Below are 57,007 nucleotides of genomic sequence, written 5' to 3'. Positions count from 1 at the left end.
AGGGAGCGGTTGAGCTGCGACAGGGCAACTACCGGGCAGTTGAACTCTTTGGCCAGGGCCTTGAGCGAGCGGGAGATCTCGGAAATCTCGTTGGTACGGTTGTCGCCGCTGGAGCCCGGGATCTGCATCAGCTGCAGGTAGTCGATCATAATCAGGGCGATGTCACCGTGCTCGCGCACCAGGCGGCGGGTCCGGGCGCGCATTTCCGACGGGCTGATGCCGGCGGTGTCATCGATGAACAGCTTGCGGTCGTTGAGCAGGTTGACCGCCGAGGTCAGCCGCGGCCAGTCGTCGTCTTCAAGCTGGCCGGAGCGCACCTTGGTCTGGTCGATGCGCCCGAGCGACGACAGCATACGCATGATCAGCGATTCACCTGGCATCTCCAGCGAGTACACCAGCACCGCCTTGTCGCTGCGCAGTACCGCGTTCTCGACCAGGTTCATGGCGAAGGTGGTCTTACCCATCGACGGCCGGCCGGCGACGATGATCAGGTCGGCCGGCTGCAGGCCGCTGGTCTTCTCGTCGAGGTCGGTGTAGCCGGTGGACAGGCCGGTGATCGCGCTGTCGGTATTGAACAGCGTGTCGATGCGGTCGATGGCCTTGGTCAGCAGGTCGTTGACGCCCACCGGGCCACCGGTCTTCGGCCGCGCTTCGGCGATCTGGAAGATCTGCCGTTCGGCTTCGTCGAGGATCTCGGCAGCATTGCGCCCTTGCGGGTTGAAGGCGCTGTCGGCGATCTCGTTGCTGATGCTGATCAGCTGACGCAGGGTTGCCCGCTCGCGGATGATCGCGGCATAGGCCTTGATGTTGGCCACCGACGGGGTGTTCTTGGCCAGTTCGCCCAGGTAACCCAGGCCGCCAACCTGCGAACTCAGGCCTTCCTTGTCCAGCTGCTCGTGCAGGGTTACCACGTCGAACGGGGCGTTCTGGTCAGCGAGCTTGTGGATGGCGCGGAAGATCAGGCGGTGGTCATGCCGATAGAAGTCGCCGTCGGAGACTTGATCGAGCACGCGCTCCCAGGCGTTGTTGTCCAGCATCAAGCCACCGAGCACGGCCTGTTCGGCCTCGATGGAATGCGGCGGCACCTTCAGGGCAGCGGTTTGCAGATCATATTGCTCGGGGGCGGTTATCTCGTTCATGGCCACGCAGGAATCAGGGTGATGAAAAAGACAAAGGGCACGACCTGCAAAGCAGGATCGTGCCCGATGTTAACCGGCTGACACCCAAGGTGCCAGCCGATCGGTACAGCTTAGGCTGCGACAACAACCACGCGAACGGTGGCTTCAACGTCGCTGTGCAGGTGCACGGCAACGTCGTATTCGCCGACGTTACGGATGGTGCCGTTCGGCAGACGAACTTCGGCTTTAGCCACTTCAACGCCGGAGGCGGTCAGGGCATCAGCGATGTCGTGGGTGCCGATCGAACCGAACAGCTTGCCTTCGTCACCGGCGGTGGCAGTGATGGTCACTTCCAGCTCAGCCAGTTGGGCAGCGCGAGTTTCGGCCGAAGCTTTTTTCTCTGCAGCGATTTTTTCCAGCTCAGCACGACGCTCTTCGAACGCAGCCAGGTTGGCAGCGGTCGCAGCGGTGGCTTTGCCGAATGGCAGCAGGTAGTTACGACCGTAACCGGACTTAACTTTTACCTTGTCGCCCAGGTTGCCCAGGTTGGCGACTTTTCCAGCAGGATCAGTTCCATTTGGTAATAACCTCTTAACTTTTAACCTTCACCGTTCGCGGAATCGTTATCGGCACCTTTTGGGGGCGCCTTGCGACCGCGAAAATCAATCAGGCTGTCGACAATGGCCAGGACCACGAGCAACGGATAAGTCAGCTGCATAAACAGCACCAGCGTCACGTACAACCCGACCAGCCAGAACTTGGCCAGTCGTCCTTGCGCCACCAGCCCATGCAGCAGAGCGAGCCCTGCAAACATCAGCGGTATGCTGCACAGGGGTGTCAACATCGCCAGCTCAGGACCGAAATTCGGCCCCACCAGCATGAGCACCACCAGCACCAGCGCCGGCACCAGGGGGAGCCTGACCGCTTGAAACTCGCGACCAAAACCACCCGGGTTATACAACAACGCCTGCCAGTAACGGCCCAACATCAGGGCCAGCACACTGACGGCTTGCAACAACGCCGCAATCAGGCCGACGAGCACCGGTGCAATAAGGCTTCCAAGGCGGCCCCGCTCCTCTACCGATAACTGTTGGTAGAGACCGTCGAGCATCTGCGGCAGGGCTTTTTCAAGCGCTCCAGCCAGAGCTTCAATCGGTTCGCGGAACACCGAACCCAGTACAACCCCGTACACCAGGCCCATGCCGATGCTGAACAACAGCACCCGGTTCCAGGACTGCCCGGCGCGCAACAGCGCCGCCAGACCCAGCGTACCCAGCAACACCATCAAGGTGCGCGGCTCGCCGAAGAACCACCAGGCCATCGCCGGCAACAAAGCCCAGGCGAGGACACCGGAAGCGTCCTTGAAACCGCGCCGCAGGAACACCAGGCTCCCGGCGGCGGCACTCAACCAGAACAACAGCGGCAAAGCCGCACAACCCACCACCACGAGGGTGGCTTGCACGCGACCACGCATGATGAAATCAGCCAAGGCGCGCATGCATTTTATCCTTTGCTACTTGTCGACGACCCGGTCTCAGCGGCCGTGGCTGTCGGTGTAGGGCAGCAGGGCCAGGAAGCGGGCGCGCTTGATAGCGGTAGCCAGCTGACGCTGATAACGAGCTTTGGTACCGGTGATACGGCTTGGAACGATTTTGCCGGTTTCGGATACATAAGCTTTCAGGGTGTTGAGATCTTTGTAATCGATCTCTTTCACGTCTTCAGCAGTGAAGCGGCAGAATTTACGACGACGGAAGAAACGTGCCATGTAATAGGCTCCTCAAAAGGTCCGTGGATTACTCGTCAGCGTTATCGCTGTTGTCGCTGTCATCACTATCAGCGCTTTCGGCGCTTTCGTGCTCAGGACGGTCGCGACGCTCACGGCGCTCACTGCGGTTCTCTTCAGCCTTGAGCATCTCGGACTGGCCGGTAACGGCTTCGTCGCGACGGATGACCAGGTTACGGATCACGGCATCGTTGTAGCGGAAGTTGTCTTCCAGCTCGGCCAGGGCCTTGCCGGTGCACTCAACGTTCAGCATCACGTAGTGAGCCTTGTGAACATTGTTGATTGCATAGGCCAGTTGACGACGGCCCCAGTCTTCCAGACGGTGGATTTTACCGCCGTCTTCTTCGATCAGCTTGGTGTAACGCTCAACCATGCCGCCGACTTGCTCGCTCTGGTCAGGGTGGACCAGAAAGATGATTTCGTAATGACGCATGAATGCTCCTTACGGGTTGTAGTCTGCCACCAGAGTGGTCAGACAAGGAGTGAAGGACACTTGTATGTCTTGCCCTGGGAAGAGGCGCGTGAACGCCTGCCAACATGGCAAGGGGCGCAATTGTAGAGAAGCGCCGGGGGACAAGCAAGGTCATTGGTGATTATTTGAACAGCCTTAAAAGCATCGCGGGTCCAGCCCGCTCCCACAAGGACCTGTGGGAGCGGGCTGGACCCGCGATAGATGCAACGCCGAAATCAAGCCTGGCGCTTTGCCTGGCGCTGACGAACGGCCTCGAACAGGCACACGCCCGTCGCCACCGACACGTTCAGGCTGCTGACGCTGCCGGCCATCGGCAGCTTGACCAGAAAATCACAGTGCTCGCGGGTCAAGCGGCGCATGCCCTTGCCCTCGGCGCCCATGATCAGGATGGTCGGGCCGGTCAGGTCCTGCTGATACAGCTCTTGCTCGGCCTCGCCCGCAGTACCGACCACCCACAAGCCACGTTGCTGGAGCTTCTCCAGAGTCCGCGCCAGGTTGGTGACCGCCACCAGCGGAATGACTTCTGCCGCACCGCAGGCCACTTTCCGAACCGCTGGGGTCAAGGTCGCCGACTTGTCTTTGGGCACCACCACCGCCAGCGCGCCGGCGGCATCGGCGGTGCGCAGGCAGGCGCCGAGGTTGTGCGGGTCGGTAACGCCGTCGAGTACCAGGATCAACGGCGCGCCTTCAGTGCGGTCGAGCAGCTCTTCAAGCATCGCCTCGCCCCAGACCTGGCTCGGGCTGACTTCAGCCACCACGCCCTGGTGCACGCCTTCAACCCAGGCATCCATCTCGCGGCGTTCAGCCTGGCCGACCGCCACGCGGTTTTGCCCGGCCAGCTCCAGCAGCGCCTGCAGGCGCGGCTCGCTACGGCCTTCGGACAGCCAGATCTGCTTGACCCGCTTGGGGTGGTGACGCAACAGGGCTTCCACGGCATGCACGCCGTAGATTTTTTCCAACTGACTCATGACTTGGCCTTGGGTTTACGTGACGCGGAGCCGGCTTTCGGCGGCCCTTTACGATGCTTGCTCGGTTTTTCCGATTTGCCCGACTTCGACGCAGGCTTGCCGCCTGCGTGCTTGGCATCGGACATCAAGGCCTTTTTCATTTCCCGACTCTTGCGCACTTCAGCGTTGTTGGCCACGGCATTGGCTGGGAAATAGGCTTCGGCAGTTTCGTTCTTGCGGCTGCGACGGGCAGGCTCTGCAGCCTTGGCCGGCGCCTCGGCCTTCTTGTCGAGCACCGGCACCGGCTTGCCGTCTTGCGGGCGCACGCCTTCACCACGCTGCTTGCGGCCAATCGGCGCCTTGAGGGTGTTCTCGGCCATCTCGAAGTCGATCTTGCGCTGCTCGAGATCGACGCGCATCACCCGCACTTCGACGGTATCGCCCAGGCGGAAGCTGCGCCCGGTACGCTCACCGGCCAGGCGGTGGTGCACAGGGTCGAAGTGGTAGTAGTCGCCCGGCAGGGCACTGACATGGACCATGCCTTCGACGTAGATGTCGGTCAGCTCGACGAACAGGCCAAAGCCGGTCACCGCGGTGATCACACCCGGGAAGCTCTCGCCGACGCGGTCTTTCATGTACTCGCACTTGAGCCAGTTGACCACGTCGCGGGTGGCCTCGTCGGCACGCCGCTCGCTCATCGAGCACTGCTCGCCGAGCTGCTCCAGGGTCGCCTCGTCGTACGGGTAGATGCGCGCCTTGGGGATGCTCATGGCACCGGCACGCTTGACGTGCGGGGTTTCCTGACGCGAACGGATCACGCTGCGGATCGCCCGGTGGGTCAGCAGGTCCGGGTAGCGGCGGATCGGCGAGGTGAAGTGGGTGTACGCCTCGTAGTTCAGGCCGAAGTGGCCGTTGTTGTCGGCGCTGTACACCGCCTGGCTCAGCGAGCGCAGCATCACGGTCTGGATCAGGTGGAAATCCGGGCGGTCGGCGATGCTCGCCAACAATGCCTGGTAATCCTTGGGCGACGGACCGTCCTTGCCCTTGTGCAGGGACAAGCCCAGCTCGCCGAGGAAGGCCCGCAGTTTTTCCAGGCGCTCCGGTGGCGGGCCGTCGTGAACACGGTACAGGGCCGGAATTTCGTGCTTCTTGAGGAACTCGGCGGTGGCCACGTTGGCCGCCAGCATGCACTCTTCGATCAGCTTGTGAGCGTCGTTGCGCACGGTCGGGCGGATTTCGGCAATCTTGCGCTCGGAACCGAAGATGATCCGCGTTTCCTGGGTTTCGAAGTCGATCGCGCCACGGGTATGACGGGCCGCCAGCAGCACCTTGTACAGCGCATAGAGCTGCTTGAGGTCCGGCACCACTTCGCTGTACTGCTCGCGCAGGGCCTTGCCTTCGCGGGTACGAGCGTGTTCGAGCATGCTGCTGACCTTGTTGTAGGTCAGGCGTGCATGGGAGTGGATCACCGCTTCATAGAACTGGTAATCGACCATCTGCCCGGACTTGTTGATGGTCATTTCACAGACCATCGCCAGGCGGTCGACGTGCGGGTTCAGCGAGCACAGGCCGTTGGACAGCTCTTCAGGCAGCATCGGAACCACGCGCTCGGGGAAGTACACCGAGTTGCCGCGCACCTGGGCTTCGGCATCCAGGGCAGAGCCCAGGCGCACGTAGCTGGAAACGTCGGCAATCGCCACGTACAGGCGCCAGCCACCGGAGAACAGGCGCAATTTGCCCAGGCTCTCGCAGTACACCGCATCGTCGAAGTCGCGCGCGTCTTCGCCGTCAATGGTGACGAACGGCAGGTGACGCAGGTCGACGCGGTGCTCTTTGTCTTTCTCTTCGACTTCCGGCTTGAGCTTGCGCGCTTCCTTGATCACCGCTTCTGGCCAGACGTGCGGAATGTCGTAGCTGCGCAGGGCAACGTCGATTTCCATGCCCGGGGCCATGTAGTTGCCGATCACTTCGGTAACGTCGCCCTGGGGCTGGAAGCGCGGGGTCGGCCAGTGGGTGATCTTGACTTCGACGAACTGGCCGATCTTGGCACCGCCGTTACGCCCCGGGGTGATCAGCACTTCTTGCTGGACCTTGGGGTTGTCGGGGGTGACAAAGCCGATACCGCCTTCTTCGAAGTAGCGGCCAACGATGCTTTCGTGGGCGCGGGAGATCACTTCGACCACCACGCCTTCGCGGCGGCCACGGCGATCCAGGCCGGAAACCCGGGCCAGGGCGCGGTCGCCATCGAACACCAGGCGCATTTGCGCAGGGCTCAGGAACAGGTCGTCGCTGCCGTCATCCGGGATCAGGAAGCCAAAGCCGTCACGGTGGCCGGCGATGCGGCCGAGGATCAGGTCGAGCTTGTCTACCGGGGCATAAGTGCCGCGCCGGGTATAGATCAGCTGGCCGTCACGCTCCATCGCGCGCAGACGGCGGCGCAGGGCTTCGATCTGGTCTTCGGTGGTCAGGCCGAACTCCTCGACCAGCTGCTCACGGGCTGCCGGCGAGCCGCGCTCGTCCAGACGCTGGAGGATCAGCTCACGGCTAGGAATAGGGTTTTCGTATTTTTCCGCTTCACGAGCGGCCTCGGGATCGAGGGTCTGCCAATCGGCCATTAGGAGGGGTTCACCTTGTCTATATAAGGGTTAGTTTGGCATAGGCGTATTGAAACCGGAAATTTCAGGCTTGGACAGCCCTGTCAGAGCCCCCTGGATGCTGCCAAAACCATCATAAGGAACAACGACTTGAATTTTTTAAGATTTTTTCTGAACGGGGGTTTACAGCTCTCAGGAGCATCCGTATAGTGCGCACCACAACGACGGACACCGTCGTTATAGTTGAGAAGCAGCACGATGTGAAGCATCATGTTCCTCAGCGAAATGCCCAGATGGTGAAATTGGTAGACACGCCAGCTTCAGGTGCTGGTGACCTTACGGTCGTGGAAGTTCGAGTCTTCTTCTGGGCACCAATTTCAAATCTTAGAACTGCCGCTGGCTTCTGAGATTTACTGCAACACGCTACACTGTTTTCGTTACAAGCTACACCGCTTCATTTTGCCCAGATGGTGAAATTGGTAGACACGCCAGCTTCAGGTGCTGGTGACCTTACGGTCGTGGAAGTTCGAGTCTTCTTCTGGGCACCAATTCAGATCAAACCCGCGAAAGCGGGTTTTTTCGTTTCTGCCCTACCCTTTTCCTCGCCTGCAATCCCGAAACGACCGATAGCCTGCTCATGAATTTTCCCTCACAAGGGCATTTGAGAAGCGATATCGATTATCATTGTTTCCAGATATGTAGCCGCAAGCGAGGAAGTACCCGCATGACGTTCCGCAATAACCCCCTGTTGCGCGGCCTGGCCGTCTCTGTTTTCGCCATGCTGCTCGGCACCCCAGCCGCCATGGCCGCCGACCCGGTGTCGCTGACCCTGTACAACGGCCAGCACAAGGAAATCGGTGAAGCCATCGCCAAGGCCTACGAGGCCAAGACCGGCATCCACATCAATATCCGCAAGGGCAGCAGCAACCAGCTGGCCAGCCAGATCATCGAAGAAGGTGATCGCTCCCCCGCCGACGTCATCTACACCGAAGAATCGCCACCGCTGAACAACCTCGGCGAACTGGGCCTGCTGGCCAAGATCGATGATTCGACCCTGCAGGTCCTGCCCAAGGAATACGTCGCCGCCAACGGTACCTGGATGGGCGTTACCGCACGCACCCGCGTGGTCGCCTTCAACCCCAAGGTAATCGACGAGAAAGACCTGCCACCTTCAGTGATGGACTTTGCCGACCCCGAGTGGGACGGCAAGATCGGTTTCGTGCCGACCAGCGGCGCCTTCCAGGAACAGGCCGTGGCCATCCTCAAGCTGCACGGTCGCGAGGCCGCCGAAGAATGGCTGACCGGCCTCAAGGCCTTCGGCAAGACCTACACCAACAACATGGTTGCGCTCAAAGCCGTGGAGAATGGCGAAGTGGCGGCCGTGCTGGTCAACAATTACTACTGGTATGCCCTGAAGAAAGAGCGCGGCCAGCTGGATTCGAAACTCTATTACCTGGCCGACGGCGACGTCGGTGGCCTGGTGACCATCTCCAGCGCCGCGGCGGTAAAAGCCAGCAAGCACCCGAAAGAAGCCCAGGCCCTGCTGGCCTGGATGGCCAGCGAAGAAGGCCAGCGGGTAATCACCCAGACCACTGCCGAGTATCCGCTGCATAAAGGCATGGTCTCGGACCAGGGCCTGAAGCCCTTCGAAGACCTGCGTCCGCCAAAAATCACCCCGGCCGACCTGGGTAACGCTGAAGAAGCCCTGGAACTCGAACGCGAAGTTGGCCTGCTGTAATGAGCGCAGCCCTGCCCGCGGTCGCACTGGCCAGCCGTTATATTCCCAAGCGCAAGCGCCCGTCGATCTGGGTGGTGCTGCCGGTGCTGCTGCTGGTCGGGCTGAGCCTGCTGCCGCTGCTGTACGTGGCGCTGAAAACCTGGGAAGCCGGCTGGCGCGAAGCCTTGCACTTGCTCTGGCGCCCGTTCGTCTGGGGCCTGATGCGCAACACCCTGATGCTGATGGCCGGCGTCACCCTGGCCTGCATGGCCTTGGGTGTATCCCTGGCCTGGTTGCTGGAGCGCAGTGACCTGCCCGGACGGCGCCTGTGGGGCGTGATCCTGTGCCTGCCGTTTGCCGTGCCAGCCTTTGTCAGCGGCTTTACCTGGGTGTCGCTGAGCCCGCGCTTCGAAGGCCTGGGCGGTGCCATCCTGGTGATGAGCCTGTCCAAGTACCCACTGGTGTTCCTGCCGGTGGCGGCGACCCTGCGCAACCTCGATACCTCGCTGGAAGAATCGGCACGGACCCTGGGGCAGACGCGCTGGGGGGTGTTCTGGCGCATCACCCTGCCACTGCTGTGGCCGTCGATCATTGGTGGCAGCCTGCTGATTGCCCTGCACATGCTGGTGGAGTTCGGCGCCCTGTCGATCCTCGGCCTGCAGACCTTTACCACGGCGATCTACCAGCAATTTGAGCTGGAGTTCAGCAACGCCAACGCCGCGATGCTCTCGGCAGTGCTGTTGTTCATGTGCCTGCTGATGCTCTGGCTGGAGCTGCGTGTGCGCGGCAAGGCCCGCCATGTGCGCATCGGCCAGGGCGTGGCGCGGCGCGGTGCGCCGATTCGCCTGCGCGGGTGGATGCCGGTCGGGCAGCTGTATTGCCTGGTCCTGGCGCTGCTGGGCAGCGGTATTCCACTGGGCATGCTCGGTTACTGGCTGAGCGTTGGTTCGTCGGCGGCCTTTCCGGTGGCCGATATCAGTCGCGCGCTGTTCTCATCGTTGTCGCTATCGCTGGGTGGTGCCGGATTGAGCTTGCTGCTGGCACTGCCGGTGAGTTTCCTGGTGGTGCGCTACAAGGGCCGCCTGGCGATCTGGGCCGAACGCCTGCCGTACCTGCTGCACGCCCTGCCCGGCCTGGTGATCGCCCTGACCCTGGTGTACTTCGCCCTGCACTATGTGCCGGCGCTGTACCAAACCACTGGCTTGCTGCTGCTGGCCTACGCGCTGCTGTTCCTGCCCCTGGCCCAGGCGCCGGTGCGCACAGCCTTGAACAAGGCGGCGCCGCAGCTCGAAGAGGCCGCCCGCACCTTGGGCGCAACCCAGTTCACGGCGTTTTGCCGGGTGACCCTGCCGATCATCTTCCCGGCCCTGGCGGCGGCGTTCGCACTGGTGTTCCTGGACGCCATGAAGGAGCTGACCGCAACCCTGCTGCTCAGCCCGACCGGCATGACCACCCTGGCCACCGAAGTGTGGGCGCATACCGCCAACGTCGAGTTCGCGGCGGCAGCGCCCTATGCGGCGTTGCTGATCCTGGTGTCGGGGCTGCCGGTGTACCTGCTGACCACGCGGATGTATCTGAACCGCGCGTGATACCTGAAAAGCATCGCGGGGCAAGTCGAGTCGTCGCACCGCCGCTCCCACCGTGGGAGCGGCGGTGCGACGACTCGACTTGCCCCGCGATTACTCTCACGCGCGGAACTGCCCCAGGCTGGCCTTGAGCTGCGCCGCCAGGTCATCGAGCACCTTGCTGCTGGCGGTGGTTTGCAGCACCACCTCGGCAGCCCGCTCGGCCTGGGCGTGAATGGTCTGCACCCGGCCACGCACGGCCTGCGCGCCATGAGCCTGCTGCTCGGCCGCACGGGTAGCCAGGCCAATCGCCGCATGCACCTGCTCAACCGATGCCTGCACCGTTTGCTGCAAGCGCGCGTTGTCGCGCAGCACCAGCAGGCCTTCGCTAGCCTGGCGCCCGGCCTGGCTGATCGCCGCCACTGCCTCTTTGGCGCCCTGCTGCAATGCGCCGATGTGCGCCTGGATATCGCCGGTCGAGCTTTGGGTCTTGCTCGCCAGTGCTCGCACCTCATCGGCCACCACGGCAAAACCGCGCCCGGTTTCCCCGGCGCGCGCCGCTTCGATGGCCGCGTTGAGCGCCAGCAGGTTGGTCTGTTCGGCAATGCCGTGAATTACCGTCAGCACCACCTCGATCTGCTCGCTTTGCTGGGCCAGGCGCTCGATGACCTTGGAGCCGGTCTCGACCTGCCCGGCCAGGTCTTCGATAAGCTTGGCCACCTGGGTGGAAGTGCGGCTGTTCTCGTCAGTGGCCTGGCGAATATCCACCACCTGCTGCAGGGCCGATTGCATCGCCTGGCTTTCGGCCTGGGCCTCATCGGCCATGCTCGACAGGTCGCGCAGGCTGGCGGCGACTTCATCACGCTGCAGCTCGGCAGCAGCATCGGCGCCAGCATTGCGCTGGGTCATGGCGCCGATCTCGATGCCGGTACGCTGGGCCACTTCGCCAGCCTCACGCACAATAGGCTGCAGCTTGGCGACGAACTGGTTGACCGCCGCCGCCATGTCGCCGATCTCGTCGCGACTGTCGATGGAAACACGCTTGGTCAGATCACCCTCACCCGCCGCCAGGTCGTTCAGTGCCGCAATCAGCAGGCGCAGCTTGTTGACCACGCGCCGCCCCAGCACCACGGCGACCACCAGCAGCACGCCCAGGCCGACCAGGGCCAGCCCCACGCCGATGTTCCAGCGCAGGGTCGCGGCCGCGTCCTGAACGCTTTGCGAGGTGTTGGCCTGCATACCGGCAGCACTGCCCTGCGCTGCTTCCAGGCGCGCGCGCAAAGCCTTGTTGCTGTCGGCGGCGGCACCCACCAGGCTGTCGCCGACCAACTGATCACCGCTGGCGATCAACGCCGAGAAGCGCTTGTCCAGCGCCACCAGCTCGTGGTCGACCACGGCCGTGGAAACGCCCATCAATACCTTGCCGATCTCGACCCCGTTAGGGTTGATCGAGGCCTCGACGAAGTACACCGAAGGGTCGTTGCGCGCGGCGTCCAGTACCTTGTCCAGCGCCCGCTCGCCCTGGCCCTTTTCCAGCAGCGCCTGGTTGATCGGGTTCTGCCGGTTGAGGTAGCGGGTCAAGTGCTGACCCTGGGCGTCGTCGTACACCACGAACAGCACGCTAGGGTTGCGCTGGGCCCGGCGGGAGAACTCCGACAGGGTCGGCACGTCGTTGTCCCACATGGCCCGTGGCGCCACCGAGGCGAGCAGTTCGGCCATGTCGTTGGCCGAATCCTTGAGGTTCTTTTCCAGGGTCGCGCGCAACTGCGCCTGCTCATCCTGCAAACGCGTGGACAAACCTGCGGTCAGGCGCTGGCGGGTACTGGCGGAGAGGCTGTCGAGCCCGGAGCTGACTTCGCGCCCGGCCTGCTCAAGCTCGGCGGAAAGTTGCTGGCTATCGGCGGCCAGACGCTTGCCCAGATCGGCCTCAAGGGCTGTGACCGTGCTCCGGGTCAGCGCGACCGCGACCAGCACTTGCACCAAAAGAGCGATACCGAGGGCAACAAAGACAGGCCGCAACAGGCGGCTTCGTAACAGTGAGAGAACGGCGGACACGAAAGAACCCTCTACTTCTGGGGCCATTAAAGTGATGGCACCACTGGAGTGATTCTTACAGCAAAGGTTGTGCCGATCAGCCGACAGAAACGACAAAGGCCCCTATCAAGGGGCTTTTGTCTTTACATCAGTCGCGAATCAGGCGAACGGATGACGCAGCACGATGGTCTCGTTGCGGTCCGGGCCGGTGGAGATGATGTCGATCGGCGCGCCGACCAGCTCTTCCACACGCTTGATGTAGGCACGGGCGTTGGCCGGCAGTTCTTCCAGGGTCTTGGCACCCAGGGTCGACTCGCTCCAGCCCGGCATTTCTTCGTACACCGGCTCCAGGCCGATGTAGCTGTCGGCGTCGGTCGGGGCATCGATGACCGCACCGTTCTCGTTCTTGTAGCCAACGCAGATACGGATGGTTTCCAGGCCGTCGAGCACGTCCAGCTTGGTCAGGCACAGGCCGGAGATGCTGTTGACGTCGATGGCGCGACGCAGGATCACGGCATCGAACCAGCCGCAACGGCGGGCGCGACCGGTGGTGGCGCCGAACTCGTGACCACGCTTGGCCAGGAAGGCACCGACGTCATCGAACAGTTCGGTCGGGAACGGGCCCGAGCCAACGCGGGTGGTGTAGGCCTTGGTGATACCGAGGATGTAGTCCAGGTACATAGGGCCAACGCCCGAACCGGTAGCGATGCCACCAGCGGTGGTGTTGGAACTGGTCACGAACGGGTAGGTACCGTGGTCGATGTCCAGCAGCGAGCCCTGGGCGCCTTCGAACATGATGTCCTTGCCGGCGCGACGCAGGTTGTGCAGCTCGGCGGTGACGTCGAGCATCATCGGCTTGAGCAGCTCGGCGTATTCCATGCACTCGTCCAGGGTCTTCTGGAAATCGATTGCAGGTTCTTTGTAGTAATTGACCAGCACGAAGTTGTGGTAGTCCAGCAGCTCGCCGAGCTTGGCAGCGAAACGCTCGCGGTGGAACAGGTCACCGATGCGCAGGCCGCGACGGGCGACCTTGTCTTCGTAGGCCGGGCCGATGCCGCGACCGGTGGTGCCGATCTTCTGCTCGCCACGGGCTTTTTCACGAGCCTGGTCGAGGGCCACGTGGTAGGACAGGATCAGCGGGCAGGAAGGGCTGATGCGCAGGCGCTCGCGCACCGGTACGCCTTTCTCTTCGAGCTTGTTGATTTCACGCAGCAGGGCGTCCGGTGCTACCACCACGCCGTTGCCGATCAGGCACTGCACGCCTTCGCGCAGCACGCCCGACGGGATCAGGTGCAGCACGGTCTTCTCACCGTCGATCACCAGGGTGTGGCCTGCGTTGTGGCCACCCTGGTAGCGCACTACGGCGGCAGCATGTTCGGTCAGCAGATCAACGATCTTGCCTTTGCCCTCATCACCCCACTGGGTGCCCAGGACTACGACATTCTTACCCATAACACTTGTCCTCATTCGCGCAAACTTGGCGCCGGCTCGTGCCGGCGGGGAATCTCAAATGGCCAGCGGCAGAACCTGCCAAAGCCCGTTTTGCTGAATCAATTGCCGATCGCAATCCGCCTCTACGGCGGCAGTCAATGGCTGCCCAGGCAAGGCCTGAACCACCCGCTGACCTTCACTGCGCAATTGGCAGACCAACTGCCAGAGTGCCGCATCGCTGCTGTCGGGCATCCAGATCCCGCCAGACGGCAATACCACCTCGGCTCGCCCCAGTGTGACCAGGGTCTTCAAATCCGTGGAGAAACCGGTGGCCGGGCGTGCCCGGCCAAAGTCCGCTCCGATGTCGTCGTAACGACCGCCCTGGGCGATCGACTGACCGACACCCGGGACGAACGCGGCAAACACCACACCGGTGTGGTAGTGGTAGCCGCGCAACTCGCCCAGGTCAAAATACAGCGGCAGCCCGGGATAACGCGTGGCCAGCCGCTCGGCGATCGCCATCAGGTCATCCAGTGCCGCCAGTACCGCAGCCGGTGCACGACCCAGGCGCACGCGCGCCTCGGCCAGCACTTCACGGCCACCGCACAGCTCGGTGAGCGAGCGCAACATAGCGGCGAGGTCCGCTGGCAGCTTGGCAGTCAGCTCGATCACTTCGTCGACGGCCTTGCGCTGCAGGGCATCGAACAACTGCTGCTCGATTGCTCCGGACAGACCGGCGGCGCGGGCCAGGCCACGGTAGATACCGACATGACCGAGGTCCATGTGCACGTCCGGCACATCGGCCAGTTGCAGCATGGCCAGCATCAGGCTGATCACCTCGACATCGCTGACCGGGCTGGCGTCGCCGTACAGCTCGGCACCGAGCTGGATCGGGCTGCGCGACGTCGACAGCGCCCGCGGCAAGGCGTGCAGCACGCTGCCGGCATAGCACAGGCGGCTCGGGCCTTCACGACGCAGGGTATGCGCATCGATGCGCGCAACCTGTGGAGTGATGTCGGCACGGAAACCCATCTGCCGGCCCGATTGCGGGTCGATGACCTTGAAGGTCCGCAGGTCCAGGTCCTGGCCGGCACCGGTGAGCAGCGATTCCAGGTACTCGATATGCGGGGTCACGACAAAGTCATAACCCCAGCTCTGGAACAGATCCAACACCTGCCGACGCGCGATCTCGATGCGCGCCGCCTCAGGTGGCAGTACTTCTTCGATGCCATCTGGCAGCAGCCAGCGGTCTACCGTTGCCATTACGCCATTTCCCCTATGGTCCGGGCGGCTTGCCCGCGGGCGAGCCTTGAGTGAAGCAGGTATCGGCAAACAATGGCGCGCAGCACCGATTCCAGCGCTACCGCCGTGCCTATACCCTCGAATACCTTGGGCTGCTCTGTAGACCCGAGCCGGGTTTGAACCGTTCGATCTTGCAGACGCAAAAAAGCCGGGAATTTCCCGGCTGCCGCATCATACACCCGTTTTCTCGCGGGATCACCCCGCCAGGCGTTTTAGCCGCCCGGCGGGGTAGATGCTTATGGCTTGGACTTGCCCATGAAGCGGAAGAAGTCGCTGCTCGGATCGAGCACCAGCACATCGCTCTTGTCGGCAAAGCTCTCGCGGTAAGCCTTGAGGCTGCGATAGAACGCGTAGAAGTCCTGGTCCTGACCGTAGGCCTTGGCGTAGATCGACGCCGCCTGGGCATCACCGTCACCGCGGGTTTCTTCCGATTCCCGGTAGGCTTCGGCCAGCAGAACCCGGCGCTGACGATCGGCGTCGGCACGAATGCCTTCAGCCAGCTCGTTACCCTTGGCACGGTGCTCGCGGGCTTCACGCTCACGCTCGGTGCTCATGCGCTCGAACACGCTGCGGTTGACTTCCTTGGGCAGGTCGATGGCTTTGACGCGAACGTCGACCACTTCAATACCCAGCTCCTTGCTGGCCATGCGATTCAGCGAGGCAGTGATGTCAGCCATCAGCGCGTCACGTTCACCGGAGACCACTTCGTGCAGGGTGCGTTTACCGAACTGGTCACGCAGGCCGCTTTCCAGACGGCGCGACAGACGTTCGTCGGCAATCTGCTTGAGGCCCGAGGTCGCGGTGTAGAAGCGCTCGGCATCCTTGACCCGCCATTTGGCGTAGGCATCGACCATCACCGCTTTCTTTTCCAGGGTCAGGAAGCGCTGGGTCGGGGCGTCCAGGGTCATCAGGCGGGCGTCGAACTTGCGCACCTGGTTGACGTAAGGAACCTTCACATGCAGGCCGGGCTGGACATCAGCCTGGACCACACGACCAAATTGCAGGAGTACCGCACGCTCGGTCTGGGCCACGATGTAGAAGCTGTTCCAGGCCACGATCCCCAGCACCACGGCCACGATCAGGGCGATCAGCGATTTATTGCTCATCAGCGGCTCTCCCTAGTACGCAACTGTGTTTGCTGCTGTTGCAGTTCCGCCGCACGGGCCGCATCAGCGTTGGCCGAAGGCGCAGCGCTGGTGGTCGGCGCAATACGCGAACCACTGTTCTGGATCATCTTGTCGAGCGGCAGGTACAGCAGGTTGCTCTGACCGTCCTTGCCGGAGACCAGGACCTTGCTGGTGTTGCTGTAGACTTCCTGCATGGTGTCCAGGTACAAGCGCTGACGGGTCACTTCAGGGGCCTTGCGGTACTCGGCGACCAGCTTGGTGAAGCGGTCGGCCTCACCCTTGGCGCGCGAGACGACTTCGTCGCGGTAACCGTTGGCGTCCTCGATGATCCGCTGGGCCTGACCACGGGCTTCTGGCACCACGCCATTGGCGTAGGACTCGGCCTGGTTGCGGGCACGCTGCTCGTCTTCACGGGCACGGATCACGTCATCGAAAGCTTCCTGCACTTCACGCGGGGCTGCCGCGCTCTGTACGTTGACCTGGGTGACGGTGATACCGGTACGGTAGGTGTCGAGGAAACGCTGCAGGCGCTCCTTGATTTCCACGGCCATCTGCTCACGACCTTCGGTCAGTACCTTGTCCATTGCGGTGGAACCCACCACATGACGCAGGGCGCTGTCGGTCGCGTGCTGCAGGCTGACTTCAGGCTGATCGACGTTCAGCACGAAATCCTGCAGGTTGGTGATCTTGTACTGCACGGTCAGCGGCACCTCGACGATGTTCTCGTCTTCGGTCAGCATCTGCCCCTGCTTGGTATAGGCACGTTCGCGGGTAACGTTCTCCATGTACTTGCGATCGATCGGCGGGAAGTAGATGTTCAGGCCCGGCCCTACGGTTTCGTAGTATTTGCCGAAGCGCAGCACGACTGCCTGCTCCTGTTCGTCGACCACGTACACGGCGCTGTACAGCCAGATAGCTGCAAGCACGGCGAGACCGATACCGAGCAGGCCGAAGCCACCGCCCTTGCCGATGCCGCCATCACCACCGCGTTTCTTGCCACTGCCGAACATGCCGTTCAGGCTGTCCTGCAGCTTGCGGAAGGCCTCGTCGAGATCCGGTGGCCCTTTCTTGTCGCCACCACGGCGCCCGCCCCACGGATCCTGATTGTTCGAGTTGCCACCCGGCTCATTCCAAGCCATAGCGCTCTCCATCTGATAAAGCAAAGACGCGCCCACGGCGCGCCGTCCAATGCTACAGAATGCCTGTCACGGCTGCCCGACCGCGTCGCCGGGCATTTATTGCAAAGTATGTTGCTCGATGAACTCCAGCGGCTGCAAACCTTCGCGGCTGACCAGGCGATTCAACTCCACCCGCGGCAGTCGCACAGCCAGCAGGCTGCTGCCTTCATCGTCGTGCTCTTCGCTCTGCACCGCACCCAGTTCAAAGAACTGCGCGCGCAGCCGGGCAAAACGCTGCTCAAGGCGCAAGGTACCGACAAACAGGTCATCCCCCAGCAATTCGGCGACCGCCTGCCCCACCAGCTCCAGCCCCCGACCATCGCGGGCCGAGACCCAGACCCGTTGCGGCTTGCCATCGGCATCGCGCTGAATCTGCGGCTCGACGCCTTCAAGCAGGTCGAGTTTGTTATAGACCTCGAGGATCGGCAAGCCTTCTGCACCGATCTCTCCCAGTACCGCCATGACCTGCTCGATCTGCGCCATGCGCTCAGGCTCATGGGCGTCGATCACGTGCAGCAGCAGGTCGGAGTTGCTCGACTCTTCGAGCGTAGCCCGAAATGCCTCGACCAGCTTGTGCGGCAGGTGACGAATGAAGCCCACGGTGTCGGCCAGCACGATCGGCCCGAGGTCGTCGAGCTCGAGCCGGCGCAAGGTCGGGTCGAGGGTCGCAAACAACTGGTCGGCAGCGTAGACCTCGGACTGGGTCAGGGCGTTGAACAACGTGGATTTGCCGGCGTTGGTGTAGCCGACCAGGGAAACCGAAGGGATATCCGCCCGTTTACGGCCACGACGAGCCTGCTCACGCTGGCTGCGGACCTTCTCCAGGCGCGCCTTGATCTGGCGCAGGCGTACCCGCAGCAGGCGGCGGTCGGTTTCCAGTTGGGTTTCACCCGGGCCGCGCAGGCCGATACCGCCTTTTTGCCGCTCAAGGTGAGTCCAGCCACGTACCAGCCGCGTGCTCATGTGCTCGAGCTGGGCCAGTTCGACCTGCAGCTTGCCTTCATGGGTACGCGCCCGCTGGGCGAAGATATCGAGAATCAGACCGGTGCGGTCAAGCACGCGACACTCGAAGACTCGTTCGAGGTTACGTTCCTGACTGGGGGTGAGGGTGTGATTGAAAATCACCAAATCTACCTGTTCGGCGTTGACCAGGTCGCGCAATTCTTCGACCTTGCCGCTGCCAATCAGGTATTTGGCGGTGGGCTGATGTCGCGCCACATTGGCGAACGCGACAATATCGGCCCCAGCCGACAGTGCCAGCTCCTGAAACTCCTGCGGATCTTCGCGCGCCTCAGGGTTCTGACCTTCCAAGTGAACGAGGACTGCCCGCTCACCACCACCGTGGCGCTCAAAGAACAAAGCAGACTCCTATCAGGCGTTACCTGGCTCAGCGTCGCCTTGCTCGGATTCGGTTGCGCTAGGCAGACGGATCGGACGCACAGGGACAACTGTCGAGATGGCGTGTTTGTAAACCATCTGGCTGACGGTGTTCTTCAGCAGAATCACGAACTGGTCGAAGGATTCGATCGTGCCTTGCAGCTTGATGCCGTTAACCAGATAGATCGAAACCCCAACTTTTTCTTTTCTCAAAGTATTCAAGTAAGGGTCTTGTAGCGAATGCCCTTTTGACATATGCCGCACTCCTGTAAGGATCAATAGTAAAAAAATCAAAGAAAAACTGATGGCTCAAGCCGCCCCACCCCAAGGATAGACGGCAATTGCAAGGACTCAGCTCAATATGGAGACCGATCCAAGGTATTTCAAGGTGCGAGACAGATTGTCGCAGTCCAGGCTGTCCAGCCAGTGCAGGTCAGCCCAACTACGCAACCAGGTGAACTGCCGCTTCGCCAGTTGGCGAGTGGCAATAATGCCGCGCTCCTGCATTTCAACTGAAGTCAACTTGCCATCAAGGTGATCCCAGACCTGGCGATAACCAACCGCCCGTATAGACGGCAGCCCCGCGTGCAAGTCACTTCTGGCTCGCAGCAATCGGACCTCGTCAACGAAGCCCTGTTCCAGCATTTGCCCGAATCGTAGCGCAATCCGCTCGTGCAGTATGTGCCGATCGGTTGGCGCAATGGCCAGGCTGGCGACAGTATAGGGCAATTGTCCCGCTGCGGACGCGCCTGCGGCGCTACTTTGCGCGGATTGACGCTGACGATGTTCGGTCATCGTCAGGCCGCTGACCCGGTAGACCTCCAGCGCGCGGATCAGCCGCTGCGGGTCATTGGGATGAATACGCGCCGCCGACTCCGGGTCGACCGCCGCCAGTTGCTGGTGCAGGGCGTGCAAACCCAGGCGCTGAACCTGCTCTTCGAGCTCGGCACGCACGTGCGGGTCGGCCGCCGGCATGTCCGCCAGGCCTTCGAGCAATGCCTTGTAATAAAGCATGGTGCCGCCGACCAGCAGCGGAATCTTGCCGCGCGCGGTGATCTCGGCCATGGCCTCCAGGGCATCACGACGAAAATCGGCGGCCGAATAGCTTTCGGCCGGGTCGAGGATGTCGATCAGCCGGTGCGGATGGGCGGCGAGGATCTCTTTCGACGGCTTGGCGCTGCCGATGTCCATGCCACGGTAGACCAGCGCCGAATCGACACTGATCAGCTCGCACGGCAACACCTTGGTCAGTTCGATGGCAAGGTCGGTCTTGCCCGCCGCAGTCGGGCCCATCAGGAATATCGCGGGGGGTTTGCCGCTCATGTCATCGACCGCGCAAGAACAGTTTGTCCAGATCGTCCAGGCCCATCTGGGTCCAGGTCGGCCGGCCATGGTTGCATTGACCGCTACGCTCGGTGTTTTCCATATCGCGCAACAGGCCGTTCATTTCAGCGATGGCCAGGCGCCGGTTGGCGCGGATGGCGCCGTGGCAGGCCATGGTTCCGAGCAGTTCGTTCAGGTGTGCCTGAATGCGGTCGCTGGTGCCGTACTCCATCAGGTCGGCCAGTACGTCCTGGACCAGGCGATTGGCCTCGGCCTGCTTGAGCAGCGCCGGAATCTGCCGGATCGCCAGGCTTTCCGGGCCCAGGCGCTGCAACTCGAAGCCCAGGCGCTGGAACCACTCGGCGTGCTCTTCGGCGCAATCGGCTTCGCGCTGGCTCAAGGCCAGGGATTCGGGCACCAGCAGCGGCTGGCCGCTGAGGCCTTCGCTGGCCATGGCCACCTTGAGGCGCTCGTACATGATCCGCTCATGGGCGGCATGCATGTCCACCAGCACCAGGCCGACGGCGTTTTCAGCCAGGATATAGATGCCCTTGAGCTGGGCCAGGGCATAGCCCAGCGGCGGGATGTCGCCCTGGCCTTCGGGCAAGGCTGGCGGTGCTGCCTCGGCCAGCGGCGCGAAAAATTCCCGGTACACACCCTGGGCCTCGGCCGCAGGCAATGCCTGGGTCGGCCTTGGCGTGTACTGGTATTGATAACCGGCGCCACTGCCATTGCTGCCCACGGACGGGCGCAGGCCCGGTTCAGCGGGCGGCTGCTCCAGCAGATTGGCGGCCAGGCGCATCTCGCCCTGGGGGCCGAATTCACCGGCCTGGATACCGCTCGGGCGGACGATCTCGCTGCTGGCAGCGGGCGCGGCCAGTTGGTCTTCCGGGCGTACATCGGCCAGGGCGCGGTGCAGGGTGCCGTACAGAAAGTCATGGACCATGCGCCCGTCACGAAAGCGTACTTCGTGCTTGGTCGGGTGCACGTTGACGTCGACACCGGTAGGGTCGACCTCGAAAAACAGCACGAAAGTCGGGTGCCGGCCGTTGAACAGCACATCACGGTAGGCTTGGCGCACGGCGTGGGCGACCAGCTTGTCGCGCACCGCGCGGCCGTTGACGAAGAAGTACTGCAGATCAGCCTGGCTGCGCGAGAACGTCGGCAACCCGACCCAGCCCCACAGGTGCAGGCCGTTGCGCTCGACCTCGATCGGCAGTGCCTGCTCGAGGAAACCCGGGCCGCAGATCGCCGCGACACGGCGAGCGCGCGCGGTATCGTCATGGGCTTCATGCAGGCTGAGGATGCTCTTGCCGTTGTGGCGCAGGTGAAAACCCACATCGAAACGCGCCAGCGCCAGGCGGCGGATCACTTCCTGCAGGTGATCGAATTCGGTTTTCTCGGTCTTGAGGAACTTGCGCCGGGCCGGGGTATTGAAGAACAGGTCGCGCACTTCCACCGAAGTGCCGACCGGATGCGCCGCCGGCTGCACCCGCGGGGCCATGTCGCGGCCTTCGGTTTCCACCTGCCAGGCCTGTTCGGCGTCGCGGGTACGCGAGGTCAGGGTCAGGCGCGCCACCGAGCTGATCGACGCCAGCGCTTCACCGCGAAAACCCAGGCTCATGACCCGTTCGAGGTCTTCCAGGTCGCGGATCTTGCTGGTGGCGTGGCGGGCAAGGGCCAGCGGCAGGTCGTCAGCGGCGATACCACCACCGTCGTCGCGAACGCGCAGCAGCTTGACGCCGCCCTGCTCGACTTCGACGTCGATGCGCTTGGCACCGGAATCGAGGCTGTTTTCCAGCAGTTCCTTGATCACCGAGGCCGGGCGTTCGACCACCTCACCGGCGGCAATCTGGTTGGCCAGCCGCGGGCTGAGCAGCTCGATCCGGGCACTGCTGCTCATTGCTGGGCCGCCAGTGCCGTGGTCGGGATATTCAGGTGCTGGCCGACTTTCAGTTCATCGGTCTTCAGGCTGTTGGCGCTGCGCAGGCTGGCGACGCTGACCTGATAACGCACGGCGATCATCGCCAGGGTCTCGCCTGGGCGCACCGAATGCTCGCGCGGGCCCTGGGCGATCTTGCCGCTGTCACGCAACCAGGCCACATAGGTGCCCGGCGGCGGGTTCTGCTGAAAGAACTGGCGTACGCCACTGTGAATCGAACGCGCCAGCGACTGCTGGTGGCTTGGGGTGGCCAGCTTGGCCGCCTCGTTGGCGTTGGAGATAAAGCCGGTTTCCACCAGGATCGACGGGATGTCCGGCGATTTCAGCACCATGAACCCGGCCTGCTCGACGCGCTGCTTGTGCAGCGGGGTGATGCGGCCCATGTTGCCCAAAACCTTCTGGCCGACGTTGAGGCTGGAGCTCAACGAAGCGGTCATCGACAGGTCAAGCAGCACCCCGGCAAGCATGCGGTCCTTGTCATCCAGGCTGACGTTACCGGCGCCACCGATCAGGTCGGAACGGTTTTCGCTATCGGCCAGCCAGCGTGCGGTTTCCGAGGTAGCGCCGCGATCGGACAGGGCGAACACCGAAGCACCGAACGCGGCCTTGGACGGCGCGGCGTCGGCGTGGATCGAGATGAACAGGTCAGCGCCCTTCTTGCGGGCAATCTCGGTGCGTTTGCGCAGCGGGATGAAGTAATCGCCGGTACGGGTCAGCTCGGCGCGAAAGCCCTTCTCGGTGTTGATCTGGCGCTGCAACTCCTTGGCGATGGCCAGGACGATGTCTTTTTCATGCTGGCCGCGCGAACCGGAGGCACCCGGGTCTTCACCGCCGTGACCGGCGTCGATGGCGATGACGATGTCACGTTTGCCATTGGGCACCGGGGTCAGCTTGATCGCCGGTTGCGCCGGCGTGACCGGTACCGCAGGGGTGGTTGCCACCGGCGGTGTGGGCGGTGGCGGCGCGGCATCGGCTTCCTGGTCGAACAGGTCGACTACCAGGCGGTTACCGTACTGGGCATTGGGCGCCAGGGTGAAGCTCTTGGGCGTCACCGACTTTTTCAGGTCGACCACCACGCGCAGGTCGGTCGGCGTACGCTGGGCCGAGCGCACGCTGGTAATCGGGGTATTGGAGGTGGACACCGACAACGGCGCAGCCAGGGTCGCGCCATTGATGTCGATCACCAGGCGGTCCGGGGCGGTCAAGGTAAACACGCTGTGCTGCACAGGGCCCGAGAGGTCGAAGACCAGCCGTGTGTTATCGGGCGCTCGCCATAAACGCACACTTTTGACTTGCGTGACGGCCAGAGCGTTAACGGTCACTACCGTAAGCAGCAGTCCTACGACAGAAACCAGTGCGCGAATGCGCATACCTATCCCCATTTTCTATTTGAATTCCAAGGCCAGAGCGGCACACCAAGCTTCGCCACGTGCCCCCTGCGGCGACAGGTTGAGCGAACGACCGCCCGCCTGGGTGCTTATGGTAATGGTCAGGTCGGGCTTTGGCAAAATGCCTGCCCCTTTTTGCGGCCACTCGAACAGGCACAAGGCGTCACCTTCGAAATAATCGCGGATGCCCATGAATTCAAGCTCCTCCGGATCGACCAGGCGATAAAGGTCGAAGTGGAAGGCACGAACATCACCAATCTCGTAAGGTTCAACCACAGTAAAGGTAGGACTTTTTACCGCACCTTGGTGCCCAAGGCCGCGAATAATGCCCCGCGACAGGGTGGTCTTGCCGGCCCCCAAGTCCCCTTCAAGAAAAATCACGCCATGGCCTTTGGTCACTTCGGCAATACGCTTGCCCAAATTCACCATGGCCTCTTCATCGGCCAAAAACAGGGTTATGCCAGACACGCTGAATGCTCCTCCAATAACTGACGAATTGCCGGGACCATGTCGCTGGCGGCTAGGCCACGGCCCTGCGCGCCCAGGCGCTCGCCAGCGCAGGCATGCAGCCAGACGCCCAGGCAGGCCGCGTCCCAGGCTGACATGCCCTGGGCCAGCAAAGCGCCGAGCACGCCGCTGAGCACATCGCCCAGACCGGCGCCGGCCATGACCGGATGACCGCGCGAGCATAGCGCCAACTGCCCGGCTGGATCGGCGACCAGGGTGCCGGCGCCTTTGAGCACGCATACGACCGCGTATTTGCGTGCGAGTTTGCGCGCCGCCCCGGGCCGGTCGGCCTGTACCGCTTCGGTCGATACACCGAGCAGGCGCGCAGCCTCGCCCGGGTGCGGGGTAATGATGCTGCCCTTGGGCAGCGGCAAGGGTTGGCGCGCCAGCAGGTTGAGGGCATCGGCGTCCCACACTTGAGGCAGTGGGCTGCTGGCCACCGCCGACAACAGGCTGCGCCCCCAGGCCGCCTGGCCCAGGCCTGGACCTGCCACCAGCACCGAGGCCCGCTCGATCGGCGCCATCAGCTGGTTGGCCGAATGCACGCCCAGGCTCATCACCTCGGGCAGGCGGGCCATGGCCGCAGGCACATGCTCAGGCCGGCTGACCAGCGATACCAGGCCGGCGCCGCAGCGCAACGCCGCTTCGGCGCTGAGCAGCACCGCGCCGCCAGTGCCGCGATCACCACCCACCACCAGCACATGGCCGAAGTCGCCCTTATGGGCGTCAGCAGGACGTGGCGCCAAGGGCGCAAGGGTGACGCTGGTGAGCCGATGGGGCTCGTTTGCGGGGTGTTTGGTCTGAGGCATGGGTCAAAGGCTCTGATGTCTGGCAGAATTATACGCACCTGAGTCCGTATTGCCTTATTCCCATGTCTGCTTCTGCCCCCGATCTACCTGCGCTGGCCCAATCGATCAAGGATTGGGGCCGAGAGCTCGGTTTTGCCCATGTCGGCATCACCGGGGTGGACCTGGGCGAGCATGAAAAACATCTGGAACGCTGGCTCGAGGCGGGCTACCACGGCGAAATGGACTACATGGGCGCCCACGGCAGCAAGCGCTCGCACCCGGATGAGCTAGTGCCCGGCACCTTGCGCGTGGTGTCGCTGCGCATGGACTACCTGCCGGGCGACACGCGCATGGCCCAGCAGCTGGCGCAACCAGAAAAAGCCTACATCTCCCGCTACGCCTTGGGCCGCGACTACCACAAGCTGGTGCGCAAACGCGTACAGCACCTGGCCGAGCGCATCCAGAAGGATATCGGCCCGTTCGGCTTCCGGGCCTTTGTCGACAGCGCACCGGTGCTGGAAAAGGCCATTGCCGAGCAGGCTGGCCTGGGCTGGATCGGCAAGAACACCCTGCTGCTCAACCGCAAGGCCGGCAGTTACTTCTTTCTTGCCGAGCTGTTTGTCGACATGCCGCTGCCGGTCGACCCGCCGCAGGCCAGCGAACACTGCGGCCGCTGCAGCGCCTGCCTGGACATCTGCCCGACCCAGGCCTTTGTCGGCCCCTATGTGCTGGATGCCCGGCGCTGTATCTCGTATCTGACCATCGAGCTGAAAAGTGCAATTCCTGAAGATCTGCGACCGTTGATCGGCAATCGGGTATTCGGTTGCGATGACTGCCAGATCGTCTGCCCATGGAACCGCTTCGCCCGACCGAGCGGCGAAAGCGACTTCAAGCCCCGGCACAACCTCGACAGCGCCGGGCTTGCCGAGCTGTTCATGTGGGATGAACAGACCTTCCTCGACAGCACTGAAGGCTCGCCGCTGCGCCGTGCCGGCTATGAGCGCTGGTTGCGCAACCTGGCGGTGGGGCTTGGCAATGCGCCGTCGACCATCCAGGTACTGGAGGCGCTCAAGGCGCGGCAGGATTTTCCGTCGGAGCTGGTGCGTGAGCATGTGCAGTGGGCGCTGGCGCAGCACGCCATGAAAGCAGCGGCAAGCGCCAAGCCACAAGCGTCAAGCTGATCGCCTCGACTTGCAGCTTGTGGCTTGCCACTTGCCGCTTAAGCCTTCAATGCTCGTCGTTGTAATGAAACTTGGGCATTTCCCAGTGGAAGCGAATCGCCAGCAGGCGTAGCAGGAAGCCGCCGAACAGGGTCAGCAGAATCGCCTGCTCGCCTGGCACATTGAAGTACACGCAGCCCAGGTAAAACCAGGCCGCGGCGAACGACACACTGGCATACAGCTCCCGACGGAAGATCAGCGGAATATCGTTACAGAAGATATCCCGGAGGATCCCGCCGAACACCCCGGTGATTACCCCGCTGATCGACGCCACCAGCATGCCCTGGCCCATTTCCAGCGCGGTCATGCAGCCGATCAGGGTGAAGGCTACCAGCCCCAGGGCATCAAGCACCAGGAACAGCGAGCGCAAGTGGCGCATCAAAGGCGCGATAAAGATCGTCATCAACGCCGCAAAGCTGGTCAGCACCAGGTATTCCGGGTGCTTGACCCAGGTCAGCGGGTAATGCCCCAGCAGCACGTCGCGCACCGAACCACCGCCCAGGGCGGTGATGCAGGCGATCAGCACCACGCCGAACCAGTCCATGCCGCGGCGCCCGGCAGACAGCGCGCCTGTCATGGCTTCGGCAGTGATAGCAATGAGGTAGAGCATCAACAACATGGCGCAGATCCGTGCAAAGGGGCGCGCAGTCTAACCAGTTGCCACAGGCACCAAAAGGGGGCGCCGCGCGGATTGTCTGTACAAGCCGGCGGCGTTGCGATCAGAACTTGATGAAGTGCTGGCGATAGTGGCGCAGTTCGTTGATCGACTCGCGGATATCGTCCAGCGCCAGGTGGGTGCCGCCCTTCTTGAAGCTGTCGCGCACTTCAGGGGCCCAGCGTGCTGCCAGCTCCTTGAGGGTCGAGACGTCGAGGTTGCGGTAGTGGAAGTAGTTTTCCAGGCTGCGCATGTGGCGATAGAGGAAGCGGCGGTCCTGGCAGATACTGTTGCCGCAGATCGGCGACTTGCCCTTTGGCACCCACTGTTCCAGGAAGGCGATGGTCTGCGCCTCGGCTTCGGCCATGCTGACGCGGCTGTCCTTTACCCGCTGGGTCAGCCCGGAGGCGCCGTGAGTGCGGGTGTTCCACTCGTCCATGCGCGCCAGCACCTCGTCACTGTGGTGAATGGCGATCACCGGGCCTTCGGCCAGGGTATTGAGGTCGCTGTCGGTGACGATGGTGGCCATTTCGATAATGACGTCTTGATCCGGATCCAGACCGGTCATTTCCAGGTCGATCCAGATCAGGTTCTGTGGGTTCTGCATGATTCTGCTCCTCGGTAGGTGCGCAGTTTAGCCTAGTGGAGCGTGCTAAACTCCCCGCGGTTAAATATTGCCTCCCGAACACGGAACCTTCATGGCCAAACGCCAGCTCAATCGACGCCAGAACTGGCGCATCGAAAAAATCCAGGGTGAACGCGCTGCCCGCGCCGCCAAACGCGAACAACAGACCCTGAAGGAGCTCGAAGGCGGTGACCTCGGCCCGGAGCAAATGGGCCTGGTCATCGCTCACTTTGGCGTGCAGGTCGAAGTCGAAGCCCAGGACGGCGACGTTGCCGGCCAGGTGTTCCGTTGCCACCTGCGGGCCAACCTGCCGGCGCTGGTCACCGGCGACAAGGTAGTCTGGCGCGCCGGCAACCAGGGCATTGGCGTGATTGTCGCGCAGATGCCGCGCCATACCGAGCTGTGCCGCCCGGACAGCCGTGGCCAGCTCAAACCGGTAGCGGCCAACGTCGACCTGATCGTGATCGTCTTCGCCCCGGCGCCAGAACCCCATGCCAACCTGATCGACCGCTACCTGGTCGCGGCCGAGCATGCCGGCATCCGCCCCTTGCTGCTGCTGAACAAGGCCGACCTGATCGACGAGCAGAACGCTCCGGCGCTCAATGCATTGCTGGCAGTGTACCGCCAGCTTGGCTACCCGTTGCTGGAAGTGTCGGCGCACCACGGCAACGGCATGGAGCAACTGCAGGCCCAGCTTGACGGCCATATCAGCGTGTTCGTCGGTCAGTCCGGGGTTGGCAAGTCGTCGCTGGTCAACAGCCTGCTGCCCGAGGTTCAGACCCGCGTCGGCGATCTGTCGGAATGGTCCGGCCAGGGTACTCACACCACCACCACCGCCCGTCTTTACCACTTCCCCGGTGGTGGCGAACTGATCGACTCCCCGGGCATCCGCGAATTTGGCCTGGGCCACGTCAGCCGCGCCGATGTCGAAGCCGGCTTTATCGAGTTCACCGACCTGCTCGGCACCTGCCGCTTTCGCGACTGCAAGCACGACCGCGAGCCGGGTTGTGCACTGCTCAAGGCCCTCGAAGACGGCCGCGTGCAGCAGCAACGGATGAACAGCTACCGCTCGATCATCGCCAGCCTGCCGCAAGACACTTACTGAAACATCTGAGGCCCGGAAACGGGCCTCAAACGGTTCAAAGTAGGACGCATCTGTAGGATTTATTACCCAGCAAAGCAGGAAGCATCTGCTTTGCTGGTCGTACCTTGCTGTGCGAAAGACTTTCGCTGATTGTCACCTTTCAAGATTCGCCGCCATGAAGCGAATCGCCCCCATGCCCTGCGTATGAAAGGAATCAACCATGACAATTCAGCCTTTACGCATCAATGCCACTCCCTCCAGCGTGGGAGGGCACTTCTGATGCCAGTCTTTATCAGCTATCGCCACAGCGAACGCCTGGACGCCTTCATCATCAATGAGCGGCTCAAGCTTGAAGGCATCAATACCCAGCTGGACCTGTTCGACAGCGAGGCCCAGCAGACCACCGACGACATCAGCGGAATCATCCGCCGCAACATCAGCCAGTGCACCCACCTGATTGCCGTGCTCGCACCGGAAACCGCCGAGGCCTGGTGGGTGCCCTTCCAGCTTGGCGCCGCCACTCTGGTCAATCGCCGGGTAGCCTTTTACCAGTGCGGCGAGGCCACGCTGCCGGGGTATCTGGAGAAGTGGCCAACCATGACCAACCGCGAACACATCGACCTCTACGTGCGCGCCTACCATGACGAGCAAACCTTCAAGCGCTCGATCGACAGCGAAGCCTGCGAGGCCAATGCCACCAACCGCTCCAACGCCGACTTCTTCCATGCCGACCTCAAGGCCAAGATCCGCCGCGGCTTTTAGCCTGTAGCGCCAAGCAAAACGCCCGTGGGCATCGCTGCGCACGGGCGTTTTTTTTCAGCTAGCAGGCTTACTGCTTGTTTTCGTCCATCTTCAATACACCGTCTTCGAAGATGTTCAGCTTCTGGCGCAACTCCCGTGGCTGCATCGGCTCGGGCTCGGCCGCCGGGGCTGGCTCCGGGGTCGCCCCTGGAGCCGGCGCTGCGGCGCCTGGCTGGCCGGCTTCGGGGGCGGCAGGCTGGGTCTGTTCGCCTTCGATGGTGCGCTGGGCCTTCTTGGTCAGGACGATGATGTCGATCCGACGGTTGACCGGGTTGAGCGGGTTTTGCCGGTCGAACAGCGACGACGAGGCATAGCCAACCACCCGCGCCACCTGGGTATCCGGGTAGCCACCGGCGACCAGCGCGCGGCGTGCGGCATTGGCGCGGTTGGCCGACAGTTCCCAGTTGCCGAAGTCGCCGGTGCCGGCGTATGGCTTGGCATCGGTATGGCCACTGATGCTGATCTTGTTCGGCACCGCCTTGATGGTGTCGGCCATGGCCAGCAGGATGTCCTCGAAGTACGGCTGCAGGCGCGCGCTGCCAAGGTCGAACATTGGCCGGTTCTCGGCATCCATGATCTGGATGCGCAGCCCGTCCTGGGTGATCTCAAAGAGGATCTGGTCCTTGAACTTCTGCAGTTGCGGGTTCTCTTCAACCTTGTTCTGCAGCTCCTGCAGGAGCAACTCGAGGCGCTCGCGCTCAACCTGCTCGGCCATGTTCTCGACCGTATTCTGGTCGATCGGGATGCTGGACTCAGGCGTTGGCTCGGACTTTTCTTCCGGGTTGATGGTTTTTTCCGGGGCGAGCTGGGGCGAACCGCCCAGGTCGATGATGTACGGCGTGCCGCTTTCGGAAAAGCCGATCGGGTCCTTGAAGTAGCCGGCAATGGCGATCTTCTGTTCCGGTGTGGCCGTCGACAACAGCCACAGCACCAGGAAGAACGCCATCATCGCCGTAGCGAAGTCGGCGAAGGCAATCTTCCAGGCGCCACCGTGGTGGCCGTCGCCAAAGCGCTTGATGCGCTTGACGATAATGGGCTGATTGTTCTCCATGGCTTAGCGACCGCGAACTGCTTGTTCCAGCTCGGCGAAGCTCGGGCGGTGGGCCGGGAACAGCACCTTGCGCCCGAATTCCACGGCCAGCGATGGCGGCATGCCCGAGGCCGAAGCCACCAGCGAGGCCTTGATCGCCTCGTAGACGTTCAGCTCTTCCTTGGCGTCATGGCGCAGCGAGGTGGCCAGCGGGCCGAAGAAGCCGTAGGCGGCGAGAATACCGAAGAAGGTACCGACCAGCGCCGCACCGACGTGCAGGCCGATCGACTTCTGGTCGCCATCGCCCAGCGAGGCCATGGTCACCACGATACCCAGTACCGCGGCAACGATACCGAAGCCGGGCATGCCGTCGGCGATGCCGGTCACGGCATGGGACGGGTGCTCGAGCTCTTCCTTCATGCTCAGCAGTTCCATGTCGAACAGGCCCTCAAGCTCGTGCGGGGCCATGTTGCCGGTGGACATGATGCGCAGGTAGTCACAGATGAACGCAGTCATGCGTTCATCACCCAGTACCGCCGGGTACTTGGCGAAAATCGGGCTGGCAGCGGCGTCTTCGATATCGGCTTCGATCGCCATCATGCCTTCGCGACGGGATTTGTTGAGAATCTCGTAGACCAGGCCCAGCACCTCGATATAGAAGGTGTGGGTAAAGCGCGTGCCGAACATCTTCAGCGACTTCTTGATTACATGCATGGTCATGTAACCAGGGTTGGCCTGGAGGAACGCACCGAAAGCAGCACCACCGATGATCAGCACTTCGAAAGGCTGGATCAGGGCCGCAATCTTGCCGTGGGAAAGTACATATCCGCCGAGCACACTCGCGAATACGACGATGATGCCGATAATTTTAGCCATAGATAGAAAGCACTTACTGTCGTGGTCAGGGTCGTGAGCGGAAGTTAAAAAAACTCTTCTTCTACTTATCGGCAGAACTGCGCCAGACTATAGTCAGTCAAGGCGAAAAGCCAGTTCGGCCTACCTCCAGCATGCCTATTGAAACCATCGTGCCAAGTCAAACACCAAAAACACTCGATGCCTGGGTCAAGCTCCTCGATAGCGTGCGCCTGCCGGTTCCGCTGGCCAGCTACGAACGGGTCAAAGCCGCCATTGGCGACAGCCGCCGCTCGTTGCGCGACATCGCCGAACTGATGCAGGACAGCCCGGCGCTGGTGCTCAGCGTCATGCGCGAGGCCAACCACCACAGCAATACCGGCCTGGGCGAACCGGCCGAGAGCCTGGAGATCGCCCTCAACCGCCTGGGGCTGGCGCGTACCGCAGAACTGCTGGAGCGCCTGCCGGCGCTGCCCGAAGCCGAAATTGCCCCGACCCTGCGTCAGCTGCAGCTGGTCAGCCAGCACGCCAGCCAGCAGGCCAACGGCCTGTTCGCCAGCCGCCTGGCGCGGCTGTGGCAGGAAATCCATTGGGGCAGCCTGCTGTTTCTGTCACCGCTGTGGCCCCTGGCGCTGACTCACCCCAAGCTCCTCGATGAGTGGGAGCTGCGTGTGGTGCACAAAGGCGAATCGGCACTGCGGGTGGAACAGGAGCTGTTCGGCGTGCGGGTCATGAGCCTGTGCAAGGCCCTGGCCGAACACTGGCGCCTGCCAGACTGGGTAACGCGCGGTTACCATTTACTTCAGGAGGAGCGCCGGCTACTGGCCCAGGCGATCCTCATCGCCCGTGACCAGGACAGCCTGCACCAGCAGCAGCGCCTGGACGATCAACCAAGCCTGCGCCGCTGGTTCAACCAGCCGGCCAATACCGTGCTGCTGGCCAACGGCCTGGCCCTGGCCTCGCAGGTTGGCTGGACCAATGCCCATGTGCAGCGCTGGCAACTGCTCACCAGCCTTTACCTGCAAACGCCGCTGGATGATGTCCAGCAACTGGTGCACCAACAAGCGGCAATCAGCGCCCGTCATCACGCCTGCCCTGGCCTGTTCCACCCGGCCGAGGCGCTGCTCTGGCCCTGGCACCAGCAACGCCTGCATCAAGGCCAGATCGCCCCGCCGACACCATCGGCCCAGGCCCTGGGTACCTGGCGCAAGCTATGCGGCGAGCTGTTGGCCGAGCCCAGCCCGTTCAGCAATGCCATCCACCTGACAACGTTGGCCCGCGACGCGCTGGTCGCCTGCGGCATGCAGCGGGTGATGCTGCTGATGACCGACAAGACCCTGAGCCAGCTGCGCGTCCACCAGATTGCCGGCCTGCCGGCGGAAGCCGCCAGCCTGGTGCTGCCGATTGAACAAAGCAAACTGCTGCAACGGTTGCTGAGCAAAGCGGCGCAACTGCGCCTGACCCCGGAAAACCACGCGCAGTTCTCAGCCCTGCTGCCGCCCAGCCTGCGCGCCCTGTTTCGCAGCGAACACGTGCTGCTGCGCTCGCTGTCGAGCAATGGGCGGGTGGTGATGCTGCTGGTCGCCGACCAGGGCGGCAAGCCGTTGGCGGACGTCAGCGTGCAAGCCTTCGGCAAAACCGCGCAATGCATCGAGCGGGCCCTGACCGCCTTCAGCAACCGCAGCGCCTGAGCCATGCGCTACAATCGCCCCCTCTGTTCCGCCCTGGAGACTCTGGATGACTGACTTTTCTGGCCTGCCCCTGGTTATCGAGCCGGCAGACCTGCTAACCCGCCTGGATGCGCCAGAGTTGATCCTGGTCGACCTGACCAGCCCCAACCGCTATGCCAGCGGGCATATTCCGGGGGCGCGCTTCGTCGACTTTAAGCGCACCCAACTAGGCCAGCCTCCTGCGCCGGGCCTGTTGCCGGCCAAGGCCGACCTGGAAAAACTCTTCGCCGAGCTCGGCCATAACGCCAATGCGGTCTATGTGGTCTATGACGACGAGGGCGGCGGCTGGGCCGGGCGTTTCATCTGGTTGCTGGATGTAATCGGTCACTCCCGTTACCACTACCTCAACGGCGGTGTCCACGCGTGGCCAGCGAGCAACCTCAGCACTGAAGTACCCGACGCTGCCAGCGGCACGGTCAACCTGACCCTGCACGAAGAGCCTACGGCCACCCGCGAATACCTGCAAAGCCGCCTCGGCGCCGCCGACCTGGCGATCTGGGACGCGCGCAGCCCGGCCGAATACCGCGGCGAGAAAGTTCTCGCAGCCAAGGGCGGGCACATTCCCGGCGCAGTCAATTTCGAATGGACCGCCGGCATGGACCTGAACGATCACCAGCGCATCCGCAAGGATATGCCCGAGATCCTCGAGCAGTTGGGCATCAGCAAAGACAAGGAAGTGGTCACCCACTGCCAGACCCACCACCGATCCGGCTTTACCTACCTGGTGGCCAAGCATCTGGGCTACCCTCGGGTCAAAGCCTACGCCGGATCCTGGGGCGAATGGGGCAACCACCCCGACACCCCTGTCGAAGTTTTTAAGGAAACCCAATGAAATCCCGCTTGTTTATCATCAGCCAGTACCTGCTGCCCCACCACCTGCTCTCGCGCCTGGCCGGCTGCGTTGCCGAATGCCGCGTGCGCTGGTTCAAGAACGCCTTCACCAGCTGGTTCGCCAAGCGCTACCAGGTGGACATGTCCCAGGCCCTGGTCGAAGACGTTACCGCCTACGAGCACTTCAACGCCTTCTTCACCCGCGCCCTCAAGCCCGGTGCACGTCCGCTGGATGAAACCCCGGGGGCAATCCTCTGCCCGGCCGACGGTGCCGTCAGCCAGCTCGGCCCGATCGAGCACGGCCGCATCTTCCAGGCCAAGGGCCACAGCTTCAGCGCCCTCGAGCTGCTGGGTGGCGATCCGGCCAATGCCGCGCCGTTCATGGGTGGCCAGTTCGCGACCATCTACCTGTCGCCCAAGGACTACCACCGCGTGCACATGCCGCTGGCCGGTACCTTGCGCGAGATGATCTACGTACCGGGCCGGTTGTTCTCGGTCAACCAGACCACTGCCGAAAACGTTCCGGAGCTGTTCGCCCGCAACGAGCGCGTTGTCTGCCTGTTCGACACCGAGCGCGGGCCGATGGCCGTGGTACTGGTGGGCGCGATGATCGTCGCCTCGATCGAAACCGTCTGGGCCGGCCTGGTAACACCACCCAAGCGTGAACTGAAGACCGTGCGCTACGACGAAGCCAGCCGCGCGCCGATCCACCTGGAAAAAGGCGCGGAGCTGGGCCGTTTCAAACTCGGTTCGACGGCCGTGGTGCTGTTCGGGCCAGAGCAGGTGAAATGGGCCGAAGAGCTCGGCGCCGGCTCTGCGGTGAGCATGGGCGAGCGCCTGGCACTGCCGGCACAGGCCTGAAACTGAAAAAGCCCGCAGCGATGCGGGCTTTTTTGTACCTGTGGGAGCCAGGTCCGTCAGGCGCGAGCGTCGCGATCGCGAAAACCCAGCAGGTAAAGCACACCATCGAGACCCAGGGTCGAGATCGCCTGTTTGGCCGACTGCTTGACCAGCGGCTTGGCCCGGAACGCCACGCCCAGGCCGGCGATCGCCAGCATCGGCAAGTCGTTGGCGCCATCGCCGACGGCAATGGTCTGCTCCATCTGCAGGCCTTCTTTGCGCGCCAGCTCACCCAGCAGGTCAGCCTTGCGCTGGGCGTCGACGATCGGCTCGACCGCCACGCCGGTCACCTTGCCATCGACCACTTCCAGCTCGTTGGCGAACACGTAGTCGATGCCCAGCTTGGCTTGCAGCTGCTTGGCAAAGTAGGTGAAGCCACCGGAGAGGATGGCAGTCTTGTAGCCCAGGCGCTTGAGTTCGGCGAACAGCGTCTCGGCGCCTTCGGTCAGGCGCAGCGACGCACCGATCTGGTCCAGCACGCCAACGTCCAGGCCCTTGAGCAGCGCCAGGCGCTCCTTGAAGCTGGCACGGAAATCCAGCTCGCCACGCATGGCCCGCTCGGTGATTTCCGATACCTGCTCACCGACCCCGGCAGCCTTGGCCAGCTCGTCGATCACTTCGGCTTCGATCAGTGTCGAGTCCATGTCGAACACCGCCAGGCGGCGGTTGCGACGGAACAGCGAATCCTGCTGGAAGGCGATGTCGACGTTCAGCTCCTGGGCGACGCTGAGGAACTCGGCGCGCAGGGCTTGCGGATCAGCCGGCTCGCCTCGTACCGAGAACTCGATGCAGCCCTTGCTCTGCTCGGCCGGGGTGTCCAGCGCGACACGGCCCGAGAGGCGATCGATATGGTCGATGTTCAGCCCGTACTTGGCGGTAATCGAGCTGACCCGCTGCAGTTGCTCGGCAGTCACCCGCCGGGTCAGCAGGGTGACGATGTGCCGGGCTTTGCCCTGGCCTTCGACCCAATTCTGGTAGTCGGCCTCGGAAACCGGGGTAAACCGCACCTGCTGGTCGAGTTCGTTACCCGCAAACTGGATGTTCTTGAGCACCGACGAGGCCTTCTCGGTATCCGGAATTTCGACCAGGATGCCAAAGGACAGGGTGTCGTGAATCACCGCCTGACCGATGTCGAGGATGTTCACTCCACCCTGGGCCAGAACACCGGTGATGGCGGCGGTAAGACCCGGGCGGTCTTCACCGGTGATGTTAATCAGAACGATTTCGCGCAAGACGGGCTCCGACTCGTTGAAAAAAAGCGCATTCTACCGATTTTCGCTGACCATCGGGCGCAGTCGATACTTTGCCCGCCCCTGAGCGCTCGCTATACTGCGCAGCAACTTCTCCGACATAAAGAGCCGCGCTCTGTGAACCGGCCCACGCCCGTTAAGACCGACAACTTCTTCCTGCTGATCTTCCACGCCCTGCGCCAACGCCGAATACCGCTGGCGCTGCGTATCGCCTGCCATAACGTGTTCCTGGTGGCACTGGCGCTGGTGATCTACGCCTGCGTGATGGGCCTGCAGTTCAAGGAAGCCATGCATGAGCAGGCCGATGCCCTGGGGCAGAGCCTGACCACCCAGACCGCCACCTCGGCCACCGAGCTGCTGGTGTCCAACGACATCCTCAGCCTCAACGTGCTGTTGGGCAACCTGGTGAAGAACCCGCTGGTGGCCCATGCGGCGATCTACAGCGTCGACAACCGGATCCTCGCCGAAGCCGGCCAGCGCCCGAAAAACGGCCTGCTGGGTGAAGCCGAAGGCCTGTACCAGACCAAGATCACCTTCCAGGACGTGACCGCCGGGCAACTGCGCATCAGCCTGGACATGAGCCAGTTCCAGCAGCCGCTGACCATCAGCCTGCAGAGCATGGGCATCCTTGCCGGTATCCTGCTGGCCCTGGCGCTAGCCATGAGCCTGCGCCTGGGCCGCTACATCTCCACGCCGCTGTTGCAGCTGCGGGTCTGGCTGCGCGACATCAACGAGTTCACCCCGGCCATCGAACGCCAGGATGAAATCGGCGACCTGGCGCGTCAGCTGCACACCCGCCTGGCCCCGCCACCACGGGAAATCGAGCCTGAAGAAGAAGAGTCCTTCGATGAGGATGAGCCGGAGTTCGAAGTGCGCAACCTGCGGGATCCGAGCTTCGACGAACAACCGGCTGTGGCCAAGGCCGCCAAACTGGTCAAGCCTGTAACCGACGACGACAGCGATGACGCCTTCGCCGACCTGCTCGACGAGGACCACAGCCCCGCCCCTGCCCTGGCAGCCCCGGTCAACCGCGAGCCACAGGCCAGCGCCGTGCTGGCGGTGCAACTGGGCTCCCAGGAGCAACTGCGACGCCTGCCGCGCACGCGCCTGACCGAGCTGCTGGAACGCTACCGCGACTGCCTCGACCAGGCAGCCTCACTGTATGAAAGCGAAGTGCATACACTTAACGACGGCAGCACCCTGCTGTTGTTCCACAGCCAGGACAGCGGCGAGGACTACCTCACCAATGCCATCTGCTGTGGCGAACTGCTGCGTGCCCTGGGCCATGAGCTGCAAATCGAAGTGGCCGACAGCGGCATTACCCTGCAACTGCAGCTGGGCCTGGCCCTGGGTGAAGACCTGCACGGCCTGAGCCAGATCGACCTGCTGCTGACCGAAAAAGCCCAGGACGCCCTGGCCCTGTCGCAGCACAGCCGCAACCTGCTGCTGGTCGAGCGCAAGATCAGCGACGACGCCCTGGTTCGTCAGCGTGCGCGGATTCGCCCGATCGCCAGCCCCGAAGGCGCTTGCTGTGTCGAGCGTCTGATGGAGCCGTACCCATCGATGCTGGAGCGGCAACTGGCGCGGATGCATGAGCGCCGGGTCAAGAGCTGACCCCTTGGCAAACCAAAAGCCCGCAGTGATGCGGGCTTTTTTATTGCCCTGTAGGAGCGGGCTTGCCCCGCGAAAACGCTAGCAACCCGATGTGTCGCCTGCGCCGGCCGCATCGCGGGTCAAGTCGGATCGTCGCACCGCGGCTCCCACACGGGCACAAAAAAGCCCGCATCGCTGCGGGCTTCTTGTAAGTCCTCGACTTAGAAGCGGAACACTTCCAGGTCGGTACGAATCGGCGTAGCCAACGGGATCTTCGGCTTTTCCGGCTCTTTGCGCACTTGTACCGGTGCAGCTTTCTTCGGTTGTTGTTCTTCCACCACTGCCGGCTGGTTGGCCAGCGGCTTCAAGGCAATGCTCAACTGCTCGGCGAGCTTTTGCAGCAACTGGCCCTGGGCTTGTACCTGGGCACTCTCGCTACCCTGGTGCTGCTGCTCTAGGTGCACGATGCGGTTGTCACGGACCTGGCCACGGCGATCGAGCAGGCGCCACTGGGCGTCGAGAATCGCTGGCTGGTTGGTGCCGGAGTCCAGGCGGGTAATCGACAGCAGCACTTGTACATCCGGGGTGAAACCGGTGCTGGCCGGGGCCAGGACCACACGTTGGCTGTCCAGGCGCCAGGCCAGCTGACGGACCAGCAACTGGTCGATGTCGGCCGACAGGCTACCGGCCCAGCGGCCATCGGTGGCAGCAGTCAGGCTGCCATCGGCCTGGCGTTGCAGCAGGGTTTCGCGTTGCAGGTAGTCGGCAATCGACACTGGGCCGAGAACCACTGCCATACCCGCGCTTTGCTTGGGTTGGCCAGGCTCACCGCTGTCGAGCTGATACAGGGATACCGGTTGGTGCATGCTGCAACCAGCCAGTCCGAGCACGCCACACAGCAGAACCAACGGAAGGCGCAGAAATTTCATCATCCCATCCAGGCGGTCGCCACAAGGCAAACCGCAGTGATACTCATATAGATTCGTTCGGATACACAGCCACGCTGGTACCGCAAGGGGCCTATCATCCGCGAAATGGCGGCTCGACTCCAGTGTTTCAACCGCGAACGGGCACGAAAATACCCGTTCAGGCTGTCTAACCCGGCTTATCCGGGAATTTCGACCAAAAGCGCGTCAACCCGCTGGAAGCCACGGGGCAATTTGTTGCCCCGGCGCCCACGTTCGCCCTTGTAATGCTCAAGGTCGTCGGCCTTCAGAGACAGGGTACGCTTGCCGGCCTGCAATACAAGGGTCGCGCCGTCGGGAATGACCGCCAGATCAGTGACAAATTCTTCACGCGAGGCCACCCGGTCGCCCGGGATGCCGATGATCTTGTTGCCCTTGCCCTTGCCCAGTTGCGGCAGGTCGCTGACCTTGAAGATCAGCAGGCGGCCTTCGGTGGTCACCGCCGCCAGCCAGTTGTGCTCGCGATCGGCGACCGGGCGCGGGGCAATGACCTTGGCACCGTTGGGCAGGCTGAGCAGGGCTTTACCGGCCTTGTTCTTGGCCTGCAGGTCCTCGCCCTTGACCACGAAGCCGTAACCGGCGTCGGAGGCGATCACATACAGGGCGTCATCTTCGGGCAGCAGCACGCAGTCGAAGCTTGCGCCCGGTGGCGGCGTCAGACGGCCGGTCAACGGCTCGCCCTGGCCCCGGGCCGATGGCAAGGTGTGGGCGGCCAGCGAGTAGCTGCGGCCGGTGGAGTCGATCAGCACGGCAAACTGGTTCGAACGCCCGGCAGCGGCGGCCTTGAAGCCATCGCCAGCCTTGTAGGAAAGGCCCGTGGCGTCGATATCGTGGCCCTTGGCGCAACGCACCCAGCCCTTCTCCGAGAGCACCACGGTGACCGGTTCGGTCGGCATCAGCTCGTTTTCCGACAGGGCCTTGGCTTCGGCACGGGCGACGATTGGCGAGCGGCGGTCGTCGCCGTAGGTTTCGGCATCCTTGATCAGCTCGGCACGCACCAGCTTGCGCAGCTTGGTTTCGCTGCCCAGCAGGGCAATCAGCTTGGCTTGTTCCTTGGCCAGTTCGTCCTGCTCGTTGCGGATCTTCATCTCTTCCAGGCGCGCCAGTTGGCGCAGGCGGGTCTCGAGGATGTACTCGGCCTGGGTTTCAGTAAGGTCGAAGCGGGCAATCAGCGCAGCTTTCGGCTGGTCCTCGGTGCGGATGATGTGGATAACTTCATCCAGGTTGAGGAAGGCTACCAACAGGCCTTCGAGCAGGTGCAGGCGGCGCTCGACCTTGTCGAGGCGGAACTTCAGCCGGCGGCGCACCGTCTGCACGCGGAATTCCAGCCATTCGACCAGCAGCGCCCGCAGGTTTTTCAGCTGCGGGCGGCCATCCAGGCCGATGATGTTGACGTTGACCCGGTAGCTGGACTCAAGATCGGTGGTAGCGAACAGGTGCTGCATCAGCTCGTCGAGGTCAACCCGGTTGGAGCGGGCGATGATGACGATGCGGCACGGGTTCTCGTGGTCCGACTCGTCGCGCAGGTCGGCGACCATCGGCAGCTTCTTGGCCTGCATCTGCGCGGCGATCTGCTCCAGCACCTTGGCCCCGGAGACCTGGTGCGGTAGCGCGGTAACGACGATATCGCCGTCCTCAATGCGGTAAACCGCGCGCATGCGCACCGAACCACGGCCACTTTCGTAGATTTTCAGCAGTTCGGCACGCGGGGTGATGATCTCGGCTTCGGTCGGGTAGTCCGGGCCCTGGATGTGCTCGCAAAGCTGCTCGACCGTGGCCTTGGGCTCATCGAGCAGGCGTACGCAGGCCGAGGCGACTTCGCGCAGGTTGTGTGGCGGCACGTCGGTGGCCATGCCCACGGCGATACCGGTGGTGCCGTTGAGCAGGATGTTCGGCAGGCGCGCCGGCAGCACCGCAGGCTCATCGAGGGTGCCGTCGAAGTTCGGCACCCAGTCCGCAGTGCCCTGGCCCAGCTCGCTGAGCAGTACTTCGGAGTAGCGCGACAGGCGCGCCTCGGTGTAGCGCATGGCGGCGAAGGACTTCGGATCGTCCGGCGCACCCCAGTTGCCCTGGCCATCGACCAGGGTGTAGCGGTAGCTGAACGGCTGCGCCATCAGCACCATGGCTTCATAGCAGGCCGAGTCGCCATGGGGGTGGAACTTGCCGAGCACGTCACCGACGGTACGCGCCGACTTCTTGTGCTTGGAGTCGGCGTCCAGGCCCAGTTCGCTCATGGCATAGACGATGCGCCGTTGCACCGGCTTCAGGCCGTCGCCGATATGCGGCAAGGCGCGGTCCATGATCACGTACATGGAGTAGTTGAGGTAGGCCTGTTCGGTGAAGTCAGCCAGTGACCGGCGCTCTACGCCATCGAGGCTGAGATCAAGGGAGTCGCTCATGCGGGCCTCATCATTTCAGGTTCTGGCGCAGCAGCAAGGTGCCGCCACGCTGGGTAAATTCGAGTTGTTTCAGGGCACTCATGCCCAGTAAAACCTGTTCGCCATCGAGCCCCGGCACCACCAGCGCGCGCACATTGCGCAGGAGGATATCGCCCAGCTGCAGCTGGTCCAGGCGCGTGCGGTAGCCCTGGGTGCGGCCATTGGCGGTGCTCAACATCACCGGCGCACCGCGCTCCAGGCCTAGCTTGCCGGCCAGGGCTTCGGGGATCGCCACGTCGGTCGCCCCGGTATCGAGCAGAAAATGTACCGTCTGGCCGTTGATCCGGCCATCGGCGACGAAATGCCCCTGGCCGTTACCGGCCAGTTGCACTTCGATGTAACCCTCGCCGTGTTGCGAGGTGACCACAGCATTGGGGTTGGCCTGACGCTGCTCCCATTCGCCGAAAAAGCGCGTGGCCAGGAACAATCCGGCCGCCCAGGCCAGAATCAGCAGTACCCGGCCAGCACGCTTGCCCGGCGGCTGGCTCACGATTTGCCACTCCAGCCGCCGGCCGGCGCGGCAAAGCGCCAGACAATCGGTCGCGATTCGCCGTCCTGGCGGGTCGCACCGTTGTTGTCCAGGCCAATCCAGGCGCCCTTGTCATCGATCACCAGCGCCTCGGCCAGGCCGAATGGCTGCGAGTAACGCCGGGGTTCGGCCAGGGCATCGGCGGCAAACGACCAGCAGCGCTCGACCTTGGCTGTCTGCGCATCACGCCGGCAAATGCGATAGGCGTTGCGCTCCAGGGTAAAGAGCTTGTCGTTGAACAGGGCCAGGTCGGCAAAGTCGCGCGACACCGGGCGCGGCCTGGGCATCTGCGGCGGCTGCATCTCGACCCCGGCTTCGCTGAGCAGCACGCAACCGTTGCCGCAGTTCCAGGTGGTCTGCTGGCGGTTGATCAGCAGCAGGCCGCGGCGCTCGCGCTCGGCCGCCAGCCAGATACGGTCACCGGCCGGGCTTACCGCCAGGCCTTCGAACAACGCATTGAAGTGCAGCAGCATGCCGCTGGCGCGCGCCTGGCGGACCATGCTCGGGTCGATTCTCAGCCAGTTGGGCGCGCCTTCCATTGGTACCTGCAGCACGGCCGCATGGGCTTCACTGACCAGGTAATGGTTGCCGGCGGCATCGCAGCTGATGCCTTCGAAGTCCAGCTCGCCGCCGCGCACCTGCGCGGCAGCCCAGGTGCGCGAGCGCAAGCCCCAGGGCAAACCGCTGTCCGGTACCGGCGGTACCTCCATGTGCTGCGCTTCGGCTTGCCAGACGGCAGCCGAGGTATCCAGGCGGTAAAGCAGCTCGTCATCGCGGTCGGAAACCGCCCACAGCCCGCCTCGGCATTCGCTCAGGCCAGACAGATTGCCGCCACGCATGCCCTCGACCGGGTGTTCGGCGACCAGCTTGAGCTCCGGCCACGGCGCGGCCAGTGCCGGAAGCGTCAACAGCGCCAGAGCCGCAGTCAGGGCCACACGTATCAAGCCAGGACCTCGGCCAGGTTGCCTTTGGATTCCAGCCAGTTCTTGCGATCGCCGGCGCGCTTCTTGGCCAGCAGCATGTCCATGATTTCGCGGGTGCCGTCCAGGTCGTCGAGGGTCAGCTGGACCAGGCGTCGGGTGTTCGGGTCCATGGTGGTTTCCCGCAGTTGCGGCGGGTTCATCTCACCCAGGCCCTTGAATCGGGTGACCTGCGGCTTGCCGCGCTTCTTCTCGGCCACCAGGCGGTCGAGGATGCCGTCGCGTTCGGCTTCGTCGAGGGCGTAGTAGATTTCCTTGCCCAGGTCGATGCGGTACAGCGGTGGCATGGCCACATAGACGTGGCCGGCTTCGACCAGCGGGCGGAAGTGCTGGACAAACAATGCACAGAGCAAGGTGGCGATGTGTAGGCCGTCGGAGTCGGCGTCGGCAAGGATGCAGATCTTGCCGTAGCGCAACTGGCTCATGTCGGCAGCGCCGGGATCGACGCCAATGGCCACGGCAATGTTATGCACTTCCTGGCTGGCCAGGACTTCGCCGCCATCGACTTCCCAGGTGTTGAGGATCTTGCCGCGCAGCGGCAGGATGGCCTGGAACTCTTTGTCCCGCGCCTGCTTGGCCGAACCGCCGGCCGAGTCACCCTCAACCAGGAACAGCTCGGCGCGCATCGGGTCCTGGCCGGCGCAGTCGGCCAGCTTGCCCGGCAGTGCCGGCCCCTGGGTGACGCGCTTGCGCTCGACCTTCTTGCTCGCCTTCAGGCGCCGGCCGGCGTTGTTGATCGCCAGCTCCGCCAGCTGCATGCCCACCTCCGGGTGAGCGTTGAGCCACAGGCTGAAGGCATCCTTGACCACGCCAGAAACGAACGCGGCAGCCTCGCGCGAGGACAGACGCTCTTTGGTCTGCCCGGAGAACTGCGGCTCCTGCATTTTCATCGAAAGCACGAAGCTGATGCGCTCCCAGACGTCTTCCGGCGCCAGCTTGACGCCGCGCGGCAACAGGTTGCGGAACTCGCAGAACTCGCGCATGGCATCGAGCAGACCCTGGCGCAGGCCATTGACGTGGGTACCGCCCTGGGCCGTGGGGATCAGGTTGACGTAGCTTTCCTGAACACTGTCGCCGCCTTCGGGCAGCCACAGCAGGGCCCAGTCGACCGCCTCTTTGTTACCGGCCAGGCTGCCGCAGAACGGCTCGTCGGGCAGGCGCAGGAACTCGCTGACCGAATCGACCAGATAGGAGCGCAGGCCGTCTTCGTAGTGCCACTCGACCTTCTCGCCGGTGCCTTTGTCTTCGAAGCTGACCAGCAGCCCCGGGCACAACACAGCCTTGGCCTTGAGCACGTGCTTGAGGCGGCTGATGGAGAATTTCGGCGAATCGAAATACTTGGGGTCCGGGGCGAAGTACACGCTGGTGCCGGTGTTGCGCTTGCCAACGCTGCCGACTACTTCAAGCTCGGTGGCCTTGTAGCCATCGGCGAAGGTCATCTGGTACTCGTTGCCGTCGCGCTTGACCTTGACCCGCACCTGGCTGGACAAGGCGTTGACCACCGAAATACCCACCCCGTGCAGGCCGCCGGAGAACTGGTAGTTCTTGTTCGAGAACTTGCCACCCGCGTGCAGCTTGGTGAGGATCAGCTCGACCCCGGACACGCCCTCTTCAGGGTGGATGTCCACCGGCATGCCGCGACCATCGTCGGACACTTCCAGGGAATGGTCGGCGTGGAGGATCACCTGCACCGACTTGGCGTGCCCGGCCAGGGCTTCGTCGACACTGTTGTCGATCACTTCCTGGGCCAGGTGGTTCGGCCGGCTGGTGTCGGTGTACATGCCCGGGCGCTTGCGCACCGGGTCAAGGCCGGAGAGGACTTCGATGGCGTCTGCGTTATAGGCACTAGCGCTGGGAATGGCCATGGGTTCTCGTCGTCAGTCGTGGGTGAAAATAGGTTATCAAAATACAGAAAAATCGAGTGTTTGATACTGCTGCGGGGCAATGCCGGCAAAGCTCAGCAGGGCTGGCAGGCGTTCGGCAAAGCCCTGGAAGCTGTGATCGCCACCGGCCTGGATGCGCAGTGCACAGGCACGGTAGAACTGCTCGGCCTGGCGGTAGTCCAGGGTTTCATCGGCGGTCTGCAGCCACACTTGAAAGCGCCCGGCATCGGTCGGCGCCGGCACTTCCAGCTCGGCCAGAGCCTGCACGTGGTCCAGGGTCAGTTCCCAGGTTTCGCCGGTATAGAGGTTCTGCTGCGGCCCCAGGTAGCCGTCGAACAGCCGGTGCGGGTTGATCGCCGGGTTGACCAGCAGGGCCTTGAGCCCGTGGCGCTCGGCCAGATGGGTGGCATAGTAGCCGCCGAGCGAGCTGCCGACCAGTAATGGCGATTCGAGCTCGGCAATCGCCGCCTCAAGCTGGGCGATGGCCTGGCGCGGATGATGATGCAGGGCCGGCACGCGCAGGCGCTCGGCCAGCCCCAACTGGGCCATGACCGCTACCAGCTGGCTGGCCTTCTTCGACGACGGCGCGCTGTTGAACCCGTGAATATAGAGAATCGAACCCGACATGCCGCCCCCGATGCGCCTTGAGTGCCTGGATCGCCAGGCAGGAAAGCGCGCATTTTAGCCTGTTAGACGGCAGATGCAGCAGTTTCAGCGATTTGGCAACACTTAATAGCCATCGCCTTCGTAGTCGACGGTGAATTCGAAGTCGCTGACCCGCGACACGCCGGTGTCGATCGAGCCGTCCGCCTGCAGGCGCAGCCAGCGGTAGCCGGGGGCCTGCTCGCCGACTTTGAAGCCTTCGCTGCGCGGCTCGAACTGGATGCAGGTCGAGGGTGAGGCCAATAGCCGCACGCCGTCGCGAACCTGGTCCCACTCCTGGTGAATATGGCCCCAGAGCAAGGCCCGTACCTGTGGATAACCTTGCAGCACAGCAAACAGTGCGTCGGCGTTGCGCAAGCCGATCGGCGCCATCCAGGCGCAGTCGATAGATACCGGTTGGTGATGGAAACAGATCAGGTGATGGCGCTCGGGCGCTTCGTCCAAGGCGCTCTTTAGCAACCTGAGCTGGCCGTCATCGAGCAAGCCCGGCACCGAACCGGCCACCGCCGAGTTGAGCATGAGGATTCGCCAATTGCCGATATCCACCTGCGGATCAAGCAAATCAGTGCCCTGCGCCGCCTGTTCCATTGGCAGCGGCTCGTCATGGTTGCCGGCGAGCCAGCGCGCGGGGGCCTCAAGGCTCGCGGTCAGGTCACGAAAACAGCGGTAGGACTCGACCGAGCCATCCTGGGATAAATCGCCGGTGGCCAGCAGCAGGTCGATCCGCGGCTGCTCGTCGCGTACCCGCTCGATCACCCGCTGCAGGCTGTCGCGGGTATTCATGCCCAGCAGCGTGCCTTGCGCGTCGGCAAACAAATGACTGTCGGTCAGTTGCACCAGGTACACCGGCGCGTCGCTAGGGGGGATCGATGGTTGCGGCAAGGGCCGACTCCTTGAACGGATTCAGCGCGATTATGGCGGCTGGCGGGCGTTGAGCAAATACTCGAAAACGACCGTCATCACATTTCAGCGAACGACGGCCAACTCATGGCCACAGGCCAGGCAATGGCTCAGCCATTCACCGAGGAACAGATTCAGCTGGGCCTTTTCGTCCGGCTGGTGCATGGCCGCATTGGGGTACGGATAGATACTGCGAAAACGCCGGGCGTGCTCGGCGCTGACCACTTCGGCCATGCGCGCGTCGTGGTAGACCTGCACCTCCAGCTGCGGCACCGGCAGCCAGGGCAGGCTGTGCTCCTGGCGCACGCGCAAGGTGGTGGTGTAGGGACAGGCGAGCACTACATCGAGGACCAGCACGCCAAGCATCTGGTCGCCCTGGGTCATGCCGATCCGGCGCGAGCTCTGGGTGCTGCGCATGTCGGGCAGCAGGCGCATCAGGCGCGCATAGTTGGCCTCGCAGGCAGCCTGCAACCCGACCAGATCTACCCGGTAGCGCTCGCGCAGCAGATTCACGACCATAGCCCCCTGACTTCAGCGCGGTTCAAGGCCAGCCATTGCAAGGCAATGATGGTTGCCGCGTTGGCAATTTTGCCGTCGCGCACGGCCTGCAGCGCATCCTCGAACGCCCAGACCTTCACGCGAATATCCTCGCCTTCTTCTTCCAGCCCGTGCAGGCCACCGGCCCCAACGCTGCTGCAACGGCCCAGGTAAAGATGCACAAACTCGTCGCTGCCGCCCGGTGACGGGAAATACCGGGTCATCGGCCACAGCGTACTGAACACCAGCCCAGCTTCCTCCTCGGCCTCACGGTGTGCAACTTCTTCCGGTTGTTCGTCCTTGTCGATCAGACCGGCGACCAGTTCGATCAGCCAGGGGTTGTCGACCTTGCCAATGGCGCCGACGCGAAACTGCTCGATCAGCACCACTTCGTCGCGCTGGGCGTCGTAAGGCAGCACACACACCGCATCATGGCGCACGAACAGCTCGCGGCTGATCTCACGACCCATGCCACCGGCGAACAGCTCGTGGCGCAGGCGCACCTTGTCGAGGCGGTAGAAGCCCTTGTAGCAAGTGGCCCGATCGACGATCTCGACCTGGCTGGGCACAGCGTTGTTGAACGTGTCAGACATGGGAATCCTCATTACCTCATTTACCGCATCGCGCCATCCTAACCTGCGTACCGCTGCGTTTCACCTCTTTAAAGATACCGTCCAGGCTGCGAGGATAGGCACCCCGCTGGTCTATTCAGCTTAGTGGCGAACTGAAGGCCTTGCCGACGGTCCAAGTCCGATCACCTTTGCCTTACAAGGATCATCATGACGCTTGTGAAACTGACTTCCGTGGCCGTGCTGGCCCTGGCCCTTGGCGCTTGTCAGAGCCTGTTCCAGCCCAACATGCGCACGCCGCTGGAGGTCAAGCGCGACCGTTGGGAGCACATCAAGCCCGGTTGCAACAATGCCGATTGCCCGCTGGTCAACATCGACACCATCCACTTCCCGGCCAACCCCAAGCTGGACGGGATCGTCGAGAAACGCCTGCTGCAACTGACCCAGGACAACGAGCGCAGCGCCCTGCCCAGCTCGCTCAAAGCCTACGAAGAGCAGTTCATGGCCAGCGCGCAAAGCCGCAACAGCAGCTACCTGCAAGCCAAGGTACGCGAGCAGCATGACGGACTGGTGATCATCGAACTGTCCAGCTACCTGGACACCGGCGGCGCCCACGGCATGCCCGGACGCGGCTTCATCAACTATTCGCGCCAGCAGGACAAAGTGCTGAGCCTGCAGGACATGCTGGTGCCGGGCCAGGAAGCGACCTTCTGGAAGACCGCCGAAGAAGCCCACAAAGGCTGGCTGATCAGCACCGGCATGGACAAGGACGCCGAGTTCGTCAAGACCTGGCCGTTCCGCCAGACCCCGCACATCGCCCTGACCTACGGCGCGGTGGTGCTGAAGTACGAGGTCTATGCCATCGCCCCGTACTCCATGGGCCATATCGAGCTGAAAATCCCCTACCCGCGCCTGAACGGCGTGATCAGGCCGGAGTTGTTTCCCGGTCGCGGCTGACTGCCGGCGCGGCGGCCCAATAGACCACCCCTGCCAGCAGCAAGGCCGGCAGGGTCGAGCCGACGTTCGGCGCGTAGTGCGCCAGCAAGTGGTAAGCGCCCACACCAATCACCCAGGCCAGCAATGCCGGCCAGTGCAGGCTGTGGATCGGGCTTGAATCGCTGCGCCGGCGGCGGACGATGAAGTGATCGACCAGCACCACGCCGAACAGCGGCGCGAACACCGAGCCGATCAGCAACAGGAAGTTCTGGTACTGCGCCAGCGGCGCCAAGCTGGCGATCAGGGTGCACAGCACGCCAATGGCCAGGGCCAGGTGCTCGACCTTCAGGCGCAGCAGAAAACCTGTGGAGACCGCCGCCGAGTGAATATCGGCAAAGGCTTTTTCCGACTCATCGAGCAGGATCAGCAGCAACGGAATGCCCAGGCCGGCGCCAGCCAGGGCCAGCAGCAAGGTATTGACCTCGCCCGCCGGGGCAAAGGCCAGGGTGTAGGCCACGCCCAGGCTCATCATCCACACGTTACCAATGAAGTAGCCCAGCGCCGTGCCGGCAAACACCCGGCTGGCACGCTGGCTGAAGCGTGAGTAGTCGGCAATCAATGGCAGCCACGACAGCGGCATGGCGATGGCAATATCAATGCCGATCGCCAGCGGCATCGAACCATCACCGGCGCGCGCCCACAGCGCGGCCAGGTCGGCCTTGGCAAACAGGTTCCAGGTCAGCCACAGGCAGGCGCCGATCAGCAGCCAGATGCCCCACTTGCGCAAAATCTTGCGCACGAAGGTCAACGGCCCGCTGACCGCCAGCAAGGTGGCCAGCGCGCCGAAGCACAAGGTCCACAGCAACGGATTGGTCAGCACGCTGCCTTCGCCGAAGGCGCGCTCGCCAAGCAGGCTGGCGGCATCGCGCATGACGATGATTTCGAACGAGCCCCAGCCAATCAACTGCAGCAGGTTGAGCATCGCCGGCAGACGCGCACCGTTGCTGCCCAGGCTGCGGCGCAGGGCGGCCATCGACGACAGGCCGGTATCACTGCCGATGACCGCGACCGCGGCGAGCAGCAGCACGCCGACGCTGGTGCCGACGATGATCGCCAGCACAGCATTGGCCAGGCCCAGGCCGGGGCCGAGCAAAGCACCGGTCTGCAGCACCATCAGGCCGATGCCGAGGGAAAACCACAAGGAACAGAGGTCGCGGCCGCTGAGCACGCGTTGCTCGGCGCTGACCGGGTGATCGGGGGAAAACTGGCTGGGTGTGCTCACGAGTGTGGTCTCGACAGGAGGGAAGTAGTTGTTCTTTAAGGCCCTATCGCGGGTCGAGCCCGCTCCCACAGGGGGAGCAGGTTTTACCCGTTAATCGGGTCAGACTTTTTTGTACAACTGGCTGCCTTCCTGGCGGAACCGCTCGGCCTGCTCGCGCATGCCATCCTCGAGCGCCACGTCCACCGCTTCGATGCGCTGGTTGGCAGCGTATTCACGCACTTCCTGGGTGATCTTCATCGAGCAGAACTTCGGCCCGCACATCGAGCAGAAGTGCGCGACCTTGGCCGAATCCTTGGGCAGGGTTTCGTCATGGAAGCTGCGTGCGGTGTCCGGGTCCAGGCCGAGGTTGAACTGGTCTTCCCAGCGGAATTCGAAGCGCGCCTTGGACAGTGCGTTGTCGCGGATCTGCGCGCCGGGATGGCCCTTGGCGAGGTCGGCGGCATGGGCGGCGATCTTGTAGGTGATGATGCCGGTCTTGACGTCATCCTTGTTCGGCAGGCCCAGGTGTTCCTTGGGCGTCACGTAGCAGAGCATGGCGCAACCGAACCAGCCGATCATCGCCGCACCGATGCCCGAGGTAATGTGATCGTAGCCCGGGGCAATGTCGGTGGTCAGCGGGCCAAGGGTGTAGAACGGCGCTTCGTCGCAGCATTCGAGCTGCTTGTCCATGTTCTCCTTGATCAGCTGCATCGGCACGTGGCCCGGGCCTTCGATCATGCACTGGACGTCATGCTTCCAGGCGATCTTGGTCAGCTCGCCGAGGGTTTCCAGTTCGCCGAACTGCGCTTCGTCGTTGGCGTCGGCAATCGAGCCCGGACGCAGGCCATCGCCGAGCGAGAAGCTGACGTCGTAGGCCTTCATGATTTCGCAGATTTCGTCGAAGTGGGTGTAGAGGAAGTTCTCTTTGTGGTGCGCCAGGCACCACTTGGCCATGATCGAGCCACCGCGGCTGACGATGCCGGTGACGCGCTTGGCGGTCAGCGGCACATAGCGCAGCAGTACGCCGGCGTGGATGGTGAAGTAGTCAACGCCTTGCTCGGCCTGTTCGATCAGGGTGTCGCGAAACAGCTCCCAGGTCAGGTCTTCGGCCACGCCATTGACCTTCTCAAGGGCCTGGTAGATCGGTACGGTACCGATTGGCACTGGCGAGTTGCGGATGATCCACTCGCGGGTTTCGTGGATGTGCTTGCCGGTGGACAGGTCCATCACCGTGTCCGAGCCCCAGCGGATGCCCCAGGTCAGCTTGGCCACTTCTTCTTCGATGGACGAGCCCAGGGCGCTGTTACCGATGTTGCCGTTGATCTTCACCAGGAAGTTGCGGCCGATGATCATCGGCTCCAGCTCCACGTGGTTGATGTTGGCCGGGATGATCGCGCGGCCGCGGGCGATTTCTTCGCGGACGAATTCGGCGGTGATTTCTTTCGGGATGCTCGCGCCGAAGCTGTGCCCGGCATGCTGTTGGCCAAGCAGGCCGGCGGCACGGGCTTCTTGCAGCTTCATGTTTTCGCGGATGGCAACGTATTCCATCTCGGCGGTGATGATGCCCTGGCGGGCGTAGTGCATCTGGCTGACGTTGGCGCCGGCCTTGGCCCGGCGCGGATTGCGCACGTGGGCAAAACGCAGCTTGGTCAGCTCGGCATCGGCCAGGCGCTGCTGGCCGAAGTCCGACGACAGGCCGGCCAGGCGCTCGGTATCGCCACGGGCGTCGATCCAGGCCGAGCGTACGTCGCCCAGGCCCTTGCGCACGTCGATGATAACGCTAGGGTCGGTGTAGGGGCCGGAAGTGTCGTAGACCAGTACCGGGGCGTTGGCTTCGCCGCCGAAGTCGGTCGGGGTGTCGTCGAGGCTGATTTCACGCATGGGCACGCGGATGTCCGGGCGCGAGCCTTCGACATAGATTTTGCGCGAGCGGGTGAATGGCTGTACGGATTGTTGATCGACCCGGGCCGATTCACTCAGATTGGTATATTTTTCTTGTTTACTCATCACAGGCTCTCCAGACGGCTTCCTAGCAGTGGAATGTCGGGGAGAACCTGAAAGGCACGGACGCACCATGGGTGGTGCTGTGCCAAATGCGCGGTGATGCCTGCAGCTGTGGTGGCTGACTCGACATTCCCGGACCTGGCACAAGAGACTCGCCGGGAAAGCGAGAAATCTTGTTCCCTACGCAGGCGCTAACCTGATCAGGTTCAACGGGATCCGGATTATCCGATCTCAGCCTCAACACAAGGCACCCCGACAAGAACGCGGCCAGTCTAAGCTGGAGTGGCATACAAAGCCAAGCACCTGGACATGGACACGATAAATGGCGCAAATAGCGGATTGTTGCAAAATGGCTGCGCAACTACACTCACCAGTTCAGAAATTCTCACCGTTCAAGGATTGCCCTATGCTGCGCAAACTTTCACTGGCCCTTGCCGTGTCTTGTGCTACCAACGGAATGGCCTGGGCAGCGGACGTGCCCCTGTCGGCGAAGACCGACCTGGTCAGTGTCTATCAGGAAGCCGTGAACAATAACGCCGACCTGGCGGCTGCCCGCGCCAACTACGGCGCCCAGAAGGAAGTGGTGCCCCAGGCCCGCGCCGGCCTGCTGCCGAACCTTTCGGCCGGCGCCGAAATGATGAACAACCGCACCAAGATCGACAGCCCTTCGATTACCGCCAACCGCAGCGGCAACTCCTGGTCCGCGACCCTGGCCCAGCCGGTCTTTCGCGCTGATCGCTGGTTCCAGTTGCAGGCGGCCGAAGCGGTCAACGAACAGGCGGCACTGGAGCTGTCGGCCACCGAGCAGAACCTGATCCTGCAAAGCGCCGAAAACTATTTCGCCGTGCTACGCGCCCAGGACACCCTGGCCTCGACCAAGGCCGAGGAAGCGGCGTTCAAGCGCCAGCTCGACCAGTCCAACGAACGTTTTGACGTTGGCCTGTCGGACAAGACCGACGTGCTGCAGTCCCAGGCCAGCTACGACACCGCCCGGGCCAACCGCATCGTTGCCCAGCGCCAGGTCGACGACGCCTTCGAGGCGCTGATCACCCTGACCAACCGCGACTACAACTCGGTGCAGGGCATCGTCCACACCTTGCCGGTGCAACTGCCGGTGCCGAACGACGCCAAAGCCTGGGTCGAGACTGCCGGCAAGCAGAACCTCAACCTGCTGGCCACCAACTACGCGGTGAGCGCCGCCGAAGAGACCCTGCGCCAGCGCAAGGCCGGGCACGCGCCGACCGTCGATGCGGTAGCGCGCTACCAGAAGGGCGACAACGACAGCCTGGGCTTTTCCAACCCCAACCTCACCGGGCAGAACTACAGCGGCGATGTCGAGCAGACCAGCATCGGCCTGCAGTTGAACATTCCGATCTACAGCGGCGGCCTGACCAGCTCGCAGGTGCGCGAGGCTTACCAGCGCCTGAGCCAGAGCGAGCAGCAGCGCGAGAGCCTGCGCCGCCAGGTGGTGGAAAACACCCGCAACCTGCACCGCGCGGTGAACACCGACGTCGAGCAGGTGCAAGCGCGCAAGCAGTCGATCATCTCCAACCAGAGCGCCCTGGAAGCCACCGAAATTGGCTACCAGGTCGGTACCCGCAACATCGTCGACGTGCTCGATGCCCAGCGCCAGCTGTACACCTCGGTGCGTGACTACAACAACACCCGCTACGACTACATCCTCGACAACCTGCGCCTCAAGCAAGCCGCCGGCACCTTGAGCCCGCAGGACCTGAGCGATTTGAGCCGCTACCTGAAACCGGACTACAACCCGGACAAGGACTTCCTGCCGCCAGACCTGGCAGCAGCGGCCAAGGCCAACTTCGAAGCCCGGCCCTGAAAACGACGGCTGCGAGGCTAAAACCTCGCGGCCACGCCTGCCTGGAAGCTGGCCTTACCTGATATTTTTACCAGTATCCAAGCCTCCTCCTGCTTCCTACATTGCGCCTGACTACTTCCATTGGGGAAGGCTCAGGAGCGATATAGCATGGCTACCGCACCGCAAGCGCCCACCTGGATTTCCAGGCTGGACTTCACCGAAGGCCTTGGCACCCTCTGCCCAGTGCGGCTGGGCAAGATCATGGTGTTCGGTGACTCTGTTGACGAGACCTCCGACTTCACCCTCGCCCGTTTGAACTCTGATGGCAGCCTGGATACGAGCTTTGGCAACCAGGGCGTCATCGAAGATACGTTTTCATTCGGCGAGGACACGATCTTTTTTGCATTATCGGCATACCAGCAGGCAACTGACGGCAAAGTTGTGCTCGCCGGGGTGCTGTTCGCTGACGATATCTACGCGGCGATGGCAAGGTTCGACGAAAACGGCCACCCCGACGACAGCTTCGCGAGTAACGGCAAGCTGGTGCTGGAACAGCTCTCCAGCAAGGGTAGATCACGCTCATCAGGGGCTGAAAGCCCGCAGGAGCTGCGAACTTCCAGTGATGCCGGCTTGAATGCAATCCCCCTTCCACAAGGCGGCTATCTGCTCGCCTCGGCAGATACTGGCTACTTGATCCGTTTGCTACCCGACGGCGCTCTGGACCCGGCATTTGCCGAAACCGGCTACCTCCTGCCCAAACCCGTGGAAAACTTCGAGCTGACCGGCGCCATACTGCTCGACGACAAGATCATCGTCGCAGGTGATGCCGGTAACAGTGGCTGCGTCGCCCGTTACACGCTCACGGGCGAGCTCGACATAACCTTCGCCGAGCAGGGTTCGAGACTGATCACCTATCCAGGCGCAAGCAGAGTCCGTTTGATGACGGTATCCACGGCCATCCCGCGGGTCTTCACTGTCGCCGGCCTGGCAACGCGAGACAATCACAACTCAAGCCTGTTGGCGCGTTTGTCCGCAGCGGGTGATGTTCTTCCCGACTTCCCGGTGCTACTGGCCCCCGGCGGACGGCAAGGCGACTTTCGCTATGTGACATCGCGGCTGATCCCGCAGATCGAAGAGCGCATCCACGCTGTCGGTCAGACGACGAAGCAAGGCGGCGCCGATCCGCGCTACTTCACGGCGGCCTATCGTGCCAATGGTGAACTGGATAAAGGCTTCGCCGATAACGGCTGGAGCCTTGGGCCAGTCGCTGCATCGGCTTACGGCATGTACCTGATACCAGGCAATCTGCTGATCGGCGGACGCATTCGCAAGTTCGATGGCAGCGGGCATGAAGGACTGGTGGCCGGCTACTCCCTGAATACCAAAGACTAGAGCAACCGGCCCAACCCAGCCAGCAGCCGCTGCAAGGCCCCCTGGTTGGCCTTCATCACCGCCAACCCCGCCGCGCCCATGCGCTGCGCATCCCGCGGCAACTCAATCAGTCGGCGAACTTCGGCCGCCAGCCCCTGGGCATCATCGACTTCCTGCAAGGCGCCGGCCTCGCGCAGCATCGCCGCAATTTCCAGGAAGTTGAACAGATGCGGGCCACTGAGCACCGGCAGCGACAGCGCCGCCGGCTCCAGCAGGTTGTGCCCGCCATTGGCCACCAGGCTGCCGCCTACGAAGGCGATATCGGCCAGGGCATAGAGAAACAGCAGCTCGCCCATGGTGTCGCCGAGCAGCACTGCGGTATCAGCCGCGACCGCTTCACCACTGGAACGGCGCACGGTCGGCAACTGCCCGCGGCACAGCTCGAACACGCTGTTAAAGCGCTCCGGGTGACGCGGCACAAGGATCAGCAAGGCGTCGGCATGATGTTCGCGCAACTGCCGGTGGGCAGCGAGGATGATCGGGTCCTCGCCTTCATGGGTACTGGCCGCGATCCATACCGGCCGCTGGCCGGCCTGCCACTGCTCACGCAGGGCTCGGGCGCGCGGCAACAGCTGCTCGTCAATGCTCAGGTCAAACTTGATCGAGCCGGTTACCTGCACACATTCCGGTCGCGCGCCCAACTGGCGAAAGCGCTGGGCTTCGGTTTCGGTCTGTACCGCGACCAGGCTCATCTCGGCCAGCATCGGTCGGGTCAGGCCAGCAAAGCGCGCATAGCCCCGCGCCGAACGCTCGGACAACCGCGCATTGGCTAGGGCCACCGGAATACCGCGCTTGGCGCACTGGTGAATGTGGTTAGGCCACAGCTCGGTCTCCATGATCACCGCAAGCCTGGGCTGCACGTGATCGAGAAAGCGCCCGGCGGCCCAGGGCAAGTCGTAGGGCAGGTAGCAGTGCTGGATGCGCGGCTCGTCGGCGAACATCACCCGCACCCGCTCAGAACCGGTCGGGGTCATGCAGGTGATGGTGATCGGCAGCTGTGGATAAGCCTGCAGCAAGGCGCGAATCATCGGCGCGGCGGCAATGCTCTCGCCCACCGACACCGCGTGCACCCAGATGCCACCTTTGGCCATGGCCGGCAGCTTGCAGGCAAAACGCTCGGCGATGCGCTGCCCATAGGCCGGCGCCTTGCGCGAACGCAGGAACAGGCGCAGCGCAACCAGCGGCAGGCCCAGGTGAAACAGCAAGGTATAGAGGGTTCTGTTCATGGCGCCGAAGTGTACTAGCCAATGGCGCGCAAGTGCACTGCGAAGCGTTCGGCCAACCACTGCGCGGCGGGCCCCAGTGGCTCGTCACGGCGCCACACCAGCTCGACCACCAGTGCCGGCGGTGTCCATTCGCTGGCAAGCTCGACCATCTGCGCCTGGTAGGTGGGGTACTGCACCACATGCCGCGGCAACCAGGCCCAGCCCAGGCCACGCATCAGCAATTCGGCCATGGCGTAGAAGCTGTCGGCGCGCCAGATCTGCGGGCTGATCGGCTCGCCACCGGGGTAGCCGCTTTCCTGCGGGGTGATCAGCAACTGGCGGTGGCGGGCCAGGTCCTGACGACTGACGCGCTCAAGACGGGTCAAGGGATGATCCACGGCGCAGGCAGTAACCATCTCGATCCGCCCCACCGCCCGGCGCTCGAGGGATACCGGCATCTGGTCATGGTGGAACAGCAGGCCAAGATCGGCGCGCCGCTCGATCAGCTTGCGCGCCACGTCGCCCTGGGCGCCGCTGGCCATCTGTACTTCGAGCAAGGGAAACTGCCGGGCCAGCTCATCGAGGCTGTCGATCACCGGTTGATAGGGCATGGCCTCATCCTGGGCCACCCGCAATTGCGCCTCTTGCCCGCGCATCAGCGCCAGGGCCCGGCCATCCAGGCGCTCGCACTGGCGCAGCAGCTCGCGGGCATCTTCCAGCAAGGTTGCGCCGGCTTCGCTCAGGCGCGGCTGGCGGCCGCTGCTACGCTCGAACAGGGTCACCCCCAGGTCAGCCTCAAGCAAAGCGATGCCGTTGCTCACCGCCGATTGCGCCTTGCGCTGTTCACGGGCTACTGCCGAGAACGAGCGCAGCTCGGCGACCCGCACGAACATGCGCAACTGCTCCAGATTCCACTGCTCGGCCATCAACCTATCTCTAGAAAAGATAGGTAATGACTTTACCCCATTCAGGCTTGCTCTAAAATGCCCAGCCAGAACAGAGGATCACCGTCATGAATGCCTACACCTACCTGGCTATCGCCATCTGCGCCGAAGTCATCGCCACCGCCTCAATGAAAGCCGTCAAGGGCCTGAGCACGCCCCTGCCGCTGCTGCTGATGGTCTGTGGCTATGCCGTGGCGTTCTGGATGCTGACCCTGGTGGTGCGCAGCATTCCGGTGGGCATTGCCTATGCCATCTGGTCGGGCCTGGGCATCGTCCTGATCAGCATCGCCGCGCTGGTGATCTACGGCCAGAAGCTGGACCTGCCGGCAATGCTCGGCATGGCCATGATCGTCGGCGGCGTGGTGGTGATCCAGGTCTTCTCGAAAACCGCCGGGCATTGATCGGCAACAGGTGCAATGGCTCACAGGCTGTATACTGGGCGTCTGTCCACGCTTGTGAGGTTCATGCATGCCAACCGTAATTTCCACCGATGTGCTGATCGTCGGCGCCGGGGTCGCAGGCCTCTGGCTCAATGCCCGCCTGCGCCGGCTCGGCTATTCGACAGTTCTGGTGGAACGCGCCAGCCTCGGTGGCGAGCAGACCCTCAAATCCCAGGGGATCATCCACGGTGGCGCCAAGTACGCGCTGCACGGTGCCCTGACCGGCGCCTCGGAAGCCATCGCCGACATGCCCCGGCGCTGGCGCGAGGCCCTGGCCGGCAATGGCGAGCTGGACCTGTCCGGCGTGCGCCTGCTGTCCGAAGCCCACTACCTGTGGTC

Annotated in this window: 50 protein-coding genes, 2 tRNA genes, 2 pseudogenes and 1 riboswitch (2 of these 55 only partly in view); of the genes and pseudogenes, 16 read left to right on the top strand and 38 right to left on the bottom strand. The window is 63.2% G+C overall.

Features of this window, described 5'->3' with window-relative positions:
- The 7 genes and pseudogenes from dnaB to rnr all read right to left on the bottom strand — a co-directional run.
- A protein-coding gene (gene dnaB / locus LOY54_RS02545; protein WP_045196878.1) for a replicative DNA helicase crosses the window boundary here: on the bottom strand, window positions 1-1,139 show its 5' portion. Its footprint begins 259 nt before the window's first position; only the first 1,139 of its 1,398 coding nucleotides appear in the window; its start codon is at window positions 1,137-1,139; its stop codon lies beyond the left edge, outside the window.
- Window positions 1,140-1,249: 110 nt separating this feature from the next.
- Window positions 1,250-1,695, bottom strand: a pseudogene (rplI, locus tag LOY54_RS02540) (50S ribosomal protein L9).
- 21 nt (window positions 1,696-1,716) lie between these two features.
- Entirely contained in the window at window positions 1,717-2,616 is a 900-nt protein-coding gene (locus tag LOY54_RS02535; RefSeq protein WP_045196874.1) for a hypothetical protein, read from the bottom strand.
- 36 nt (window positions 2,617-2,652) lie between these two features.
- The gene (rpsR, locus tag LOY54_RS02530) at window positions 2,653-2,883 is read right to left on the bottom strand and encodes a 30S ribosomal protein S18 (protein ID WP_009403887.1); all 231 of its coding nucleotides are present in this window, start codon (window positions 2,881-2,883) and stop codon (window positions 2,653-2,655) included.
- A gap of 28 nt (window positions 2,884-2,911) precedes the next feature.
- Window positions 2,912-3,334 (bottom strand): 30S ribosomal protein S6, encoded by a 423-nt coding sequence (gene rpsF / locus LOY54_RS02525; RefSeq protein WP_045196870.1) that lies wholly within the window; start codon window positions 3,332-3,334, stop codon window positions 2,912-2,914.
- A 254-nt stretch (window positions 3,335-3,588) separates the two neighbouring features.
- Window positions 3,589-4,341 carry a 23S rRNA (guanosine(2251)-2'-O)-methyltransferase RlmB gene (gene rlmB / locus LOY54_RS02520; protein ID WP_045196868.1) on the bottom strand — a complete coding sequence of 251 codons (753 nt, stop codon included), beginning with the start codon at window positions 4,339-4,341 and terminating at the stop codon, window positions 3,589-3,591.
- Complete coding sequence (gene rnr, locus LOY54_RS02515) at window positions 4,338-6,935, bottom strand: ribonuclease R (RefSeq protein ID WP_045196866.1); 2,598 nt, start codon at window positions 6,933-6,935, stop codon at window positions 4,338-4,340. The genes rlmB and rnr overlap by 4 nt, the downstream gene beginning before the upstream one ends.
- 266 nt (window positions 6,936-7,201) lie before the next feature.
- Between rnr and LOY54_RS02510 the strand changes: the two genes are divergently transcribed.
- The 4 genes from LOY54_RS02510 to LOY54_RS02495 all read left to right on the top strand — a co-directional run bounded on the left by LOY54_RS02510 (window position 7,202) and on the right by LOY54_RS02495 (window position 10,220).
- Window positions 7,202-7,288: transfer RNA gene (locus LOY54_RS02510), tRNA-Leu, on the top strand.
- Window positions 7,289-7,375: 87 nt separating this feature from the next.
- A tRNA-Leu gene (locus LOY54_RS02505) sits at window positions 7,376-7,462 on the top strand.
- A gap of 176 nt (window positions 7,463-7,638) precedes the next feature.
- Entirely contained in the window at window positions 7,639-8,652 is a 1,014-nt protein-coding gene (locus tag LOY54_RS02500) for an extracellular solute-binding protein (RefSeq protein WP_045196863.1), read from the top strand.
- Window positions 8,652-10,220 carry an iron ABC transporter permease gene (locus LOY54_RS02495; RefSeq protein ID WP_258609119.1) on the top strand — a complete coding sequence of 523 codons (1,569 nt, stop codon included), beginning with the start codon at window positions 8,652-8,654 and terminating at the stop codon, window positions 10,218-10,220. The genes LOY54_RS02500 and LOY54_RS02495 overlap by 1 nt, the downstream gene beginning before the upstream one ends.
- Before the next feature lie 96 nt (window positions 10,221-10,316).
- Here the strand turns inward: LOY54_RS02495 and LOY54_RS27515 are convergent, their stop codons facing one another.
- The 13 genes and pseudogenes from LOY54_RS27515 to LOY54_RS02435 all read right to left on the bottom strand — a co-directional run bounded on the left by LOY54_RS27515 (window position 10,317) and on the right by LOY54_RS02435 (window position 24,614).
- Window positions 10,317-11,021 (bottom strand): methyl-accepting chemotaxis protein, encoded by a 705-nt coding sequence (locus LOY54_RS27515; RefSeq protein WP_408980577.1) that lies wholly within the window; start codon window positions 11,019-11,021, stop codon window positions 10,317-10,319.
- Window positions 11,022-11,222: 201 nt separating this feature from the next.
- A pseudogene (locus tag LOY54_RS27510) lies at window positions 11,223-11,435 on the bottom strand (methyl-accepting chemotaxis protein); the annotation flags it as partial.
- A gap of 954 nt (window positions 11,436-12,389) precedes the next feature.
- Window positions 12,390-13,682, bottom strand: a complete 1,293-nt coding sequence (locus LOY54_RS02485; protein ID WP_010221599.1) for an adenylosuccinate synthase — start codon at window positions 13,680-13,682, stop codon at window positions 12,390-12,392.
- Between the two features lie 54 nt (window positions 13,683-13,736).
- Entirely contained in the window at window positions 13,737-14,924 is a 1,188-nt protein-coding gene (locus LOY54_RS02480; RefSeq protein WP_045193730.1) for an ATP phosphoribosyltransferase regulatory subunit, read from the bottom strand.
- 275 nt (window positions 14,925-15,199) lie between these two features.
- Window positions 15,200-16,069: a protease modulator HflC gene (gene hflC / locus LOY54_RS02475; RefSeq protein ID WP_045193732.1), complete on the bottom strand. Its 870-nt coding sequence runs from the start codon at window positions 16,067-16,069 to the stop codon at window positions 15,200-15,202.
- Window positions 16,069-17,229 carry an FtsH protease activity modulator HflK gene (hflK, locus tag LOY54_RS02470; protein ID WP_045193733.1) on the bottom strand — a complete coding sequence of 387 codons (1,161 nt, stop codon included), beginning with the start codon at window positions 17,227-17,229 and terminating at the stop codon, window positions 16,069-16,071. Before hflK ends, hflC begins: the two co-directional genes overlap by 1 nt.
- Before the next feature lie 96 nt (window positions 17,230-17,325).
- On the bottom strand, window positions 17,326-18,627 hold the full coding sequence (gene hflX / locus LOY54_RS02465) for a ribosome rescue GTPase HflX (RefSeq protein WP_010221595.1): 1,302 nt from the start codon (window positions 18,625-18,627) through the stop codon (window positions 17,326-17,328).
- A 12-nt stretch (window positions 18,628-18,639) separates the two neighbouring features.
- Entirely contained in the window at window positions 18,640-18,900 is a 261-nt protein-coding gene (gene hfq, locus LOY54_RS02460) for an RNA chaperone Hfq (protein ID WP_010221594.1), read from the bottom strand.
- Between the two features lie 96 nt (window positions 18,901-18,996).
- Window positions 18,997-19,968 (bottom strand): tRNA (adenosine(37)-N6)-dimethylallyltransferase MiaA, encoded by a 972-nt coding sequence (gene miaA, locus LOY54_RS02455; RefSeq protein ID WP_045193736.1) that lies wholly within the window; start codon window positions 19,966-19,968, stop codon window positions 18,997-18,999.
- A 1-nt stretch (window position 19,969) separates the two neighbouring features.
- A complete protein-coding gene (gene mutL / locus LOY54_RS02450) occupies window positions 19,970-21,871 on the bottom strand; it encodes a DNA mismatch repair endonuclease MutL (protein ID WP_045193737.1) in 1,902 nt (633 codons plus the stop codon).
- Complete coding sequence (locus LOY54_RS02445; RefSeq protein ID WP_213602626.1) at window positions 21,868-23,292, bottom strand: N-acetylmuramoyl-L-alanine amidase; 1,425 nt, start codon at window positions 23,290-23,292, stop codon at window positions 21,868-21,870. The genes mutL and LOY54_RS02445 overlap by 4 nt, the downstream gene beginning before the upstream one ends.
- Before the next feature lie 3 nt (window positions 23,293-23,295).
- Window positions 23,296-23,766, bottom strand: a complete 471-nt coding sequence (gene tsaE, locus LOY54_RS02440; protein WP_258609116.1) for a tRNA (adenosine(37)-N6)-threonylcarbamoyltransferase complex ATPase subunit type 1 TsaE — start codon at window positions 23,764-23,766, stop codon at window positions 23,296-23,298.
- On the bottom strand, window positions 23,754-24,614 hold the full coding sequence (locus tag LOY54_RS02435; RefSeq protein WP_258609108.1) for an NAD(P)H-hydrate dehydratase: 861 nt from the start codon (window positions 24,612-24,614) through the stop codon (window positions 23,754-23,756). The genes tsaE and LOY54_RS02435 overlap by 13 nt, the downstream gene beginning before the upstream one ends.
- A gap of 62 nt (window positions 24,615-24,676) precedes the next feature.
- Here LOY54_RS02435 and queG point away from each other — a divergent pair, with 62 nt between their 5' ends.
- Window positions 24,677-25,774, top strand: coding sequence for a tRNA epoxyqueuosine(34) reductase QueG (queG, locus tag LOY54_RS02430; RefSeq protein ID WP_258609106.1), 1,098 nt, complete (start codon window positions 24,677-24,679; stop codon window positions 25,772-25,774).
- Between the two features lie 46 nt (window positions 25,775-25,820).
- Here the strand turns inward: queG and LOY54_RS02425 are convergent, their stop codons facing one another.
- Both LOY54_RS02425 and orn read right to left on the bottom strand, forming a co-directional pair.
- A complete protein-coding gene (locus LOY54_RS02425) occupies window positions 25,821-26,432 on the bottom strand; it encodes a trimeric intracellular cation channel family protein (RefSeq protein ID WP_038997454.1) in 612 nt (203 codons plus the stop codon).
- A gap of 100 nt (window positions 26,433-26,532) precedes the next feature.
- Window positions 26,533-27,075, bottom strand: a complete 543-nt coding sequence (gene orn, locus LOY54_RS02420; protein ID WP_045193742.1) for an oligoribonuclease — start codon at window positions 27,073-27,075, stop codon at window positions 26,533-26,535.
- Between the two features lie 91 nt (window positions 27,076-27,166).
- Here orn and rsgA point away from each other — a divergent pair, with 91 nt between their 5' ends.
- A complete protein-coding gene (gene rsgA / locus LOY54_RS02415; RefSeq protein WP_093376733.1) occupies window positions 27,167-28,198 on the top strand; it encodes a small ribosomal subunit biogenesis GTPase RsgA in 1,032 nt (343 codons plus the stop codon).
- Window positions 28,199-28,456: 258 nt separating this feature from the next.
- A complete protein-coding gene (locus LOY54_RS02410) occupies window positions 28,457-28,939 on the top strand; it encodes a TIR domain-containing protein (RefSeq protein WP_045193744.1) in 483 nt (160 codons plus the stop codon).
- 67 nt (window positions 28,940-29,006) lie between these two features.
- Here the strand turns inward: LOY54_RS02410 and motB are convergent, their stop codons facing one another.
- Window positions 29,007-30,029: a flagellar motor protein MotB gene (gene motB / locus LOY54_RS02405; RefSeq protein ID WP_258609104.1), complete on the bottom strand. Its 1,023-nt coding sequence runs from the start codon at window positions 30,027-30,029 to the stop codon at window positions 29,007-29,009.
- Window positions 30,030-30,032: 3 nt separating this feature from the next.
- Window positions 30,033-30,884, bottom strand: a complete 852-nt coding sequence (motA, locus tag LOY54_RS02400) for a flagellar motor stator protein MotA (RefSeq protein WP_038997459.1) — start codon at window positions 30,882-30,884, stop codon at window positions 30,033-30,035.
- Window positions 30,885-31,015: 131 nt separating this feature from the next.
- Between motA and LOY54_RS02395 the strand changes: the two genes are divergently transcribed.
- From LOY54_RS02395 to asd, 3 genes are read left to right on the top strand one after another with little or no spacing between them, the layout of a single operon-like run.
- On the top strand, window positions 31,016-32,551 hold the full coding sequence (locus tag LOY54_RS02395; protein ID WP_258609102.1) for an HDOD domain-containing protein: 1,536 nt from the start codon (window positions 31,016-31,018) through the stop codon (window positions 32,549-32,551).
- A 46-nt stretch (window positions 32,552-32,597) separates the two neighbouring features.
- The gene (locus LOY54_RS02390; RefSeq protein ID WP_258609100.1) at window positions 32,598-33,422 is read left to right on the top strand and encodes a rhodanese-like domain-containing protein; all 825 of its coding nucleotides are present in this window, start codon (window positions 32,598-32,600) and stop codon (window positions 33,420-33,422) included.
- On the top strand, window positions 33,419-34,282 hold the full coding sequence (asd, locus tag LOY54_RS02385; RefSeq protein ID WP_045193749.1) for an archaetidylserine decarboxylase: 864 nt from the start codon (window positions 33,419-33,421) through the stop codon (window positions 34,280-34,282). Before LOY54_RS02390 ends, asd begins: the two co-directional genes overlap by 4 nt.
- Before the next feature lie 56 nt (window positions 34,283-34,338).
- On the opposite strand, the gene serB is transcribed toward asd, so the two are convergent.
- The gene (gene serB, locus LOY54_RS02380; RefSeq protein WP_045193750.1) at window positions 34,339-35,553 is read right to left on the bottom strand and encodes a phosphoserine phosphatase SerB; all 1,215 of its coding nucleotides are present in this window, start codon (window positions 35,551-35,553) and stop codon (window positions 34,339-34,341) included.
- 135 nt (window positions 35,554-35,688) lie between these two features.
- Between serB and LOY54_RS02375 the strand changes: the two genes are divergently transcribed.
- Window positions 35,689-37,185: a histidine kinase gene (locus LOY54_RS02375; RefSeq protein ID WP_258609098.1), complete on the top strand. Its 1,497-nt coding sequence runs from the start codon at window positions 35,689-35,691 to the stop codon at window positions 37,183-37,185.
- A 200-nt stretch (window positions 37,186-37,385) separates the two neighbouring features.
- On the opposite strand, the gene LOY54_RS02370 is transcribed toward LOY54_RS02375, so the two are convergent.
- The 9 genes from LOY54_RS02370 to LOY54_RS02330 form a co-directional block, all read right to left on the bottom strand.
- Window positions 37,386-38,093, bottom strand: a complete 708-nt coding sequence (locus LOY54_RS02370) for a membrane integrity-associated transporter subunit PqiC (RefSeq protein WP_045193753.1) — start codon at window positions 38,091-38,093, stop codon at window positions 37,386-37,388.
- A 176-nt stretch (window positions 38,094-38,269) separates the two neighbouring features.
- Window positions 38,270-40,528: a DNA topoisomerase IV subunit A gene (parC, locus tag LOY54_RS02365; protein ID WP_045193754.1), complete on the bottom strand. Its 2,259-nt coding sequence runs from the start codon at window positions 40,526-40,528 to the stop codon at window positions 38,270-38,272.
- 10 nt (window positions 40,529-40,538) lie between these two features.
- Window positions 40,539-41,057 carry a TIGR02281 family clan AA aspartic protease gene (locus LOY54_RS02360; protein ID WP_045193755.1) on the bottom strand — a complete coding sequence of 173 codons (519 nt, stop codon included), beginning with the start codon at window positions 41,055-41,057 and terminating at the stop codon, window positions 40,539-40,541.
- Entirely contained in the window at window positions 41,054-42,040 is a 987-nt protein-coding gene (locus tag LOY54_RS02355) for an esterase-like activity of phytase family protein (RefSeq protein ID WP_258609096.1), read from the bottom strand. Before LOY54_RS02355 ends, LOY54_RS02360 begins: the two co-directional genes overlap by 4 nt.
- Window positions 42,037-43,941 carry a DNA topoisomerase IV subunit B gene (gene parE / locus LOY54_RS02350; RefSeq protein WP_195885544.1) on the bottom strand — a complete coding sequence of 635 codons (1,905 nt, stop codon included), beginning with the start codon at window positions 43,939-43,941 and terminating at the stop codon, window positions 42,037-42,039. Before parE ends, LOY54_RS02355 begins: the two co-directional genes overlap by 4 nt.
- A 36-nt stretch (window positions 43,942-43,977) precedes the next feature.
- Window positions 43,978-44,586, bottom strand: coding sequence for a YqiA/YcfP family alpha/beta fold hydrolase (locus LOY54_RS02345; RefSeq protein WP_045193759.1), 609 nt, complete (start codon window positions 44,584-44,586; stop codon window positions 43,978-43,980).
- Window positions 44,587-44,688: 102 nt separating this feature from the next.
- Window positions 44,689-45,504, bottom strand: a complete 816-nt coding sequence (gene cpdA / locus LOY54_RS02340) for a 3',5'-cyclic-AMP phosphodiesterase (RefSeq protein ID WP_258609087.1) — start codon at window positions 45,502-45,504, stop codon at window positions 44,689-44,691.
- Between the two features lie 84 nt (window positions 45,505-45,588).
- Entirely contained in the window at window positions 45,589-46,041 is a 453-nt protein-coding gene (locus LOY54_RS02335) for a DUF1249 domain-containing protein (protein WP_045193762.1), read from the bottom strand.
- Complete coding sequence (locus LOY54_RS02330) at window positions 46,032-46,652, bottom strand: NUDIX domain-containing protein (RefSeq protein WP_093376764.1); 621 nt, start codon at window positions 46,650-46,652, stop codon at window positions 46,032-46,034. Before LOY54_RS02330 ends, LOY54_RS02335 begins: the two co-directional genes overlap by 10 nt.
- A 186-nt stretch (window positions 46,653-46,838) precedes the next feature.
- On the opposite strand from LOY54_RS02330, the gene LOY54_RS02325 reads away from it, so the two are divergent.
- Window positions 46,839-47,585, top strand: a complete 747-nt coding sequence (locus tag LOY54_RS02325; protein ID WP_258609085.1) for an RsiV family protein — start codon at window positions 46,839-46,841, stop codon at window positions 47,583-47,585.
- Here LOY54_RS02325 and cytX read toward each other — a convergent pair.
- Both cytX and thiC read right to left on the bottom strand, forming a co-directional pair.
- The gene (gene cytX, locus LOY54_RS02320) at window positions 47,554-48,846 is read right to left on the bottom strand and encodes a putative hydroxymethylpyrimidine transporter CytX (RefSeq protein ID WP_258609083.1); all 1,293 of its coding nucleotides are present in this window, start codon (window positions 48,844-48,846) and stop codon (window positions 47,554-47,556) included. The genes LOY54_RS02325 and cytX overlap by 32 nt on opposite strands.
- A gap of 99 nt (window positions 48,847-48,945) precedes the next feature.
- A complete protein-coding gene (gene thiC, locus LOY54_RS02315; RefSeq protein WP_258609081.1) occupies window positions 48,946-50,832 on the bottom strand; it encodes a phosphomethylpyrimidine synthase ThiC in 1,887 nt (628 codons plus the stop codon).
- 157 nt (window positions 50,833-50,989) lie between these two features.
- A riboswitch (TPP riboswitch) is annotated at window positions 50,990-51,094 on the bottom strand.
- Between the two features lie 141 nt (window positions 51,095-51,235).
- Here thiC and LOY54_RS02310 point away from each other — a divergent pair.
- Both LOY54_RS02310 and LOY54_RS02305 read left to right on the top strand, forming a co-directional pair.
- A complete protein-coding gene (locus tag LOY54_RS02310) occupies window positions 51,236-52,669 on the top strand; it encodes a TolC family outer membrane protein (protein WP_045193767.1) in 1,434 nt (477 codons plus the stop codon).
- A gap of 147 nt (window positions 52,670-52,816) precedes the next feature.
- Window positions 52,817-54,040, top strand: coding sequence for a hypothetical protein (locus LOY54_RS02305; protein WP_258609079.1), 1,224 nt, complete (start codon window positions 52,817-52,819; stop codon window positions 54,038-54,040).
- On the opposite strand, the gene waaA is transcribed toward LOY54_RS02305, so the two are convergent.
- The gene (gene waaA / locus LOY54_RS02300; protein WP_258609077.1) at window positions 54,037-55,305 is read right to left on the bottom strand and encodes a lipid IV(A) 3-deoxy-D-manno-octulosonic acid transferase; all 1,269 of its coding nucleotides are present in this window, start codon (window positions 55,303-55,305) and stop codon (window positions 54,037-54,039) included. The genes LOY54_RS02305 and waaA overlap by 4 nt on opposite strands.
- A 14-nt stretch (window positions 55,306-55,319) precedes the next feature.
- Window positions 55,320-56,210, bottom strand: a complete 891-nt coding sequence (locus tag LOY54_RS02295; protein WP_045193769.1) for a LysR family transcriptional regulator — start codon at window positions 56,208-56,210, stop codon at window positions 55,320-55,322.
- Between the two features lie 86 nt (window positions 56,211-56,296).
- Between LOY54_RS02295 and LOY54_RS02290 the strand changes: the two genes are divergently transcribed.
- Both LOY54_RS02290 and LOY54_RS02285 read left to right on the top strand, forming a co-directional pair.
- A complete protein-coding gene (locus tag LOY54_RS02290; protein ID WP_028945643.1) occupies window positions 56,297-56,629 on the top strand; it encodes a multidrug efflux SMR transporter in 333 nt (110 codons plus the stop codon).
- Window positions 56,630-56,696: 67 nt separating this feature from the next.
- Window positions 56,697-57,007: the 5' portion of an FAD-binding oxidoreductase gene (locus tag LOY54_RS02285; protein WP_093376795.1), read on the top strand. The gene runs 865 nt beyond the window's last position; only the first 311 of its 1,176 coding nucleotides appear in the window; its start codon is at window positions 56,697-56,699; its stop codon lies off the right edge, out of view.

The sequence above is a fragment of the Pseudomonas sp. B21-032 genome (assembly GCF_024748965.1).
Taxonomy (GTDB): domain Bacteria; phylum Pseudomonadota; class Gammaproteobacteria; order Pseudomonadales; family Pseudomonadaceae; genus Aquipseudomonas.
Note: the sequence above shows the minus strand (reverse complement) of the source record. Positions and strands in the feature narration are given on the sequence as shown.

Bases quoted from the DNA above. Each gene is read 5' to 3' on its own strand.
- parE (WP_195885544.1), bottom strand. From the start codon at position 43,941: ATGGCCATTCCCAGCGCTAGTGCCTATAACGCAGACGCCATCGAAGTC.
- LOY54_RS02535 (WP_045196874.1), bottom strand. From the start codon at position 2,616: ATGCGCGCCTTGGCTGATTTCATCATGCGTGGTCGCGTGCAAGCCACC.
- LOY54_RS02330 (WP_093376764.1), bottom strand. From the start codon at position 46,652: ATGTCTGACACGTTCAACAACGCTGTGCCCAGCCAGGTCGAGATCGTC.
- rnr (WP_045196866.1), bottom strand. From the start codon at position 6,935: ATGGCCGATTGGCAGACCCTCGATCCCGAGGCCGCTCGTGAAGCGGAA.
- LOY54_RS02325 (WP_258609085.1), top strand. From the start codon at position 46,839: ATGACGCTTGTGAAACTGACTTCCGTGGCCGTGCTGGCCCTGGCCCTT.
- asd (WP_045193749.1), top strand. From the start codon at position 33,419: ATGAAATCCCGCTTGTTTATCATCAGCCAGTACCTGCTGCCCCACCAC.
- miaA (WP_045193736.1), bottom strand. From the start codon at position 19,968: ATGAGCGGCAAACCCCCCGCGATATTCCTGATGGGCCCGACTGCGGCG.
- motB (WP_258609104.1), bottom strand. From the start codon at position 30,029: ATGGAGAACAATCAGCCCATTATCGTCAAGCGCATCAAGCGCTTTGGC.
- LOY54_RS02345 (WP_045193759.1), bottom strand. From the start codon at position 44,586: ATGTCGGGTTCGATTCTCTATATTCACGGGTTCAACAGCGCGCCGTCG.
- motA (WP_038997459.1), bottom strand. From the start codon at position 30,884: ATGGCTAAAATTATCGGCATCATCGTCGTATTCGCGAGTGTGCTCGGC.
- hflK (WP_045193733.1), bottom strand. From the start codon at position 17,229: ATGGCTTGGAATGAGCCGGGTGGCAACTCGAACAATCAGGATCCGTGG.
- orn (WP_045193742.1), bottom strand. From the start codon at position 27,075: ATGCAGAACCCACAGAACCTGATCTGGATCGACCTGGAAATGACCGGT.
- LOY54_RS02395 (WP_258609102.1), top strand. From the start codon at position 31,016: ATGCCTATTGAAACCATCGTGCCAAGTCAAACACCAAAAACACTCGAT.
- rlmB (WP_045196868.1), bottom strand. From the start codon at position 4,341: ATGAGTCAGTTGGAAAAAATCTACGGCGTGCATGCCGTGGAAGCCCTG.
- LOY54_RS02295 (WP_045193769.1), bottom strand. From the start codon at position 56,210: ATGGCCGAGCAGTGGAATCTGGAGCAGTTGCGCATGTTCGTGCGGGTC.
- LOY54_RS02485 (WP_010221599.1), bottom strand. From the start codon at position 13,682: ATGGGTAAGAATGTCGTAGTCCTGGGCACCCAGTGGGGTGATGAGGGC.
- rsgA (WP_093376733.1), top strand. From the start codon at position 27,167: ATGGCCAAACGCCAGCTCAATCGACGCCAGAACTGGCGCATCGAAAAA.
- hflC (WP_045193732.1), bottom strand. From the start codon at position 16,069: ATGAGCAATAAATCGCTGATCGCCCTGATCGTGGCCGTGGTGCTGGGG.
- LOY54_RS02310 (WP_045193767.1), top strand. From the start codon at position 51,236: ATGCTGCGCAAACTTTCACTGGCCCTTGCCGTGTCTTGTGCTACCAAC.
- LOY54_RS02495 (WP_258609119.1), top strand. From the start codon at position 8,652: ATGAGCGCAGCCCTGCCCGCGGTCGCACTGGCCAGCCGTTATATTCCC.
- LOY54_RS02425 (WP_038997454.1), bottom strand. From the start codon at position 26,432: ATGTTGTTGATGCTCTACCTCATTGCTATCACTGCCGAAGCCATGACA.
- LOY54_RS02480 (WP_045193730.1), bottom strand. From the start codon at position 14,924: ATGGCAACGGTAGACCGCTGGCTGCTGCCAGATGGCATCGAAGAAGTA.
- LOY54_RS02390 (WP_258609100.1), top strand. From the start codon at position 32,598: ATGACTGACTTTTCTGGCCTGCCCCTGGTTATCGAGCCGGCAGACCTG.
- rpsR (WP_009403887.1), bottom strand. From the start codon at position 2,883: ATGGCACGTTTCTTCCGTCGTCGTAAATTCTGCCGCTTCACTGCTGAA.
- thiC (WP_258609081.1), bottom strand. From the start codon at position 50,832: ATGAGTAAACAAGAAAAATATACCAATCTGAGTGAATCGGCCCGGGTC.
- queG (WP_258609106.1), top strand. From the start codon at position 24,677: ATGTCTGCTTCTGCCCCCGATCTACCTGCGCTGGCCCAATCGATCAAG.
- LOY54_RS02305 (WP_258609079.1), top strand. From the start codon at position 52,817: ATGGCTACCGCACCGCAAGCGCCCACCTGGATTTCCAGGCTGGACTTC.
- LOY54_RS02500 (WP_045196863.1), top strand. From the start codon at position 7,639: ATGACGTTCCGCAATAACCCCCTGTTGCGCGGCCTGGCCGTCTCTGTT.
- LOY54_RS02435 (WP_258609108.1), bottom strand. From the start codon at position 24,614: ATGCCTCAGACCAAACACCCCGCAAACGAGCCCCATCGGCTCACCAGC.
- rpsF (WP_045196870.1), bottom strand. From the start codon at position 3,334: ATGCGTCATTACGAAATCATCTTTCTGGTCCACCCTGACCAGAGCGAG.
- LOY54_RS02370 (WP_045193753.1), bottom strand. From the start codon at position 38,093: ATGAAATTTCTGCGCCTTCCGTTGGTTCTGCTGTGTGGCGTGCTCGGA.
- LOY54_RS02335 (WP_045193762.1), bottom strand. From the start codon at position 46,041: ATGGTCGTGAATCTGCTGCGCGAGCGCTACCGGGTAGATCTGGTCGGG.
- LOY54_RS02290 (WP_028945643.1), top strand. From the start codon at position 56,297: ATGAATGCCTACACCTACCTGGCTATCGCCATCTGCGCCGAAGTCATC.
- LOY54_RS27515 (WP_408980577.1), bottom strand. From the start codon at position 11,021: ATGGCCGATGAGGCCCAGGCCGAAAGCCAGGCGATGCAATCGGCCCTG.
- mutL (WP_045193737.1), bottom strand. From the start codon at position 21,871: ATGAGCAGCAGTGCCCGGATCGAGCTGCTCAGCCCGCGGCTGGCCAAC.
- LOY54_RS02445 (WP_213602626.1), bottom strand. From the start codon at position 23,292: ATGGGGATAGGTATGCGCATTCGCGCACTGGTTTCTGTCGTAGGACTG.
- LOY54_RS02410 (WP_045193744.1), top strand. From the start codon at position 28,457: ATGCCAGTCTTTATCAGCTATCGCCACAGCGAACGCCTGGACGCCTTC.
- waaA (WP_258609077.1), bottom strand. From the start codon at position 55,305: ATGAACAGAACCCTCTATACCTTGCTGTTTCACCTGGGCCTGCCGCTG.
- parC (WP_045193754.1), bottom strand. From the start codon at position 40,528: ATGAGCGACTCCCTTGATCTCAGCCTCGATGGCGTAGAGCGCCGGTCA.
- hfq (WP_010221594.1), bottom strand. From the start codon at position 18,900: ATGTCAAAAGGGCATTCGCTACAAGACCCTTACTTGAATACTTTGAGA.